The following is a 57,190-nucleotide window of genomic DNA, read 5'->3' on the forward strand; positions in this document are numbered from 1 at the left end:
GCGCCGGGGCGCACTCCGCCCGGTGCCGAGCCGGCACACCACCCACCCGGTAACGCCGCTGCCACCGGCGACCGCCCCGGAAGCCACCCGAGCCGCGCATCGCTTCGTCGGCACCTGCCTGGAGGTGATCAACGGCTACCGGTCCCCGGCGCAGGTGCGGGCACTGCTCGACCCGCCCCGAGCGAGTGACCTGCTGACCGAGTTGGCCCGCGCGTCCGGGCGGACCGGCGCACCTCGCCGTCGCGCCAACCGACCGGTCGTCCGGCTGCTGCGCCTACGCGTCTGCGAACCCCGCGAGGCCGCAGTGGAGGCGGCTGCCGTCCTCACCGGTGCGGGCGGCCGAAGCTGGGCAATGGCGCTCCGCCTGGAGCATCGTCGGGGCCGGTGGCTCTGCACCGCCCTGCACGTCCTCTGACCGCACCAGCAGCACCGCACTGAGGCGGATCGGACCGCGCCAGCCAGGCTAAGCCGGACAAAACCAGGCCGGATTGGCTTGATCAACTCGGGTTTCAGGAAATCGCGCCATCAACCTGACGTTGACACCCCGACTTCCTGAAGACCGAGATGATCATCGCCACGCGGACCGGGGGCGTGACGCCGGGAGACGACGAACGGGTCCCGGCCTGATGGCCGGGACCCGTTCGTCAGGTGCTGTCGGTCAGTTGCCGCCGTTGGGGGCGCCGTGGCAGCGCTTGTACTTGCGGCCAGAGCCACACGGGCACGGCGCGTTGCGGGACGGACCGTTGCTCGCCTCGGCCTGGTTCGCTGCCGGCCGGCGGGAAGCGGCGGACGGAACCGCCGGGCCGCGAAGCCCGGAGGCGGGCCGCTGAGGGGCGGACGGCGCGGTCTGCCCCGGTGCCGCGGGAGCACCCGGGGCCGGTCGACCCACGCCGAGCGCCGGAGCCTGCTGCTCGGCCTGTTCGACGGCGACCGCGCCGGGGCTGGCCTCACCGTCGATGGTGGGAGCGGAGTATTGCAGGCCCTGCCGCTGCGGAGCGCGGTTGAGGCCCTTGGCCCGGATCTCCACCGGCTTGTCGAGCAGCGCGACCTCTTCGGAACCCTCCTCAGGCTCCGGTTCGGTCACCTGGACGTCGACGTTGTAGAGGAAGCCGACCGTCTCCTCCTTGATGCCTTCCATCATGGTGGCGAACATGTCGAAGCCCTCGCGCTGGTATTCCACCACCGGGTCGCGCTGGGCGTACGCCCGGAGGTTGATGCCCTCCTGGAGGTAGTCCATCTCGTAGAGGTGCTCGCGCCACTTGCGGTCGATGACCTGGAGCAGCACCATCCGCTCGAGCTGGCGCACCCCCTCGGTGCCGACCTGCTCCTCGCGCCGGTCGTACGCGGCGTTCGCGTCCTCCTTGAGGCGGGAGACCAGGAAGTCGGCGTCCATGCCGGCACGCGAGCCGCCGGCCTCCTCCTCCAGCTCCTCGATCGTCACGCCGACCGGGTAGAGCTGCTTCAGGCTGGACCAGAGCTGCTCAAGGTCCCAGTCCTCGCCGTAGCCGTCGGAGGTGGCACCCCGCACGTACGCCTCGACGGTGTCGTCGATCATGTTGCGGACCTGCTCGGAGAGGTCTTCGCCGTTGAGCACCCGGAGCCGCTCGGCGTAGACGACCTGGCGCTGCTTGTTGAGCACCTCGTCGTACTTGAGCACGTTCTTGCGGATCTCGGCGTTCTGGCCCTCGATCTGGGCCTGGGCGCTCTTGATCTGCCGGGTGACCATCTTCGACTCGATGGGCACGTCTTCCGGGATGTTGAAGCGCTCCATCACGGCCTCGACCGCTCCGGCCCGGAAGCGCCGCATCAGCTCGTCCTGGAGTGACAGGTAGAACCGGGACTCGCCCGGGTCACCCTGTCGGCCGGCGCGACCGCGCAGCTGGTTGTCGATCCGCCGGGACTCGTGCCGCTCGGTGCCCAGCACGTAGAGGCCGCCGGCGGCGGAGACCTCGTCGGCCTCGGCGTCGCAGGCCTGCTTCCACGTGGGAAGGACCTCCTCCATCGCCTTGGCGTACTCTTCCTCGTTTTCCAGCGGGTCGAGGCCGCGCTGGCGCAGCTCGTTCGCGGCGAGGAACTCGGGGTTGCCGCCGAGGAGGATGTCGGTGCCGCGGCCGGCCATGTTGGTGGCCACGGTGACCGCGCCCTTACGCCCGGCCTGGGCGACGATCTCGGCTTCCCGGGCGTGGAACTTGGCGTTCAGCACGTTGTGCGGGATGCCGCGTCGGCGCAGGAGCTGGGAGAGGATCTCGGAGTTTTCCACCGAGACGGTGCCGACCAGCACCGGCTGGCCCATCTGGTGCCGCTCGGCGATGTCCTCGATGACCGCGTTGAACTTGGCCTTTTCCGTCTTGTAGATGACGTCCGGCCGGTCTTCGCGAACCATCGGGCGGTGGGTCGGGATCGTCACGACGCCGACCTTGTAGACCTTGTTGAACTCGCTCGCCTCGGTCTGCGCCGTACCGGTCATCCCGGACAGCTTCTCGTAGAGGCGGAAGTAGTTCTGGAGGGTGATCGTGGCCAGGGTCTGGTTCTCCTGCTTGATCTCCACCCCCTCCTTGGCCTCGATCGCCTGGTGCATGCCCTCGTTGTAGCGACGGCCGTGCAGGATGCGACCGGTGAACTCGTCGACGATCAGGACCTCACCGTCGCTGACGATGTAGTCCTTGTCGCGCTTGTAGAGCTCCTTGGCCTTGATGGCGTTGTTGAGGTAGCCGACCAGCGGGGTGTTGACCGACTCGTACAGGTTGTCGATGCCCAGCCGGTCCTCGACCTTGGCGACACCCCGCTCGGTCACGGCGATGGTGCGCTTGGAGTGGTCGACCTCGTAGTCGCCCTCACCGTCGGTGCCGGGCTGGAGCCGGGCCACCACGCCGGCGAACTCGCCGTACCAGCGGGCCGAGTGCTCGGCCGGGCCGGAGATGATCAGCGGGGTGCGTGCCTCGTCGATCAGGATGGAGTCGACCTCGTCGACCACTGCGAAGTTGTGGCCGCGCTGGACCAGCTCTTCCTTCGACCAGGCCATGTTGTCGCGCAGGTAGTCGAAGCCAAACTCGTTGTTGGTGCCGTAGGTGATGTCGCACTCGTAGGCGGCCTTGTGCTCGGTGGCCGGCCGGTTGGGCAGCACCACGCCGACTGTCAGCCCGAGGAACTCGTGCACCCGGCCCATCCACGCCGCGTCGCGCTGGGCGAGGTAGTCGTTGACCGTGATGACGTGGACGCCCTTGCCGGACAGCGCGTTGAGGTAGACGGCCATGACCGAGGTCAGCGTCTTGCCCTCACCGGTCTTCATCTCGGCGATGTTGCCGAAGTGCAGCGCCGCGCCGCCCATCACCTGGACGTCGTACGGGCGCTGGCCGAGCACCCTGGCGGCCGCCTCGCGGGCCACCGCGAACGCCTCCGGCAGCAGGTCGTCGAGGGTCTCACCCTCGTCGAGCCGCTCCCGGAACTGTTCGGTCATGCCGGCCAGTTCCTCGTCGGTGAGGTTGACGTAGTCGTCCTCGATCGAGCTGACGGCATTGGCGATGGCCTTGAGCCGCCGCACCATGCGGCCCTCGCCCGCGTTAAGGACCTTTTCCAGAATCGACACGGATCAACGCTCCCCTAGACAGTCTCGAACCATCGTAGGCGCTGCATCGGCCCGATGGTCACTGGTGGCGGTGCGCGACCCCGCCGAACCCGACATAACTCGCGTCCTGCGCACGCTCCAAACGTTATCCGGTTACGCCGTCGGCGAACGCTACGGCAGGATGCACGAGTGGAGCCCGTGGAGATCATCGAGGACGGCGTGCTGCTGCGGCCCTGGCGGGAGGCGGACGCCGAGGCCGTGCACCGAGCATGTCAGGACCCGGACATTCAGCGCTGGACAACCGTACCCCGCCCATACCGCCCGGAACACGCTCACGGTTTCGTCACCGAAATGAGCGGACAGGCCTGGGCGGAAGGCACCGGAGCCCCCTTCGCGGTCTGCGACCCGGCCACCGGCGACCTGCTCGGCTCGTGCGGGTTGATCTCGATCGACCAGGCCGGCACCGGTGAGGTGGGCTACTGGACCGCCCCCTGGGCGCGCGGCCGGGGAGTGATGGTCCGGGCCACCCGGGCGCTGGCCCGCTGGTCCTTCGACAGCCTCGGGCTACGCCGGCTGATCTGGCACGCCGAGGTGGGCAACCACGCCTCCCGGCTGGTCGCACTACGCGCCGGCTTCCGGGTCGACGGCCGGCTGCGGATGGCCCACTCGACGCCGCACCGTGGCGCGGACACCTGGATCGGGTCGCTGCTGCCCGGCGAGGTGCCTGCACCCGGGTCGACCGGGCCGGCCGGCCCGGGCACCCTCGCCGCCCGGCGGGCCGCCGTCTTCGGCCGCCCGCAGCCCGTCCTGTTCGCCACGGCCGGCGCCGGCGAGATACGCCTGCGCCCCATGGAGGAGCAGGACCTGGACGCCGTGGTGCAGACCTGTCAGGACCCGGAGTCCGTCCGCTGGACGACGGTGCCGGACCCGTACGAACGCGCCGACGCACAGGGTTACCGGATCCACGGCCAGGACGCCTGGGCCCGGGGAGACGCCGCCCACTTCGTGATCGCCGACGCGGACGACCGGTACGCGGGCTCGCTCGACCTGCGGCTCTCCCCCGCCGACGCTCTGCTGGCCGACGTGGGCTTCATGACCGCCCCGGCGGCCCGTGGCCGCGGGTACATGCCGGCCGCGCTGGTCGCGCTCAGCGCCTGGGGTTTCACGACGCTGGGCCTGGCCCGGATCGAGTGGAAGGCGAACGTGGGCAACACCGCCTCCCGCCGGGTGGCCGAGAAGGCGGGCTTCACGTTCGAGGGAACGGCCCGGGGCGGGGTGCAGCACCGCGGCGAGCGGGTCGACGTCTGGGTGGCCTCGTTGCTCAGCAAGGACCTGACATGAGCCTTGAGCAGGTCGTCGAGGCGCACGGGGTGCGACTGCGGCCATTCCGCGCCGAGGACATCGCCGACGTGGTCGACGGCTGCGCGGATCCGCTGACCCAGCGGTTCATCTCGGGGCTGCCGTCGCCGTACACCGAGACCGACGCCCGCTGGTGGATCGACGCCGGCGCCCCCGCGGCCTGGGCCGGCGGCGGCGCCGCGTACGCCATCGCGGACCCGGCCACCGACCGGCTGCTCGGCACGGTGGGGCTGAGCAATCCGGTGCCCACCCGGGGCCAGGCCGAGATCGGCTACTGGGTGCGGGCGGGGGCGCGCGGGCGCGGGGTGGCCGCGGCGGCGACCCGCGCGCTGAGCGAGCACGCGTTCGCCGCCGGGACGGCCCGGTTGGAACTGCTCACCGACGCGGAGAACGGGCCGAGCCAGCGGGTCGCGCTGGCCGCCGGCTTCCGCTACGAGGGTTCGCGGCGGTCGGCCGGTTGCAACCGGGACACGGGGCGGCACGATCTGCTGGCCTGGGTACGCCTCGCCGGGGATCCGCCCGGCCCGACCGCCCGGCTGCTGCCCGATCTGCCCGACGGTGTGCTCACCGATCAGGTGGTGGCGCTGCGCCGGCTCGCGCCCGGCGATGCGGAGCTGATGTACCGGCTGCACAGCCGACCCGAGGTGGTGGCGAACCAGGCGCCGCCCGTACCGCCGACGCGGGAGGCGATCGAACGGCGCTGCCGTCTCGCGGAGAGCGGATGGCTGACCGGCGACATCGCCAGACTGCTGATCACGGACGTGGCCAGCGGGGAGCCGGCGGGCAGTTGCGGGCTGTCGTACACCGACGTGGCCAGTGGCGAGGCGTCGGTCGGCTATGCGCTGCTGCCGGACTGGCGCGGCCGGGGGTACGCGACGCGGGCGATCCGACTGCTCGCCGGCTGGGCGTTCGGCCCGGCCGGGATGGCGCGGCTGACCGCCGGCACGGTGCCGGACAACACCGCGTCGCACCGCGTGCTGGAGCGGGTCGGGTTCGAGCGCGAGGCCCTGCAACGGGGCCGTCTGCCCGGGCTGGCCGGCACCCGCCTGGACGACCTGACCTTCGCGCTGCTGCCCACCGACCTCCGTTGACGGATCGGGGAGTTGCGGCGGGGGCTCCCCACCACAACTCCCTGATCAACGCGTCTCGTTACCGGTCGGTGGCGAGGGAGATGATGCCGTAGTCGTACGCGTGGCGCCGGTAGACGACGCTCGGGCGGCCGGACTCCTTGTCCTGGAACAGGTAGAAGTCGTGCCCGACCAGTTCCATCTCGAACAGCGCGTCGTCGATCGTCATCGGCTCCGCCGGGTGCACCTTCTCCCGGGCGATGTGCCACGGCTGCTGGTCGTCGTACTCCTCCTCGACCCGCTCCGCGACGGCGGTGCCGGCGCGGGCGCCGTCAGCCGGCGCGCTCAGGGCGGGGGCCACCAGGTCCGCGACCGGCAGGCCCGCGGTGGCCTCGGCGACGGAGATCGGCGTCTGCCGACCCCGGTGTACGCGGCGACGGTCGGCCGCGCGGCGCAGCCGGGTGTCGAGCTTCGCGATGGCCGCGTCGAGCGCGCTGTAGAAGTCGTTGGTGCACGCCTCGGCCCGAATGACGGGGCCCCGGGAAATGCAGGTGATCTCCACCCGCTGGCAGTGGTCGGCTTGGCGCGGATTGCGCTCGTGAAAAAGCTCGACATCGACACGAATAAGTTTGTGGTCGTAGCGTTCGATCTTTGCGAGTTTCTCGGCTACGTGCACCCGGTAATGGTCCGGTACTTCGACGTTTCGGCCCTTGACCACGATGTCCACGTGACCTCCCTTGTTCGGACGGTCTTCGATCCGGTTACCCGGTCGCGCGCCGTGGGGAGACCCGCTGGCGTCGACCGGTTGGTACGGCTACGCCTCCTCTCACCGCCGGGGGCGGGGTGGAACGAACCTCCTACCCCCGACAGCGAAACGCTAACTCCTGTTCGCGCGACAGTCACCCCATGTTGCCGAGACGGCCCAGGATTTTTCGCAGCTCATACACCAACGGGTGAAACGGAAACACGATCGGTTACGACTGGTGTCTTTTCTCGGTCGCCGCGAGCACCGCGGCGACACTCGGTGCCCACCCGGTCGCAGTCAGCACCCTGGTCGCGGCGGCCAGGGTGACGCCGGTGGTGACGATGTCGTCGAGCAGCACCACGACCGGGGGCGCGGCTGCGGCACGGGGCCAGCCAGGCGCGGCGGAGCGGGGCTGGAACGCGGCCTCGGCCGCGGCCGCCCGCCCGGTGCTGTCCAGGGTCACCGAGTCCGGGCGGGGCAACGCCCGCAGCGGACGATGCACCTGCGCCGCCCAGCCGCCCCGGTTGAGCCGGGCCGCGCAGTGCCGGGCGAGCCGGTCCAGGTGATCCCCGTACCGGGAGCGGGCTGCCGCCGCCGTGTCCGGGACCGGGACCAGCGCCACCGGACGGGCCACGCCGACCGCCGCCGCGACGACCTCGGCGAGCAGGGCCCCGAGTGGGCGGGCCAGACCGTGTCGGCCGTGTTCCTTGTACGCCAGCAGCGCCTCGCGCAGCGGGCCCGCGTACGGCCCGAGGGCGACGCAGGACGGCAGGCCCGGCGGGGCGGGTGTAGGGCGGACCGATCGTGGACGCAGCGCGTCCAGTGCCTCGACGCAGGCCGGGCAGACCCCGTGCCGCAGGCCGGCCCGGCGCTCCCGACAACCCGCGCAGGTGGCGGGCAGCACCAGGTCGGTGAGGTCCGCCCAGAGCCCGCTCACCGTGTCAGTAGAGGAAGAACGGTGCCGACGGGTTGCTCGGTCGGACGCCGGCCGGCACCGGGGCGATGTCCCGCACGCGGTCCGGCTCGATCCGCTCGAACGGGCTGCTGCGGTAGGCCACCCCGTTCGCCTCGTACATGTAGGCCCCGCTGGGGACCCGCACGACGCGGTTGGTCGGGTATGCCGTCAGGTGGTTGACCTTGGCGCCCACGTCGGTCCGCAGGGGCGTCTCCACGGCGCCGTCCACGCTGATCTCGTAGATCGCCTGTTGGCCTGCGGACCCCGCCACCACCAGTCGGTCCTCCCTGCCCCAGTCGACCGCCGTGAGGCCGGTCAGCGAGGTGGGCAGTTGCCTCGGCGGCCCGATGGAGACGCCGCCGCCGTCCAGGTTGACCGCGGCGACGTAGAGCTTTCCACCGGCGATCACCGCGACCCGCTGACCGTCCAGCGCGGCGGCCACCGCTGTGACGTCAGCGGTGGGCAGGTTGAGCGGCACCGGATACATCCGCGCCGCCTCGTCGAACCGGTAGAGCTGCCCGTCGGCCACGACCAGGCCGCGATCGGCACGGGAGTCGACGGTACGCAGCCAGACCGGTCGGCTCATCGAGGAGTATTCGGTGCCACTGCGGTTGATGACCGACACCGGCGCGATACCCGTGCCCACGGCGAGGCGGTACCGGCCACTGCTGCTGCCGTTGACCACCATCCCGGCGAGGACCCGCTGATCCCGGGCCAACGCCAGGCCGGCGGAGACGATGTTGCGGTTGACCTCGGGCGCCAGCGGCACCATCCCGCTGAGTTCGCCCTCGAAGTCGAGCGGGTGGATGGCGCCCTCGTACACGCCGAACCGCTGTGGGCTCTGGGCGTTCGGGTAGAGCTGCTGGGAGTTGCGTCGTTCGTTCAGATCCTGCACGGGCTGCGAGTTGTTGCGGATCTTCAACTCCAGCTCGCCCGTCAGGTCGCCCAGTGACCAGGCGAGCTGGGTGATCAGCTGGTCGATGCCGTTCTGGTCGTCACCGGACATGTCCAGGTTGACCTCCCACCGGTCGTTCGCGCCGGTGGCATTGTTGATCAGCTCGGTGCGGTCGGGCAGCCCGACTACACCCGGGCGCAGCCAGTCGGAAGGGCCGCCGACCAGCCACTTCACGACCTCGTTGACCCGGCGCTCGTTGGGCACCGCCACGGGCCGGTAGCGCTGGTCGGGCACCAGCCGGCTGCGGTCGGAACTCCAGAAGTAGATCGTCTCCTCCTGGTAGTACTGCTTGAGGGCGACGTCACTGAGCAGCAGCACGTTCGGCGGGTCGAGGACGTAGAGGCCGGCACGCTCGTCGTTGGCGCCGCCGTCCAACGCCGCGCTGCGCAGCCCGAACTCGTATTCCGTCTCGGTCGCCACGGGCGGGGCGAGGGTGCCGTTGGCCCGCAGCACACCGAGCTGCTGCACCGTGATCTTCACGGTGGTGGTCGAGTCGCTGTTGAGGGTGTAGACCGCCGCCTCGCGCAGCCGGACCACGTTCAGCGCGACCTCGCTGCCCTTCTTGTCCTGCAGACGGGACTTGTCCTCCGGGGCGACGAACGCCTTGACCCGCTCGTACGCCCGGTCCGGCTCGCCGGCGGCGGCGGACAGGAAGTTGCGCAGGAACACCTCGTTGTCGCTGCCGCCGGCGGTCCGCGTCGGCGGCTCACTGCGCCGGACGTCGAACCCGCCGGCCCCGGTCACAGCCCCGCCCTTGCCGTCCACCCGCACGTCGGATCCGGCCGGGATGCCGCAGCCAGCACCGAGCAGCACTACCACACCGAGTGCCCCGAGCAGAGAGGGCCGTCTCATGAGCGCACCTCCGCCCGCTGTCCGTCCCCGGTCGGCGCCGGGCCGATCGCCACCGCCCCGCCGGTGCCCGGGCCGATGGCCAGCGGGCCACCGTCGCGAGGGCCACCGAAGGGCAGCGCGGCGTCGGCCGGCACCAGCCGCAGCGGCGAGGTGGTCAGCCGATCGCCGGCGCGGGCCGGCAGAGTGAGCCGGAACTGCGCGCCCTGCCCGGGAGCACCCCACGCCTCCAGCCAGCCGCCGTGCAGACGGGCGTCCTCCAGGCTGATCGACAGGCCAAGGCCGGTGCCACCGGTCTGCCGAGCCCGGGACGGGTCCGCCCGCCAGAACCGGTTGAACACCAGCTTCTCCTCGCCCACCTTGAGCCCCACACCCCGGTCGCGGACGGTGATCGCCACTGCGGTCTCGTCGGCGCCGAGGGTGATCAGCACCGGACGGGCCTCGCCGTGCTCGACGGCGTTGCCGACCAGGTTGCGCAGGATCCGCTCGACCCGGCGCGGGTCGACCTCGGCGATCACCGGCGCGCCCGGCAGGTCGAGCTCGATCGGGACGCCCACCCGCTCGGCCAGGCCGGCCAGCCGGTCGACCACCCGGTGCACCACCGGCACCAGGTCGGTCGGCTCGGAATCCAGCATGGCGAAACCGGCGTCGAACCGGCTGATCTCCAACAGGTCGGTGAGCAGCTCCTCGAACCGGTCCAGCTCGGCTTGGAGCAGCTCGGCGCTGCGGGCCACCGCCGGGTCGAACTCGTCGCGCTCGGCGAAGATCAGGTCAGCGGCCATCCGGACCGTGGTCAGCGGAGTACGCAGCTCGTGCGAGACGTCCGAGGTGAAGCGGCGCTGCAGCCGGGACATCTCCTCCAGGCGCAGGATCTGCCGTTGCAGGTTGGTGGCCATCTGGTTGAACGAGGCGGCCAGCAGGGCGAGGTCGTCCTCGCCGTTGACCACCATCCGCTGGTCGAGCAGCCCGGCGGAGAGCCGCTGGGCGGTGCGCGCGGCGACCCGGACCGGGTTGACCACCAGGCGGGTGACCAGCGCCGCGAGCAGCCCGAGCAGGATCACCAGGGCGACCCCGGTGGCCACCACTGTGGCTCGGGCGTCGGCGGCGGTCTTGTCCTGCCCGGTCAGCGGCACCAGATAGTAGAGCTCGATCTGGCCGAAGCTGGTGGGTACCGGCGACCCGTACACGAGGTATTTGGTGGACTTCCCCGTGAGCCGGCCGGTGCGGATCTGGCTGGCGACCTTGCCGTCGGCGATCGCGGCCCGCAGCTCCGGGCTGATCAGCTGTTGGACGTTCGCGGAGGGCGCGGTGCGCGTCTGGATCTCGCTGGGATAGTCGTTGGCCGTGATCGCCACCACCACCCCGCTGGTCTGCTGAGGGTCGCCACCGGCGAGGTAGTTGACAGTGCCGTCGATGGTCTCCTGGAGCTGCGCCTCCTGCGGCTGGCCGTAGAGCGAGACCTGCTTGGCGGCATAGCTGGCGCCGCCGGTCACCCTCTGCCGGACGTCGCTGCGGGCGCTGTCGAGCAGGATGGTGGTGATCTTGTCGGCAATCAGGAACGCGAAACCGCCGACCAGCAGACTGGACGCGACCAGCGTGATGGTCACGACCCGCACCTGGAGCGAGCGCCGCCAGGTCTGGTGCACCCGGGCCACCACGCGGGCGACCCGGCCGCTCACCGCACGCCAGACCTCCCCGCCGGCGCTGGGCCGGCGGGCAGGCGTACTCGGGGAGGGTGGGGGCGTGGTCGACACAGTGCGACCAGGCTATCCGGTCCCCGCCTTGTAACCCACGCCCCGCACGGTGAGGATGATTTCCGGTCGCTCCGGGTCCGGCTCGATCTTGGCCCGCAACCGCTGGACATGCACGTTGACCAGGCGGGTGTCGGCCGCGTGCCGGTAACCCCAGACCTGCTCCAGCAGCACCTCACGGGTGAAGACCTGACGTGGCTTGCGGGCGAGCGCGACCAGCAGGTCGAACTCCAGCGGAGTCAGCTTCACCTCCTCGTCGTTACGACTGACGGTGTGCGCGGGCACGTCGATGGTGATCTGGTTGTCGGGCGGCCCGATGGTCAGCATCTCGGGGGCGACGTCCTCGCCTCGGCGCAGTCGGGCCCGCATCCGGGCGACCAGCTCCTTGGGCTTGAACGGCTTGACCACGTAGTCGTCGGCACCGGACTCCAGGCCCAGCACGACATCCACGGTGTCGCTCTTCGCGGTCAGCATGACAATCGGCACGCCGGACTCCGCCCGGATGGACCGGGCGACGTCGATACCGCTCATACCGGGGAGCATCAGGTCAAGCAGCACGATATCGGGACGACTGTCACGAAATGCGGCCAACGCCCGCTCGCCGTCCGCTACGAACGAGGGCAGGAAACCCTCACTACGCAGCACGATGCCGAGCATCTCGGCGAGCGCGGGGTCGTCGTCGACCACCAGTACGCGGGCTCTCATGGGATTAATATTGCATCCTCATTCAGTTCGGTGGGACCGGCGTCTGCCGGTAGATGCGCCACGTGCTGCGGCGCCGGGCGCACGGATGGGTCCCGGGCCTGGCTGCCACCATGATCCCCCTTCGGCGCCGCCCGGCGCCACCGCAGCCCGGATCGATTCCGCTGTCGCCATCTCGACGACGGTCACCCGAAGAGGGCGCGCCCCCAGTGGTCGCCGCCGTCGCGTACCCCGGGTGGGCAGGCGAACACACCGCTGGAGACGTGCCGCAGGTATTCGTTCATCACGTCGTGCCGGGCCAACTGTGTCTGGATCGGCACGAACTGGCGGCGCGGATCGCGCTGGTAGGCGATGAAGAAGAGGCCCGCGTCGAGCCGGCCCAGGCCGTCCGAGCCGTCGACGAAGTTGTAGCCCCGGCGGAGCAACTGGGCGCCGCTGTTCCGGCTCGGGTGGGCCAGCGTGACGTGGGCATGCTCGGCGATCACCGGCTTGCCGTCCGTGCCGCGCGCCGCGAAGTCCGGCTCGTCGAACTCGTCGGCCCGACCGAGTGGAGCACCGCTGCCCTTGCTCCGGCCGACGATCTCCTCCTGCTCGGCGAGGGAGGTGCGGTCCCAGGTCTCCACGAGCATCCGGATCTTGCGGGTGACCAGGTACGAGCCCCCGGCCATCCAGTCCGGCCCGTCGCCCGGCTGCACCCACAACTGGTCGCGCAGCAGGTCGGTGTCCTCGGCCTTGAGGTTGGCCGTGCCGTCCTTGAAGCCGAACAGGTTGCGCGCGGTGGCCTGGTCGCGGGAGGTCGACGAGGTACGCCCGAAGCCGAGCTGCGACCAGCGGACGCTCACCACGCCCATGCCGAGCCGAGCCAGGTTACGGATCGCGTGCACCGCCACCTGCGGATCGTTGGCGCACGCCTGTACGCAGAGGTCGCCACCGGAGAGCTGCGGCTGCAACGCGTCACCCGGGAACTTCGGCAGCTCGGCCAGGGCGGCGGGCCGCCGGTCGGCGATGCCGAAGCGGTCCCGGCCGTCGGAGTCGCGAAACAGCGTCGGCCCGAAGCCGATCGTCAGGGTGAGCTGCGAGGGGGGCAGCCCGAGCGCCTCGCCGGTGTCGTCCGGTGGGGCCTCCGGCATCCCGCCGACCGCGCCGAGGATCCCGGCGTCCCGCCCCGCGGTCATCCGGGCGGCGGCGGCCGTCCATTCCTCGAGCAGCTCGACCAGCCGGGCCCGGTCCTTGGTGATCACGTCGAAGGCGACGAAGTGCAGTCGGTCCTGTGCCGGGGTGACGATGCCGGCCTGGTGCTCACCGTGGAACGGCACCGCCCCGGCCGGGTGGTCGCTCGCCGCGGCCGGGCCATGGGAGCCGTTCAGCAGGGCCCCCGCGCCGGCCGCTACCCCGGCGACCCCCGCCACCCCGGCGCCGGCCAGGGTGATCGCCCGGCGTCGGGTGAACCTGCTTCCGCTCATCGACTCGACTCCCTCTGCGATCCGGTCACTTCGCGACGGCCGCGGCGACCTTGCTGATCGGCTCGGCGAGCGCGTTGATCCCGTCGGAGAGCTCCTTGAGCTCGGCCTTGCTCAACGCGGTGTGCAGCTTCCACCCGTCGCCGTCGCGGTGCTTGCCGAGCAGCGCCTCCACGTTGGCGAACTCGGTGTCCAGCTGCGTGACCAGCTCCGGTGCGCGCTGCTGGAGCGCCGGGCGGAGGGCGGACACGGCGGCCTTCGAACCCTCCAGGTTGGCGGCGAAGTCCCACAGGTCGGTGTGCGAGTAGCGGTCCTCCTCGCCGGTGATCTTTCCGCTGGCCACCTCGTCGAGCAGTTCCTTCGCGCCGTTGGCGAGCTGGAGCGGGGAGAGCTTCTCGGCGTTGGCCTTGGCCACGATCTCCTTGACGTCGACCAGCAGCCGGTCGGCGATCGGGCCGTCCTTGCTGATGTCGCCGGACTGCCAGAGGTCCTTCTCGATCCGGTGGAAGCCGGTGAACTCCATCCCCTCCTCGATGACCTCCTCGCGGCCGTCGATCTTGGGGTCGAGGTCACCGAAGATCTCGGCCACCGGCTCGATCCGCTCCCAGTAGGTGCGGGCGACCGGGTAGAGCGCCTTGGACTTGGCAACGTCGCCGGCCTTGACCGCACCGACGAACTCCTCGGTCTTGTCGAGAAGCGCGGTGGTCTGGCTCTTGACGTAGCGCTGGTAGTTCTCGGTGGCGTCACCCAGCGCGGCGTCGGCGGTGAGCGGCTGCGCCGACCCGCTGACCTTGAGCGCGCCCCGGATGCCCTTGCCGCTCATCCCGGGCTTGCAGGCCGTCTGGTACGTGCCGGCCGGCAGCTCCACGTGCAGCTCACGGCTGAGCCCGGGGGCGATGTTCTCCACCTCGCCGAGCACGCGGTCGCCCTCGGCGTACACGTAGAACTCGGTCACCTTCGCGCCGGAGTTGGTGATCTTGAAGGTGGCGGTGCCGGCGCCCAGATCGGTAGTGCCGACCTCGCAGGCGGTGTCGCTGGCCTTGACCACGATCGGTCCGCCGGTCGCAGTCGAGTCACCCTTGTCGGAGTCGGAGCAGGCGGCCAGACCGGCCGTCGCCAGCACGCCGGCGGCGGCCAGCGCGAAGAACTGGGTGGTACGCATCTGAGCTGTCTCTCCTCGTGGAGTCAGGCACGCTGCGGCGTGGACGCCGCCTCGGCCTCGGCCTCGGCCTCGGCCTCGGTGCCGGTCTCGGCCCCGCGCTCGGTGACGGTGGTGGTCGCGGCGGGTGCCGGCGTACGCCGGGCAGGCCGCAGGAAGAGCAGGAGGACCGGTACGGCGTACCCGACCCAGGCGATGGTCTCCAGCACGGTGGGCGCGGGAGTCACGTTGAACATTCCGGCGAGCAGGGCGGCGTACCAGGTGCTCGGGTCGAGCGTGCTGGTGATGTCGAAGGCCAGGTCGTTCAGGCCGGGCAGGACGCCGGCCTCCTGGAAGTCGTGCACGCCGTACTTGAGGATGCCGGCGGCGACCAGGATCAGCAGCGCACCGGTCCAGGTGAAGAACTTGCTGAGGTTGATCCGCAGGGCGCTGGCGTAGAGCAGCACGCCGAGCACCACGGCGGTGACGATGCCGCCGATCAACGCGAGCAGCGGTCGACTGTCGCCGGCCGCGCCCTGGGCGGCCGAGTAGAAGATCAGTGCCGTCTCCAGGCCCTCGCGGATCACCGCGAGGAAGGCCATGCCGGCGACCGCGAGGGACCCGACGGCCAGCGCCTCGGTGAGCTTGCCCCGCAGCTCGCCGGCGATGGTCCGGGCAGCCCGGCGCATCCAGAAGATCATCCAAGTGACGAAGACGACGGCGGCGACGGAGGTGATCGCCTCGAACAGCTCCCGGTCCTCGGAACGGGCCAGCAGCGAGGTCGACGTGTACTCGATCAGCCAGCCGAAGAGCACCGAGAGCACGACGGCCAGACCGACGCCCGCCCAGACCTGGGGCAACCGGTCCCGACGCTGCGACTTCACCAGGAAGGCGACCAGAATGCTGACCACCAGGGTGGCCTCCAGGCCTTCCCGAAGGCCGATCAGGTAGGTGGCGAACATCCGGGCTCCGAGTTGATTAGGCACGCCTCAACTGACTTAGGGCAGGCATACCTTCCTCCCGCTCGGGGCTGGCGTCAAGTCGATCGCGACAAGCTCACTCGCCCTGTTGACCAGCCTCTTCGGCCTCGGGAGGGCGGGCCACCCCGGTCGACTGTGGGAGGATCCCCGCCGTGAAGGCATTCCTGCCGTGGCTGACGGTGCTGGCCGTTGTGCTGCTGCTCAGCGCGTTGCGCCTGCGGGCCCTGGCCACCGTGGTGTCGGTCGGCTGGCTGGCCTGGTGCGTCTGGACGTGGTTCCGCCCCACCCGCCGCGGCCCTCGGTCAGGCTGACCCCGCCGGCCCTGATGCCGGAAACGACGAAACCGGGCCGGCTGCGAACAGCCGACCCGGTCCCGAATCGTCGATCAGTAGCGGTAGTGATCCGGCTTGAACGGACCCTCCGTGGAGACACCCAGGTACGCGGCCTGCTCCTTGGTCAGCGTGCTCAGCTTGGCGCCGAGCGCGCCCAGGTGCAGCCGGGCCACCTTCTCGTCCAGGTGCTTGGGCAGCACGTAGACGCCGATCGGGTATTCCTCGGTCTTGGTGAACAGCTCGATCTGGGCGATCGTCTGGTTCGCGAACGAGTTCGACATCACGAAGCTCGGGTGGCCGGTGGCGTTGCCCAGGTTCAGCAGGCGGCCCTCGGAGAGCACGATGATCGCGTGCCCGTCGGCGAAGCGCCACAGGTCGACCTGCGGCTTGATGTTGACCCGCTCGACGTCGGAACGCTTGGCCAGGCCGGCCATGTCGATCTCGTTGTCGAAGTGGCCGATGTTGCCGACGATGGCCTGGTGCTTCATCCGGGCCATGTGCTCGTTGGTGATGACGTCGAAGCAGCCGGTCGCCGTGATGAAGATGTCCGCCTGCTCGACAACGTCATCCAGGGTGGCGACCTGGTAGCCGTCCATCGCGGCCTGCAACGCGCAGATCGGGTCGACCTCGGTCACCACGACCCGGGCACCCTGGCCGCGCAGCGACTCGGCACACCCCTTGCCCACGTCGCCGTAGCCCATCACCACGGCCATCTTGCCGCCGATCAGCACGTCGGTGGCCCGGTTGAGGCCGTCGATCAGCGAGTGCCGGCAGCCGTACTTGTTGTCGAACTTGCTCTTGGTCACCGAGTCGTTGACATTGATGGCCGGGAAGAGCAGGGTGCCCGCGCGGTGCATCTCGTAGAGCCGGTGCACGCCGGTGGTGGTCTCCTCCGTCACGCCCTTGATGCCGGCGGAGATCCGGGTCCAGCGCTGGTTGTCCTCGCCGAGCGAGCGGTGCAGCACCTCGAGGATGACGCCGTACTCCTCGGAGTCGGCGGACTCGACCGGCGGAACCGCCCCGGCCTTCTCGAACTCCGCACCCTTGTGCACGAGCAGGGTGGCGTCGCCGCCGTCGTCGAGGATCATGTTCGGGCCCTGACCGTCCGGCCAGGCGAGCACCTGCTCGGTGCACCACCAGTATTCCGGGAGGGTCTCGCCCTTCCACGCGTACACCGGTACGCCGGCCGGGGCCTCTGGGGTGCCCTCCGGGCCGACGACGATCGCCGCGGCGGCGTGGTCCTGGGTGGAGAAGATGTTGCAGGACGCCCAGCGCACCTGTGCGCCGAGCGCGACCAGCGTCTCGATCAGGACGGCGGTCTGGATGGTCATGTGCAGCGAGCCGGTGATCCGCGCGCCGGCGAGGGGCTGCGCCTCGGCGAACTCCCGGCGAATCGCCATCAGGCCGGGCATCTCGTGCTCGGCGAGCTGAATCTCCTTACGCCCGAACTCGGCGAGCGACAGATCCGCCACCTTGAAGTCGCCTTCGGCGAGCGTGCTCGGCCGGGCCTCGGACGGCGTACCGCTGGCGGACGCCGGGAGGGTGCTGGTCATGAAAGCTCCTGTCGAACGATGTCTGCGCCGACCTTCCACCTTACGCGCGCCAGCGACGGGCATCCGGGGACGGGCTGCGGACAGCGCACGGGGCGGTCGGTGATGGACGGATAACCGCCCACGTCCCGCCCGCCCCGTGCATCCCCCCGGTTTGGTTCCCCCGCACGTTCTCGGACCGTCGTCGCGATAACGCTGCGTACTCATAGAGTCACACTCAGGCAGGGCAGCGTCAAGCTATTCCGGGAAAGTCGGACTTGTGTCGTTGCCGGACGAGCCTGTCAGCGCAACCCAGAGGTCGCCACGTACGCCTCACCGGCACCGCTGACCCGTAACGGCTCGCCGGCCGCCGTGCCGATCGCCGCCTCGCCGGACGCGAGCGTCACCGCGCCGGCGCCATCGTCCACGGTGATCGAACCGCCACCGCAGAGGACCACCCGGGGACCGGGCAGCGTCAGCGTGACCGAGGGCACCTCCGCACCGACGCGTACCCGGTGCAGCGCGAAGTCGTCCACCGGCACGGGCCAGCAATCCACACCCGGGCCCACCGGCTGGGCAGCCCGCACCGGATCGTCGAGCACCTCGAAACGCAGCACCCGCAGCAACTCGTCGACGTCCACCCGCTTCGGGGTCAGACCACCGCGCAGCACGTTGTCGCTGGCCGCCATGATCTCCACCCCGCAGCCGCTCAGGTAGGCGTGCAGGTTGCCGGCCGGCATCCAGATTCCCTCGCCCGCGACCAGTCGTAGGTGGTGCAGCAGCAGTGCCACCAGTGCGCCCGGATCGGCCGGGTATGCCTTGGCCAGCCGGCGGACCAGGTCCGCGTCCGGGCCGTCGGCCGACGACGCCAGCACGGCGCCCAACAACTCGTCGCGCTGCTCGACCGGCCAGCCGAGCAGCGTCCGTACCGCCGTCTTCAGCCCCGCCGGCCCGGCCCGCAACGCCTCGACCACCGGCGCCAACTGCGGTACGCCGAACGCGGCGAGCGCCTCCGCCGACTCCGCCGGGTCCCGGAAACCGCACAGCGCCTCGAACGGCGTGAGCGCGACCAGCAACTCCGGTTTGTGGTGCGGGTCGGAGTAGTTGCGCTCCCCCTCGGGGCGCCCGGCCTGCGCCGCGAAGCCAGCCCGGGCCTGCTCGGCGTCCGGATGAGCCTGGAGGCTCAGCGGAGCGTCAGCCGCGAGGACCTTGAGCAGGAACGGCAGGCGACTGCCGAACCGCTCGGACACCCGCTGGCCGAGCCACTGCCCCGGCTCGTCCCGCACCAGGTCACAGAGGCTCACCCGGAGGCCGGAACGGACCACGCTGGCCGGGGCGCCCGGGTGGGCGCCCAACCACAGCTCCGCCTCCGGACCCTCGCTGGGCACCGACCTCCCCTGAAGGAGAGCGATGGCCGAACGAGACCCCCAGGCGTAGTCGCGGATCGGTCCGTACAGTGGCTCCACCAGTCAGCCCCCGGACCGCTCGGCCTCTGGCTGCGGCACGGCGGTGTCAGCGGCGGTGCCGGTGCCGGCTTCGGCGGCGGCGACGCTGTAGATGTCCGGCTCCAGGTAGATCACCCGGGCGGTCGGCACCGCGGCGCGAATCCGCGCCTCCACGGCGTTGATGCCCCGGGCCAGGTCCTGGGCGCTCTCGCACGCCGGCACGCCGATCTTGGCGGCCACCATCAGCTCTTCCGGGCCCAGGTAGAGCGTCTTCATGTGGATGATCCGCTCCACCTCGGGGCCTTCGGTGACGGCTCGCTCGATGGCGGCGACGTCGGACGCCTCGGCACCCTCGCCGAGCAGCAGACTCTTCGTCTCGATTGCCAGCACGATGGCGATGAGCACCAGCAGCACGCCGATCATCGCGGTGCCGGCGGCGTCCCACTCACCGTTGCCGGTGATCAGCGTCATGGTCACACCGAACAGCGCGAACACCAGACCGACCAGGGCGCCAAAGTCCTCCAGCAGCACCACCGGCAGCTCGGGCGCCTTGGCCCGGCGGATGAAGCGCACCCAGGACTGGTTGCCCCGGACGTGGTTGGACTCCTTGATGGCGGTCCGGAAGGAGAACGACTCCATGATGATCGCCGCCACCAGCACGACGATCGGCACCCATTGCCACTCGGTGATCCCGTGCGGATCCGACCACTTGTGGTACGCCTCGTACAAGGCGAACAGGCCACCGATGCTGAACAGCACGATGGACACGATGAACGCGTAGATGTAGCGCTCCCGGCCGTACCCGAACGGGTGCTCCGGGGTGGCCGCCCGCTTGGCCCGCTTGCCGCCGAGCAGCAGAAGTGCCTGGTTGCCGGAGTCGGCGACCGAGTGGACCGACTCGGCCAACATCGACGACGAGCTGGTCAGCAGGAACGCGACGAACTTGGTGATGGCGATGCCGACGTTTGCCAGCAGGGCGGCGACAATCGCCTTCGTCCCACCGTTGGCGCTCATGCCACCGCTCCGCTTCGCCGTACGAAGCCAAACGGTCCGCGCATGATGCGCCGCCCATTGCGTTCGTTCACTGGTTCGACAGCTCCTTCATTTCGGTGATGGCCGGCACGGCCATCGGGTCCAGCCCATGGGCCAGGGCAAGGTAGATCGAGGCAAAGTCCGGGACCGCGATCAGCGAGGCCAGCCGCTCCAACGCGGAGCCACCCTCGGCGGTCACCACGTCGCACCGCACGCCACGGCGCTCGGCGAGGGTCTGCACCGCGTCCGCGCGGCGCTCCTCGACGGCGAAGGGCTCGTCGGTGTCGTCCTCGGCGTTGAGCCCGCCGTCGCGCAACAGCACCAACCGCAGTCGGGTGCCCTCGCCGTCGTCCTCGGCCGGGTCGGCGAAGATGTCCCGCTCCCCCTCGGCCAGACCGCCGAAGACGCCGTCGAGCAGCCCGACCCGACCCCGACCGGCCTCACCGAGCGCCCCGGTGACCACCGGGTAGCGGGCGTTGGCCGACAGAGTGTCGCCGAACCGGCGGGCGGCCACGGTGGCCAGTGGGGACGAGCCCCAGACGATCGGGATCGAGCCGGCCAGGGCCAGGGCCAGCGACTTCGCCGGGTTGACGAAGGACTCGGCGGCGGACCGGCAGCGGTCGGCATCCGCGTCGAGCCGGGCCGCGGTCTCCGCCAGGTCCGCCTCGTTGACCTTCACGAGCCCGAGGGAACGGGCCGCGAGCAGCACCGGCACGGTGAGCGCCCAGAGGCTGGCCCGGGCCGGAGCACGCCGGGGCACCGGAATGAACGGCGCCCGGGCCTGCTCGGCGATCGACTGCAACTGCGAGTCGGGGGCACCCACGGCGACCAGCCGGGCACCGCGCCGGTGCGCCGCCTCGGCCGCGCCGAGCGCCTCCGGGCTACGACCGGACGCGCTCACCGCGATCACCACGTCGGCCGCGCCCACCCAACCGGGTACGCCGGCGCTGCGGTGCCCGATGATCGGGACCGGGCAGCGCGGTCCGGCGACCGTGGCCAGCACGTCTCCGGTACGCCCCGCCGTGCCGATGCCGGCGATGACCACGGCTCGGGGCCGCCCGTCGTCGGCGAGCACCGCCAGGTTCGCCTCGGCAGCCAGTGCGGCGCTCTCGCGGACCTGCGCACCGGCCGACGCCGTGTGCCGGAGCATGCCGCCCGGGTCGTGCTCGGCCAGCGCCTCCGGGTTGTCGAGCAGGGCTTCATCGGCATCGCGACGTCCGCTGACCCCGGCCGTACCGTCGATCACGACGGCTGCCCGGGGCCGCCGCGCGCCTCGTCCAGCAACAGCACCGGCACGTCGTCGCGGACCTCGAAGATGCGACCGCACTCCGTGCAGGTCAACGTCTGCGCATCAGCGTCGTAGGTGAGCGGGGCGTGGTGCGTGTCCGGACAGGCGAGAATCTCGAGCAACTGCGGATCCAGGGCCATGGCACGGCTCCTTCCACGTGTGCGGCTTCACCGGCGGCGGTGCCGACCGGCGCAGGCGATCTTATCGGCGAACGCGGTCCAGCACGTCGTCCCGGAGCGAGACCATCCGATCCCGGGTGGGCGCCTCGACGTTGAGCCGCAGCAGCGGCTCGGTGTTGGAGGCGCGCAGGTTGAACCACGCGCCGTCGGGGAATCGCAGGGTGAGCCCGTCCATCTCGTCGGCCACCGCGTCCGGGTACGCGGCCCGCACCTCGGCCACCGCCGCCGCCTGGTCGGCCACCGTCGAGTTGATCTCGCCCGAGGCGACGTAACGCTCGAACTCGCCGGCCATCACGGACAGTGGCAGCGACTGCTCACCCAACGCGGCCAGCGTGTGCATCGCCGCGAGCATTCCGGTGTCGGCGAACCAGAAGTCACGGAAGTAGTAGTGCGCGGAGTGTTCGCCGCCGAAGACGGCATTGGTGCGGGCCATCTCCGCCTTGATGAAGGAGTGCCCGACCCGGGCGACGAGCGGCTGCCCCCCGTGCTCACGGATGATCTCCGCGACCGCGCTGGAGGTGATCAGACCGTGGATCACGGTGGAGCCCGGGTGCTTGGCCAGCTCACGTGCGGCGACGAGGGCGGTGATCGCCGACGGCGAGACCGGCTCGCCGCGCTCGTCCACCACGAAGCACCGGTCGGCGTCACCGTCGAAGGCCAGCCCGATGTCGGCACCGTGCTCGACCACCGCGCGCTGGAGGTCGACCAGGTTGGCCGGGTCCAGGGGGTTGGCCTCGTGGTTGGGGAAGCTGCCGTCCAGCTCGAAGTAGAGCGGCACGATCTCCAGCGGCAGCGGCGACAGGGCGGCGTCGCCCAGCACTGTGGGGACGGTGAAACCGCCCATCCCGTTACCGGCGTCGACGACGACCTTCAGCGGCCGGATGCCCGAGAGGTCGACCAGCTTGCGCAGGTAGGCGGCATAGTCGGGGAGCATGTCACGTCGCTCGACCGGCTGGGTCGGCTCACCGGCCGGACGGGCCTCGCCCGAGTCCAGGAGGGCCTGGGCCCGATCCCGGATCTCCGTCAGGCCGCTCTCCTGGCCGATCGGCCGGGCACCGGAGCGGCACATCTTGATGCCGTTGTACTGCGCGGGGTTGTGACTGGCGGTGAACATCGCACCGGGCAGGTCGAGCGAGCCGGAGGCGAAGTAGAGCAGGTCGGTGGAGGCGAGCCCGATCTCGATCACCGAGCGCCCCTCGGCCCGTACGCCGGCGGCGAACGCGGCGGCCAGCCCGGGTGAGGTGGCCCGCATGTCGTACCCGACGACAACCGCGTCGCCCGGCTCGTCGGTGGAGTTCAGCAGCTGGGTGAATGCGGCTCCCAGTGCCTCGGCGGCCCGCTCGTCCCACTGGTCCGGCACCGTCCCTCGGACGTCGTACGCCTTCACAATCTGGGACAGATCAGACACGTGTTCCGCTCCTTGGCCGCAAGTTGGACACCGATCCTGAGCCTAACGGAGGGTTCGTGTCTCGCCCCGCTCAGCCCGGGAGCCGGGGAATGAAAGCGGTGTGGCCGCCCTCATCCGTCGGCGGGTCCCCGGGCAGCGGTCGAGTTCCGGGTGTCCCCGGCATCGGCTGCGTCGGCTCCGGGACCGCACCGGCACCGCCGGGACGGGCACCGTAGACCCCACCGGTGGCGGGGCGCGGGGACGGCACGGCACCCCAGCCGGCGGCCGGTGGCTGCTGGCCGTACACCTGGCCGGGGCGACCGGGCGCGGCCGGCGACCCACCGCCGGCGCGGTAGGTGGTGCCACCGGGGTTGCCCGGCAGCATCTCGGGCGACTGGTCGGACGGCTTGCGGTCCTGCCGCGAACGACGCACCAGCAGCACGATGAGCAGCAGACCGACCGCCACCATCACGATGCCGAAGAACATCACCATCGAACCTCCTCCGGACGACTCCGCGGCAGTCGCCGTGGTGTTCGGGGCACTCGACACAACACCCGGGGCGGCCGGGTTCACCGCCTCGTCGACGGCGACGACCTCGGACGGGCTCGGGGTGGGCGTCGGCTTCTTCGACGGCGTCGGCGACGGGGTGACCCGCGCGCCGGCCACCTTCGCCGTGTCGCTGCCCCGACCCAACTCCTGACCGATGGCGCTGACACCCGCGCCGCTGACGACGAGTCGACCACCCGGGACACCCGCAGCGAACGCCACCCGGTACCGCACGGTGATGCCCTTGCCCTTGCACAGGGTCGGCTTCGTCGGCGACGTCGGCACGGTGGCCACCGTGCCGCCGCCACCCGAGACGCCCACCGGCAACCAGCGCCCGCCCGCGTTGACCTCGACCTTCACCTGGCTTGGCTCAAGACCCTCAAGACGCAGACCCAGTGCGGTACGCAGCAGAACGCACCCATTGGTGCGCTTGCGCACCGCGACGTTCACCCCCTGCGGGGAACCGCCGGCGGCGAAGCTGCTGGCCGCACCCACCCGGACCGAGTCCTCGTCGGCCAGCGCCGGTGACGCACCGAGCATCACCAGGCCGCCCACCAGACCGCAGACCGCCGCGAGCTGTGCCGCGCGTCGACGCACCGTCATGATCACCTCGCCGTTCTCCCCGGGTGGGGTTCGCGGGTCAGGCTACTACCGGCCCACCTACCCCATCGGTCATAGAGCGGCCCGGATGTGTGCGGCGTTACGGTTTACGGCCCGGCCCGCCGACCTGCGAAGAAGGTCGGCACGGGTCCGACCGGAGCGCGTTCCGACCGGCCCGCCGGGCGCGATCAGTCGGCGCGCGGTGGGGTCGGGTCGGCGTGCGCGGTGGGGTCGGGTCGGCGCTCGGCGGGGTCGGGTCGGCGCGCTCGGCGGGGTCGGGTCGGTGGGATCGGGTCGGCGCGCTCGGTGCGGTCAGTCGGTCTGTTCGGCGCCGGCGAGGGCGTCGCGGCTGAGTCGGTCGGCGGTGCGGGTGGTCTCCGGCAGCCGGTAGCGCGGGGCCAGCGCGAGCACCTGCGCTGTCGCGTTCTCCAGGCTCATCCGATGCCCGACGCTGACGAAGACCGGCTTCACCCCGTCCTGGGTGCGCAACACCCGGCCGACGACGTCACCGCCGTCGCGCAGCGGCGACCACGCACCCCGCTCGGCGGCCGGCGGATCCCACGTCCCGACCAGCGGCGTCTTCCCCACCCCGATCGCCGGCAACCCGGTGACCACGCCAAGGTGGCAGGCCAGCCCGAACCGTCGCGGATGGGCCAGACCGTGCCCGTCGCAGACCAGCAGGTCGGGCAGGACGCTCAGGCGGTCCAACGCGGTGAGCAGCGCGGGCAACTCACGAAAGGCGAACAACCCCGGCACGTAGTCGAACGCGGGCTCTCCCACGCTGACCGCGGAATCCACCACCTCCAACGTCGCGGCGTCCAGCACCGTCACGGCCGCCGCCAGGAGGTCACCACCCTGGCCGTACGCGACGTCCAGGCCGGCCACCGTCGCGGGCGCGCTGGGGCCCGGCCCGACCAGGTCGACCAATGGCCGCAACTCCTCCTGTACGGCCACCGCCTCCGCCACACTGCCCGGCACCACCACACGGCTCAGCGCCGCTAGCCCCAGCGCCGCCGCCCGCCCCGACGCCGCCGCTCGCCCCGACGCCGCCGCTCGCCCCGGCGCCGCGTCCGGGCGTGATCCACTCGAATTCATGAAAACCGGGCTATCCGAAGGACCTGGATGCCCCGATTTCACCAAACCGGAGTCGATCACCCTCGGCGCGAGCCATCAGCGGGAGCCCCGGTGGCGTCGTCAGTCGAGATGCTGCCCTGACCCGCGTCCGTGGAGCTGACATCTTGCCCCGCCGCCCCGCCGACGGGGTCGCCGCCGGTCCGACGTCTGGTCGCACCGAAGGCGACCGCGAAGGCAACCCCGAGGGCGACACCGAAGGCCACCCCGCCCTTCGAACCGAAAACGGGAATGCCGACAGCCAGACCGATCATGATGCCGACCGGCCATGCCCAGAGACTGGACTTGATGCTCTCCGTACCGGGTCTTGCCATGCGTCGATGTTATTCGGCTCTGCCACTTTCCCGCCCGCGCCGCCTGCCTTCCGCGACAGCGGCGACCTACGTTCGGTCAGGCAAGGCCCAACCGGTCGCGGGCCTGCTCGATCCACCGGCCGACCCCATGGGCGCCACTGCCGGCCGCCAGCCCAGCGGCCTCGTCGAGCAGCTCACGGGCGGCGTCCCGATCGCCGTCGCCCGCCGCCAGGTCCGCCAGACCGATCAGGTTCGCCGCCACCCCCGCGGTGAAGGACAACTTCCGGCGTAGCCGGGTCGACTCCGTCAGCAACTGCCGCGCCGCGTCGACGCGACCGGCGGCCTGCTCGGCGAAGCAGAGGTGCCGCAGCACGTACGACAGAGTCAGCTCGTCCCCCGCCGCGGTAGCCAACTCCCGAGCCCGGGCGAAGGCAGGGGCAGCGGTCACCTGGTCCTGCCGGATCACCTGGTGGACCGCGCCCACCCAGAAGAGAGACTCGCCCTCACCACGGGCGTCGCCCAGCTCGCGGTAGATGGCGGCTGCCCGTCCGAAGAGCGGCAGCTCCGCAGGGTCCTCCGAACCGGTGTCGATGAAGCGGGCGTGCAGGATCCGGCCACGGGTCAGAGCCACATCAGCGTCCAGCGCCGCGAGATCCCGCTCGGCCTCGTCCAGCGGCTTCGCGTCGCCACCGAACACCGCCCGTTCGTAACGTTCCTGCGCCCGCACCAACCGAGCGTCCAGTCCTACGGTCGTCACCGACCCGCCCTTCCATCGATCCGCTCGCGAAGCAACGCCTACTTTGCCCTCGCTATATCAGGGTCCGCGCCCGGATCACCGGCAGCGCGGAGCTGCTCCTCGAACATCACGAACGTCCGCTGTCGGATCCCGTGAATGAGGGCTCGCTCCTTCGACGTCAGGTGGCGATCTTCGGCCTTCGCCACATCTCTGACCGCCTGTATCGTCTCGTAGAGAGCGAATATCGGGCCGTTGCCCTCCAGATAGTGAGCCCGAAAGCGCTCCACCTCCTGCACGAACTCCTCAGGGGTACGCCGAAAAATATCGCCACCGACGGCGAAGACAATCTCGCTGAAGATGTCGTTCTTCTCGTGCCAGCCGCCGGTGTCGATGGAAACCCTCCACACCCTGGCACCACCGTCGGGAGTCGTCACGATCTTCACCGGTGACTGGTAATAGAGGTAGTAGGACGGGAGCACCAAGCCCGGCATCTGGACCATCACGTGTTCCCTTCATAGGTCGATTGCAACGCCTGCCAGAACAGCTCTTGCTCCCGTCGGAGGATTCCATCTGCGATGGCTCCCTCGCGGGGTGTCAACGCACGACCCTCGGCTCGGGCCAAGGCCTGCACATCACGGCGAACCTCATACAGCGCATGCTCCCAGACTGCCACCGCGTCGAGCGCCGCCAGGTGCAGACGGAACTCGGCCATGTGCCCGTTCCCCATCCGCAGTACGAGTTGCACGTCCCTGTAGCCGCTGTCCTGCGGGGACATGAACCGGTCCTGGCAACTCACGATCACGACGTCCGGATGGTCACGTACGCGTTCAAGCGCCGCGTAGAGGTCATCGAGGTTACGGAACTCGACTTTCGCACCCGCCAGATCGAGCAACTTGGACGCGTCGCCCTGATATTTGTCCACCTTGTCCTCGGCACGGCGACGGTCCTTGGGCTGAGAACGCCAGCCCGGCTCGCCGACACGTCGATCACCGGCCTGGGCCAGGGACATCGCCAACTGATTCAGCTCGGTCTGGGCGACCGCTGCCGCCGCGTAGAGGCTGTCCAGGTAGTGCTGCCGATATGAAGGGTCAGCCTGACGGCGCTTGTCGAATCCCGGTTGGTTCGCCGAATCATCCGGCAGTCGAATACTCGCGCTGATCCGCCGCTGGTCGTCGGTGAGCGGCGTCGGCTGGGGCTGGTCCGCGACCCTGTCGGTCGCCGCCTCCGACGACACAGCCTCCGACCGGGCGACGTCTTCGAGCACCTCGGCGAGGACGTCGATGGCCTGCTGATGACCAGCCAGGTGATAGAGAGTCAACGGGCGTGCGGTCAGCGAGTTCGCGAGTTCGGGTGCCGACAGGATCAGGCGCGCCAGGTCTGGATGCCGCACCAACTCCCGGGTCAGACGGTCGGCCAGTTCGGGCTCGTTGGCGGGCGGCTCCCTCCGTGCGTGATCGAGCATGTCGCGGACCCGGCCGTCGCCGAACAGCCGCGCCACATCCCGCGCCGACGACTCGTCCAGGTCGGGTACCAGACGACGGAGCGCAGGCGGGTCGATCGCCGCCGCGAAGTCGGCGGGACTCACTCCGGCCGCGAAGATCTCGTCCAGGGTGTCTGCCATCGAGACGACAGAGGTCGGACCGCTCGTCGAGGGGTGGTCCCGAACAGCGCCGGACGAGGTGCCGACGGGCTCAACGTCACCCACATCTGCCGAGCCCGGGCCGTCCAGCAGCAGGTACATCCGGTTGATGTACGGGTCACCGTGGCCGCCGTTGTCGTCGGTCGACGGATGGTCCGGCAGGTCGGGCCGCTCGCTGAACCGGCCCCGGGGCAGCCCGCCGAGCGGCATCGGTCGCCCGTCCCCGCTCAGCACCAGCGCGTCGATGCCCACCACGTCGGGATACAGGGGACGGTCCTGGACCACCCCGTTCTGCGGGTCGACGTAGAGCACGGTGCCGTTCTGGTTGAGCGCCACCCAGGCGTGGGAACCGCCGTGCGGCCACTCGGTGACCACGAACGCGTAGCTGCCGTGGCCTCCCAGCAGCAGTTGGTCGCGCAGGTTGCGGTAGCCCCGGTCGGCGGCCTGCCGTGCCTGCTCGGCGTACGGACGCTGGCCGGACGGCGGGGCGAGGAGTTGCTGGAAGCGCCCGCCGGTGACGTCCTCCACCCGGCCCGGGCCGCCTGCCTCGCCGCGGATCGGGCGCCGGATGTCCCCGTCCAGGTAGCCGTCGAAGGTACGCGGCGCCGACACTCGTGGCCGCCCGTGCACCCAGGTCTCGAACAACGACAGCGTGCAGTCCAGGCAGTTGATGCCTCGGGTGGCGTCGGCTGCGGGACCTCCGTCGTTCAGCAGTCGGAACCAGCCGCCCCGTCGGGGGTCGGCGGTGCGGGTGATCCTGCCGTCCCACTCGCGGGGCATCTGCCGTTCGACGTCGACCTGGTGCAGGGCGAGCGGTGGGCGCAGCCCTCCGGGCCGCCCATATGGCCGGGAATCGTCGATCGGCGGGGGCACGTCGTCGCCGGTGAGCCGGGACGGCCCGGCAGTTTCCACCGCGCCGAGCGCGAGCGCGCCGACGTCCCTGTTCGCGTGCTCGAAGGTGCCGGCGCCGAGATCCACGACCGGCGGCGCCGTGGTGCCGGCCAGCACCGCATCCGCGAGGTCACGCCATTGGGCGTACGCGCGTGTCTCGTCGTTCGCGGCCCGCTGCCAGCCGTCTGCCCACTGTCGGTGACCTGCTTGGTGCAACTGCCGGGCGTAGGTGGCGTACTCGACCGCCCGGCGATCGTGCTCCGCGGCCCGGGCGCGCAGTCGGGTGGCCTCCGCCTGCCGGCGGTTGTTCTCGAAGCCGATCCGTTGCGACTCGTAGTGGCCCTGGTAGCGCCGCCGCTCGGCGGCTTCCGCCTCGGCGGCCCACTGCGCCGCGTACCAGTCGTCGGGGTCGATCGCTGGCACGACCGGATCGCCGAACACCACCTCGACGGGAATCGACGCCCTGCCCCGGGCGGGATGGTCGGGTGGGCGCGCCTCCCGTGTCGGGGCGCGCGATGGCACGGCGGATCGGCCCACCACCGTCGGTATGACCGACGGACGGTTGGTCGTGCTTGGGGCACCGAAGGTGACCGGCGTTGTCGGGCCGACGGTGGTCGTCGGTGGGGACGCGCCGGTCGACGGAGACCACGTGACCGGGCCAGCGGTTGGGGTGTGCGGCGAACTGCCGGGCGTGACACCAGTGGCCGGTCCGCTGCTCGGCTCGAAGGTCCCGGCCGCAGGTGCGGCCATCGGCGAGAGCCGCGAATCGGTGCCCACCGACGAGAGCGTCGGATCAGCAGCCACCGACGAGAGCGTCGGGTCGGCCGCGACCGGATGTGCCGCGCCCGCCACCTTCGACAGGGGCCCATCCGTCGACGGCGTCGGCTCGGACGGGCGCAGCGAGCGGTCGGCGGCGTCCACCTCGGACACCACGCCTACCGAGGATGGTGACGACACGTGCAGCTCGGCGGCAACCGCGGGCAGGCCGGAGGCGGCGACGGGCGGCAGTTCAGTCACCCGCGACGGGTGAACGGCCGGTTCCGTCGGCATCTCGGCGCGTAGCGGCGTCAGCTGGTCAGGTGACGTGGCGGCGACTGCCGTCGCCTGCACCGGCACCACCGGCGACGAGATCTCCCCCGAAGGCACAGCACCCGACGCAGAAGGCACACCGCCAGAAGACGCCGCACCCCCGGAAGGCGCCCCACCTGAAGACGAGGCCGCGCCCGAAGAAGACGCCCCATCCACAGACGAGGCCGCGCCCAGAGAAGCAGCCCCGCCCGAGGAGGACGCCGCCCCCGAGAGAGCCGAATCCCCCGACACCCCCACGGACGGAAGCGACGGGCTGGCGAATGACGCCCCCGCGAGGGCGTTGGCCTGCGCGTCGAGCCGTGCCCGTAACGCGTGGTCGGTCTGACCTGTCGCGGAGCCGGTGGCCCCGGACGCGGCAGCGCGTGCCACGTCCTCCACCGAGGTGAGGCCCTGGCCGGTGGCCAGGCTGGCAGCGCTGTCGGCGAGCACCTCGCCGGTCATCTCCCGCCCCAGGTGCTCCCCGACCCGGGCCGCCCGCCCGGTGGCGTGCCGGCCCAGGCCGGCGAGCGGAGCAACGGCCCCGCCGGCGAGCCCGCCGACCGCCGATGCGCCGAGGTCGGTCATGTCCAGGCCGTGCGCCCGCCCGGTGGAGTTCTGGTACGCCTGGGTGGCCAGGGTGACGCCGCTCTCCTCGGCGGCCTCCTCCAACCCTCCACGGGTGGCCCGCTTGGCGAGCCCTCGCACGCCACCCCGGGTGACCTCCTTGGCGGCCCGTTCGCCGGCCTCCTTGAGCCCGTGTCTGAGGGACTTGCTGGCCAGTTGACCCATCAGCCGCTTGAAGATCTGCTGGATCAGCAGCCGGGTCGCGGTCATCGCCGCGCCGGCGGCGGGGGTTGCGGCACCGGCGGTCAGCACCGCCGCGACCGCCACCGAGAGCAACTCGATGACCAGGATGCCCAGCTCGATCCAGACTTCCAGCTTGGCGCCCTCGATGTCGCAGCCGCACTCCTCGACCAGCCGGCCCAGGTCGGCGGTGACCGCCAGCAGCACGGGGAGCGGGGCGTCGGCACCCTCGGCGATCCCCCGCCAGGCCGCCACGAACGCCGCGTCGACGGCCCCGACCCCGCCATACCCGTTGTGCACCTCGGCAGCGGCCGTGGCGGCGTCGGTGTGCGGGCCGGCGAGCACTGTGGCGACCTCGTACCACTGGTCGGCGACGTCCCAGACGGCCCGCTCGTTGCCCTCCGGCCACTGCACCCCGACCACCCAGTCGAGGGCCTCGTAGATCCAGCCCGGAACGTCCCAGGGTGCGTGGTCGAGGGGGTGCGGGATCGGGCTCGGCAGCACGCTCATCGGGATCGTCGGCCGTCAGCGCTGGTCGGTGACCCGACCGAACCGGGCGGCGCTGGCCCCGTCGGTCTGCACGCTCGCGTCGACCGCGCGGACCACGTCGCCGCCCAACTCGGTGAGCTGATGCCCGACGCCCGCCCAGGCCCGCAGCACGGTCTGCTCGATCGCGCGGTAGTTGCGCTCGAACGCGGCGCCGATGTCGTCGCGGCCCCAGGGCCGGGCACCGCTGGCGGCCTCGATCGCACCGCCTTCCGCTGCTCGACGGGCCGTGACCGCCTCGCCGGCGAGCGCCAGGTCGGCACCGCCCCGACGCGCGCGGGACGGATCGAGCCAGAGCTGCCCGTCGGTCATGTCGTCCCCTCACGCCTGCCCAGCACGGCGTCGGCCCGGCCGAGCAGGGCCGCGTAGTCGCCGGTGCGCAGGAAGTCCATCGAGCCGGAGTTGGCCGGCACGGTCTCGGCGACGAGGTCGCGGGTGACGTCGGCGGCGGCGGTCGCGGCGGTCCGGATCGTTTCGGTGATTTTTCGGCCGAGCGCCCCGGCGTCCCGCTCGCGGTAGACGGCCGGAGTCAGCTCGACCTCGATGACCTCGCCCCGGGCACCCACGGTGGCGGTGACCTGCCCGTCGGCCGACCGGCGGGTCACCCGCAGCTCGGCTAGCCTCGTCTGCAGGGTGTCCAAACCGGACCTGAGCTGCTGATATTGCCCGTACACGTCGTCGAACCGGGCCCGTAGCTCGCGGTTGGCGTGCCGGTCCACATGTTCGCTCACCGCCGCCCCTCCCGTCACCGTCGGTAGAGCAGCACCATACCGGCTGCCATCGATCCGTGTAGTCCGGTAGTTTCAGTGCGTGATCGACCGTCAACAGGCCGAGCAGCTCGCGGCCACCTGGGCGCGCCGCGACTCGCAGCGCCTCGGGCACGAGTGCACAGCGATGGTCGACGAGTTCGACCTCGGCTTCGTCATCACGTCTGTGGTGCCCACCGAGGTGCGTACGGTCCCGGGGGACCTGCCGACGACGGTCATCGACAAGCAGACCGGCAAGGTCACCACCTGGCCGCGGGTGCCGAGCGACGTGGTGGCGGATCTGTACCGACGCAGCCGTCCCACCGGGCCGGCCTCTCCCCGCACCGTCGACCCGTCGAGTCTGCTGGTCCGGGAGATCCACCGGGCAGCCACCCCGAACACCGCCGCCCATCTGGCGCTCGACGGGCGGATCTGGACCGCCCAGGGCACCAGGGCCGACGTCCCGCTCAACCATCACCCGCTGGTCCGCGACTACCTGGACCGGCTACCCCCTGGCGACCTGGTCCGGGGCGGGGAGTCGCACGCCGAGCTGATCGTGGTCTCCGACGTCCTGCACGAGTACGACCACCGCCGGGCCGCCGAGGGCATCGCGCCGATGGGTCGGGCCGAGGCGGCGGCGCTGCTGGAGGGCGCCCGGTTCGAGATCTTCCGGATCCGGGAGCCGGGTGATCCGGCTGGTGGTCCCGCCGAGCTGCCCTGCGACTCGTGCATCACCTTCCTGGTGCGCGCCAACGTCCTGCCGGAGTCGGCTCGGGCGTACACCGAACCCTGGCGTGCGCCGGCGGCAGCCGACCCCGATCCTGGGCGCTTCCCGGCGGAGGTCGCCAACGCGCTGGTCGCGGCCGGGTGGCGACCGCACATCGGGGACCAGATCATGGCCGCCGCGGCCGTGCGGGACGTCACCGCCGTGTCGGGGCTGACCCATCAGCACACGGTCTTTCCCGCGGCCGTGGAGGCGCTGACCGCGTTTCCCAGCCTGGTCGGCGCGCGGCGCGGGCGGGGCGAGCAGGTGTGGATCTCCCGTTTCGACATCCGCCCGCACACCATCGCCCACACCGCCGACACCCTCGCGGACTTCGGCGCTGTCCTCGGCGTACGCCTCTTTCCGATCGGCACCGAGCAGCAGGACAGCATCCTCGCGGTGGACGAGCGTGGCCGGGTCTTCGCGCTCGATCAGGCCGGCGAGTGGTTCCTCGGCGACTCCATCGACAGCGCGCTGACGACTCTGCTGCTGGGCCGCGCACCGGCCCGGGTCCGCGACGACGGCACCTGGCAGGCCGACTGAGGCTGGCGCGTCAGCGGACCACCTCGACCGTGTTGCGGCGGATGAGGTTCTTGCCCGGCTCACGGATCTGCGCCATCGCCGCGTCGTTGAGCAGCACACAACTGCCCGACGGGCCGGTCACCGTCACCGTCGTCACCCGGTTGTTGTCCAGGTTGGTCACGCGCAGCCGGGTGCCCACCGGGAACTGTCCACTGGTCGCCGCTGGCGCCCCGACCTCGGCGAAGAAGGTGATCGGCCCCGAGCAGACCGAGCTGGGTGCCGGGCCGGGCGCGCCGGGAGACGCGACGCCGGGACGGACCGTGCCGGCGGGTGGCTGCCCGACGGGCGCCGCTCCGTCCAGCCGCTCCACCACGTTGCGGCGGATCACGTTCTTGCCCGGCTCCCGGACCAGCTCCATGGCGGCGGCGTTGAGCAGCACACAGCTACCCGACGGGCCGGTCACCGTCACCGTGGCAGCCCGGTTGTTGTCCAGGTTGGTCACCCGCAACCGGGTACCCACCGGGAAACGGTCGCTGGTGGCCGCCGGCGCACCGCCCTCCGCCGAGAACGTGACCGAGCCGGAGCAGACGGACGACCGTGCCGGGGTGGTGCCGGCGAACCCGAAGCTGGTCCCCACCGCCACACCTGCCGCGGCGACGACCGCCACGGTCGCCGCCAGCACGTGCCTGCGCTGCACCCTCATCGCCGTCACTCCCGTCCTCGGTGGTGTCCTTCACTCACCTGGTACGGACGGGAGCGCCCTACCGTTCAGCCGGGACGGGTATCGATCGTGCGGCGGCCAGGTCCACCGGCCCGTACCGGGTGCGCGGCGCACCGGTGACCAGCGCCCAGTAACGATCCCCGTACGACCAGTGCCACCACTCGGTCGGGTAGTTCACCATCCCCACGCCGCCGAGAGCGTCCACCAGGATCCGCCGGTGTCGGCGGGCGGTGCGACCGATCGTGGGCGCGTCGGTGAAGCAGGCGTCGGCACTGTCCTCCGGGGTCGCGTCGATGGCCGTGCCCAGGTCCAGCTCCACCCCGTCGTCGGTGCACAGGGTCACGTCGACCGCCCCGCCGGTGCTGTGCGGGGCCACGTCGACCGGCGAGACGAACTTGGTGGTCTCCCGGTGCAGTCGCTGCGGGGACCAGTCCGGGTGCCGTCGGCGCAGCTCGTCCCGGTAGCCGGTGAAGATGGCCAACTGCGTCTGGTACGGGCGGTAACCCTCGACGACCAGCAGGCGCATGCCGGCGGGCAGGTCACGCTGCGCGGCCACCAGGCGGTCCACGACTCCCGCGCGCAGCCTGGCGTACGCCCCGGCGGGGTCGGCCGCGCGGCCGTCGAGGCGCAGCTCCGGCATCGCACGCAGGTCCACCAGCGGGTCGCCGTCGTCGGAGCTGGGCACGGCCGCCACCCGTGGATCGGAGAGCAGGATCATCGGGCGTTCCCCACCGGGGTCGCCGGCCGTTCCGCGTGCCGGACACGGGCCAGCTCGACGAGGCGGTCCACCACCTCCCGGTAGGCGACGCCGACGGCCGCCCACACCTTCGGGTACATCGAGTGCGCGGTGAAGCCGGGCATGGTGTTCAGCTCGTTGACGTACACCTCACCGGTCGTCTCGTCGTAGAAGAAGTCCACCCGGGCCAGGCCCCAACCGCCGATCGCGGCGAACGCGCGCAGCGACAGCTCCCGAACCCGCGCGGTCACCTCGTCCGGCAGCGAGGCGGGGACGATCATCGGATCGCTGTCGCCGAAGTACTTCTGCTGGTAGTCGAACCATCCGCCGGCGACGCGTACCTCGCCCACCGCCGACGCCTCGGGGCGCCAGCCACCGAGGACCGCGCACTCCAGCTCCCTGCCGGTGACCCCCTGCTCGACCATGACGAGCTGGTCGTGGCGCAGCGCCTCCTCCACCGCGGCGGCCAGGTCGTCACCCTCGCCGACGCGGGAGATGCCGATCGACGAACCCATGCTGGCCGGCTTCACGAAGAGCGGCCGGCGCAGCCCGAGGACCAGCTTCTCCGGGTCGTCGGCCGCACGGTAGGTGTGCGCGTCGAACGCGACGTACGGGGTGACCGGAACGCCCTCGGCGCGCAGCGCCCGCTTCATCGCCACCTTGTTCATGCCGACCGCCGAGGCGAGGATGCCGCACCCCACGTACGGCACGTTCAGCGCCTCCAACAGCCCCTGCACCACACCGTCCTCACCGAACGGGCCGTGCAGCACCGGGAAGACAACGTCCAGCTCGGCGTGCACCGCGCCGGGGGCGTTGCCGGCGCACACCTGCACGACGCCGGGACGCGGACCGGCCCGCAGCTCGACCGACGGCCCGGACACCACCAGGCGGTCGTCGATGGCCCGCGCACCGGCCGGCCGGTCGCGCAGCTCGGCCAGCAGCGCGTCGGGCAGCAGCCGAAACCCGCCGCTGCGGGTGACACCGATGGCGACAGTGCGGTAGCCGCCGCCGGCGAGCGCCCGGGCCACGCCGAGCGCGGACGCGCAGGACACCTCGTGCTCCGCCGACGGTCCACCGAACAGGATTCCGATCCGAACAGGCGCGCTCACGCCGCCATCCCCTCGACAGTCGTCACCGTGGCGGACCGCTGGGTGGACAACCGGGCCACCACTGATGCCTCCACGTTCCCGCCGGTCAGCACCACGCCGACCGTCCGCCGCCGACCGGGACCCACGCGCTCGTCACCGGCCATCCGGAGCGCGCCGGCCAGGCCGGCCGCACCGGACGGCTCGGCGAGCACCTTGAGCTCCATCAGGATCAGCCGGAACGCCGCCACGATCTCGTCGTCGTCGACCCGGACGACCCCGCGCAGCACGTCGCGCACGATGGCGAACGGCAGCTCACCCACACAGGACGGCCGCAGCCCGTCCGCGATCGTGGGCGCCGGCGCGACCGGGACGCGAACACCTGCCGCCAGGCTGCGGGCGAGCGAGTCACAACCGACCGGCTCCACGCCGTACACCTCGATGCCCCTGCCGGCGGCGGCCAGGCACGCGCCGGCCACCCCGCCACCACCACCGACCGGTACGACCAGCGCGTCCAGCGGTGTGCCCGCGCGCTCGGCCTCCTCGATCAGCTCCAGGCTGGCCGTGCCCTGCCCGGCGATGACGTCCGGGTGGTCGTACGCGTCGACGACCGGGTGACCGCTCTCGTCGCTGAGCCCGTCGACCACCGCGACCCGCTCCGCGACGTCGGTGCCGGCGAGCACCACCCGCGCCCCCGCCGCGCGGGCCCGGTCGACCTTCGTCGACGCCGCGTCGACCGGCAGCACCACGGTGGCCGTGAGCCCGTGCTCCCGGGCCGCCAACGCCACCGCTATCGCGTGGTTACCGGTGCTCTGCGCGATCACCCCGGTGTGGCCGGAGGCGGCGAGTCGGCCGACCGCCCGCAGCGCACCCCGCATCTTGTACGAGCCGCCGTTCTGGAGGTTCTCGGCCTTGAGCAGGATTCGAGCCCCGGCCAGACCGTCGATCACCGGGGACCGCAGCACGGGTGTGCGGACCACCCGGCCGGCCAGCCAGCGGGCGGCCTCCTCGACATCGGCCCGAACCTGGCCAACGGTGTGTGACATCGTCTTTCTCCTTCCGGGCACACCACAGGCGGGATCCAGCCGTACGCGGGACCCCGGGAGGTGGGTGGAGCGCTAGGTCACATTGGGTAGTTGGACGTCGACCCGCAGACCGCCGTGTTCGGCGGGCCGGGCCGCGATGATGCCGTCGTGCGCCTGGGTGATCGAGCGGGCGATGGCCAGCCCCAGGCCGGCGCCTCCGCCCTGCGAGGTGCGGTCCCGGGCGAGCCGTCGGAACGGCTCGAAGAGACCGGCCACCGCCTCGGCCGGCACCGGCTGACCGGTGTTGACCACGGTCAGCGCGGGCGCGCCGCTCACCGCGACGGTCAGCGAGCCGCCGCGCCGGTTGTACTTGATCCCGTTCTCCACCAGGTTGGTGACCAGGCGTTCCAGCAGCACCCGTTCGCCGACGACGACCCGGGGCGCGAGATGGGTGTCGATGGTGACGCCGGCCTCCCGGGCGCGGTCCTGGTACCCGGCGAGCACCGCCTCGACGATCGTGTCCAGCCGCTGCGGGATCCGCGAGCGCAGGCCCTGGTCGCTCTCGCTGAGTGCGAGCAGTCCCTCGATCAGCCGCTCGTTGCGCTCGTTGGTCTCCAGCAGCTGGCTGGTCAACAGCTCCAACTGCTCACTGGTGAGCGCCTGGGCCATGCCGACCTCGATCAGCGTCCGCTGCACCGCCAGCGGCGTACGCAGCTCGTGCGAGGCGTTCGCGGCGAACCGTCGCTGCCCCTCGTATCCGGCGGAGACACGTTCCATCATCTCGTCGATCGCGCGGGAGAGCTGGGCCAGCTCGTCCCCGCCGCGGGGCCGGATCCGGTGACCGAGGTTCTGCGGGCCGAGGTGCCCGATCGGTCCGACGAGGTCACGGACCGGGCGCAGGCACCAGGCCGCACCGAACCAGAGCGCCACCAGGGCGGTCACGGTGACGAGCAGCACGGACAGCAGGGGCAGCACGAACGCCCCCGGGCGTACGTCGGCGCAGGTCGAGATCAGACCGGGCACCGGCAGGTCGCAGAGCTGCTGCCCCCAGGTCCAGGTCACCCCCGACACCCACCTGCCCATCGTCGGCAGCAGCGGCCCGGCCAGCAGTGCCAGCAGGCCCACGAGCAGCACCCGACGTCGGGGCGTCCAGGTCACGCCGTCCCACCGATGCGGTAGCCGGCCTTCGGCACGGTGTGGATGACCGCCGGGTCGCCGAGCTTCCTGCGCAACGTCATCACGGTGACCCGTACGGCGTTGGTGAACGGGTCGGCGAACTCGTCCCAGGCCTGTTCCAACAACTCCTCGGCGCTGACCACCTGCCCGTCCGCGCGCAGCAGCACGTGCAGCACCGCGAACTCCTTCGGGCTCAGCGCGAGCGGGCGGCCGTCCCGGGTGGCCACGTGTCGGCCCACGTCCAGCACCAGGCCGTCCTGGGCGAGCACCGGTGGCAGTGCCGGCGCGGACCGTCGACCGAGGGCCTGCACCCGGGCGACCAGCTCGGCGAAGGCGAACGGCTTGGTCAGGTAGTCGTCGGCACCGAGACCGAGACCCTCCACCCGGTCCCGGATGCCGGCCGCGGCGGTGAGCAGCAGCACTCGGGTGCCGACCTGTGAGTCGGTGATGCTGCGGCAGACCTCGTCACCGGTGTGTCCCGGCATGTCGCGGTCGAGCACCGCGACGTCGTACCGGTTGACTCCGATCCGCTCCAGCGCGCCGTCACCGTCGTAGCAGACGTCGACGGCCATCGAGAGGCGGCGCAGCCCTTGGGCCACCGTGTCCGCCAACAACCGCTCGTCGTCCGCCACCAGCACCCGCACGTGTCTGCTCCCCCGAGTTCCGCTTGCCCGGCATACCGTCGCAGGCCCGGGTTAAGGGTTCTGTAAGGACCCGCGAAAGCAATCCTCCACGGCAGCGACCAGCGGACAAACCATTGCAACCCTCGCCGTGCCGGCTTCGTCCCGGGCCGCGCCGTCTGCGCCCAGGGGTCCGGCGGCCACGGCGGTTGGCGATCGAGGGTGAGCTGCGTCACGATGGGGGCCGAGGAGGTCGCCCTGATGGCTGACCCGTGGCTCGCCCTGGAGTTCGGCGTCGATCCGGCGGAACGGATCGCGCAGGTCGGTGCCGCCCACGAAGCCTTCCTCACCGCCGGCGCCGCGCCACACCGGGTGCGGGACGTGGTGCGCCGCTCCTGGGAACGCTCGGCACGACTCGACCCCGAGGCCACCCCACCTGTCGACCTGGCCGACGACGTCCTGGCCGCGTACCGGGCCGTCCACCCGTTGGCCCGGGTGCTGCCGCTGTTCCGGGACCTGCTCGGCGGCATCGCCCAGGACGGCGCGCACCTGATGGCGGTCTGCGACGCGGACGGGCGACTACTCTGGGTCGAGGGGCATCCGGGCGTGCTCCGGCACGCCGAACGGATGAACTTCGTGCCCGGCGCCCGCTGGGACGAGACGCACGCCGGCACCAACGCGCCCGGCACCGCGCTGGCCGTCGACCACAGCGTGCAGATCTTCGCCACCGAGCACTTCAGCCGCCCGGTGCAACGCTGGACGTGCGCGGCCGCGCCGATCCACGACCCCGCCACCGGCCGACTGCTCGGCGCGATCGACATCACCGGCGGGGACCACCTGGCCAATCCGCACAGCCTGGCCCTCGTCCGTGCCACGGCCCGAGCCGCCGAGGCGCAGCTCGCCGTCGGCCAACCGGTGGAGCCCGCCGTCACCACGGTGACCGCGCTCGGTCGCGACGAGGCGGAACTGCGGGTCGACGGCCGGCGGATCCGACTCGGTCGCCGACACAGCGAGTTGCTGGTGCTGCTGCTGCACCACCCGGAGGGACGCACCGGCGTTCAGCTCGGCCTCGACCTGTACGGCGACGACCGACTGCACCCGGTCACCCTGCGCGCCGAGCTGTCCCGGTTGCGCCGGGTGCTCGGCCCCGAGCTGCTCGACTCCCGCCCCTACCGGCTGCGCGGCACCGTCCGCGCCGACTTCACCACCCTCGCCCACCGGCTGGACCAGGGCGATGCGGCGGGCGCGCTCGACGCGTACCCCGGGCCGTTGCTGCCCGGCTCGGACGCGCCGGGAGTGACGCGACTGCGCCGGCTGATCGACGGTCACCTCCGCGCGGCCGTGCTGGCCACCGCGGACCCGGCGCTGCTCGCGGCCTGGACCGCGACGCCCGCCGGCGCCGACGACCTGGTCGTGTGGCAGGCCCTGGCGCGGACGTTGCCGGTGGGCGCGCCGCGTCGGCCCCTCGCCCTCGCGCGCATCGACCAGCTCGCCAGGGAGTACGCGTTGGAGCGCGCAACGTTCCTGCAACGTCCGCGAAACTAGCCTTCCCGCCGTCATCCCCCATCGACGGCGGAGGTCACCATGACGCGCTACGACGCGCCCACCCACTGGCAGTCCCGTTACGACCACTACATCGGCGGCGAGTACGTCAAGCCGCACGGCGGCGCCTACTTCGAGAACCCCACCCCGGTCACCGGGCAGACCTTCACCGAGGTCGCCCGCGGCACCGCCCCCGACGTGGAGAGGGCCCTGGACGCCGCGCACGGCGCCGCCGACGCGTGGGGGCGCACCTCGGTGGGCGAACGGGCGTTGATCCTCAACCGGATCGCCGACCGCATGCAGGAGAACCTGGAGTCGCTGGCCATCGCCGAGAGCTGGGAGAACGGCAAACCGGTCCGGGAGACCCTCGCCGCCGACATCCCGCTCGCCATCGACCACTTCCGCTACTTCGCCGGGGCGATCCGGGCCCAGGAGGGTTCACTCGGCGAGATCGACGACGACACCGTGGCTTACCACTTCCACGAGCCGCTCGGCGTGGTCGGGCAGATCATCCCGTGGAACTTCCCGATCCTGATGGCGACGTGGAAGCTGGCGCCCGCGCTGGCCGCCGGCAACGCCGTGGTGCTCAAGCCGGCCGAGCAGACCCCGGCGTCCATCCACTACTGGCTGTCGCTGGTGGCGGACCTGCTGCCGCCGGGCGTGCTCAACATCGTCAACGGTTTCGGCGTGGAGGCCGGTAAGCCGCTGGCCTCCTCGGCCAGGGTCGCGAAGGTGGCCTTCACCGGTGAGACCACCACCGGGCGGCTGATCATGCAGTACGCCAGTGAGAACATCAAACCGGTCACCCTGGAGCTGGGCGGCAAGAGCCCGAACATCTTCTTCGACGACGTCAGCGCCGCATCGGACGACTTCCTGGACAAGGCCCTGGAAGGCTTCACCATGTTCGCGCTCAACCAGGGTGAGGTCTGCACCTGCCCGTCCCGGGCGCTCATCCAGCACGGCCATTACAGCGACTTCCTCGCCGCGGCGGTTTCTCGCACCGAGCAGATCGTGCAGGGGCATCCCCTGGACACCGACACGATGATCGGGGCGCAGGCCTCCAACGACCAGCTCGAAAAGATCCTGTCCTACCTGGACATCGGCCGGCAGGAGGGTGCTCGCGTGTTGACCGGCGGCTCCCGTGCAGACCTGGGCGGAGACCTGTCGGGCGGGTACTACGTTGAGCCGACCATCTTCGAGGGCGACAACTCGATGCGGATCTTCCAGGAGGAGATCTTCGGCCCGGTGGTCTCGGTGACCTCCTTCGCCGACCTCGACGACGCCGTGAAGATCGCCAACGACACCCTGTACGGGTTGGGTGCCGGCGTCTGGACGCGGGACATGAACACGGCGTACCGGGCCGGGCGGGCCATCCAGGCCGGCCGGGTGTGGACGAACTGCTACCACGCGTACCCGGCGCATGCGGCGTTCGGCGGGTACAAGCAGTCCGGCATCGGCCGGGAGAACCACAAGATGATGCTGGAGCACTACCAGCAGACGAAGAACCTGCTGGTCAGTTACTCCACCAAGAAGCTCGGCTTCTTCTGATGCCGGTCGTCTCCGTCACCCCCGCCGCGGCAGAGCTGATCCGGTCGCTGCGGGGGCGACACGGCCCACTGATGTTCCACCAGTCCGGCGGCTGCTGCGACGGCAGCGCCCCGATGTGTTATCCGGCGGGCGAGTTCCGGACCGGCTCGTCCGACGTCCTGCTCGCCTCGCTGACCGTCGACGGGGTGCCGGAACCGGTCGAGTTCTGGATGTCGAAGTCCCAGTGGGAGCTGTGGAAACACACGACGCTGACCGTCGACGTGGTCCCGGGCAGAGGCAGCGGCTTCTCCCTGGAAGCACCCGACGGAGTCCGCTTCCTCATCCGCTCCCGCCTGGCCGCCTGACCCCTGACCTGAGCGCCGTTCCCGGGCGGGACGAGCTTCGGGGATAGCTCGCACTGGAGACCGTGATGCCTGTGAGGCATCAAGATGACTCACAGGCATCACGCTCCACACCGCGTCTCGGTCGCGCGAGATGACAATGCGTGATCGCAGGCCATGCAGGATCAGTCGCAGCCGTAGCCGTCCTTGTCGTTGTCGAGGCGGTACTTGTCCGTGCCGATGACCTTGACGGGGCCACGAACGTAGGCCGGTCCGTCGCCGCTGCCGGGCAGGCAGTCGACGTCGCTGGCGATCGGGACGCAGCCGCTGTAGTTCGGGTCGCACTTCGACTGCGCCTTCTTGGTGCCGACGGCTACGACCTGCGTGACCGGCTGCTTCGTCACTGTGGACTTGACCAGCTTCCTGGCCGTGCGCACCCCGTCCGTGGTGGTCACCTCGTACGTCAGGGTCCGTACGCCGTTCACGCCCTTGGTCCGGACGACGCGCTTGCCCTCGGCGAGGGTCGCGTCCTTGACGGTCCGCTCGGTGTAGCGCACGGCGGCTCGCTCCGTCTCGGTCGTCACCCGGACGACCGGTGTGGACGCGGCGCGAGACGGGGACACGGCGTCGGCCGGGGTCGGCGAGGCCGGCACCGCGTCGCTGGGGTCCGGCGTGGCGGATGGGGCGGCGAGCGGCGACGCGGCCTGGGCGTCAGCACTCTCGGTCGGTTCGGCGGGCGCCGCCACGATGGGCTGCTGCGCCTCGGCGGCCGTGCCGGTCCTGGTCGGCTCCGGCTCGCCGGCCAGCGCGCTGATGATGGCGGTGCCGGTGCAGCAGAGCAGTAGGACCGACAGGGTCACCGAGCCGAGGATCACGGCGGCTCGGCGGGCGGGGCTGGCCCGGCGGAACCAGTTCGGTCGGGGCGGCGGACCGGACGACGGCGCGTACGGCGGGCCAGGATTCGGCGGTGGTTGCATCGTCACGGCGATGAGTGTCGTCGCAAACACTGCGCGCAATATCATCCGTCGCGTTGGTCACCTGCGCCGTTCGCCGCGCACCGGTGATCCATGGGCGCTTCCTCGGGCGACGAGACGACACCCGGGACAACCCTCCAGGCCGGCCGGTCGGGGCCGATCGTGCGGCTACATTTGCCGACAAGCGTCGCAAATCCCCACCCACCGTGCCGTCGCACGGTCGGTCACCGGCGGGCGGCAGTGGATGTGTCGAAATGCCGTCAGCGGGCGGGCTCGGAGGTGCGACGGGCCCGTCGACCGCGCAGCGAGCTGAGCCCGACCAGCAGCAGCGCGACCGCGAACATCGCAGTACCGATGACGTTGACCTGTGGTGGGATGCCCCGCTGGGCGGCGCCCCACACGTACATCGGGAACGTGACAGTGGTGCCGGCGTTGAAGTTCGTGACGATGAAGTCGTCGAAACTCAGCGAGAAGGCCAGCAGCGCGGCGGCCACGATGCCGGGCAGCACCAGCGGCAGGGTGATCCGCCGGAAGGTCTGCCACTCGCTGGCGTAGAGGTCCATGGCGGCCTCCTCCAACCGCCGGTCCATCCCGGCCAGCCGCGCCTTCACGGTGACCACCACGAACGACACACAGAACATGACGTGCGAGATCACGACGGTCCAGAAGCCCTGCGGCACCCCGGCGGACACGAAGAGGGCGAGCAGCGACGTGCCCATCACCAACTCCGGGGTGGCCATCGACACGAAGACCAGCACGTTGATCGCGGACCGGCCCCGGAAGCGGTGCCGCACCAGCGCGAACGCCATCAGGGTGCCGAGCACCGTCGCGACCACTGTGGCGAGGAACCCGATCTGCACGCTGCGGACCACCGCCTCGCACATGTCCGAGGTGGCGCACGGCCGACGCCAGTTCTCCACTGTGAACTCGTTGAAGTCGTACGACAGCCGGCTCGACGGGCGGTTGAACGACAGGGCGGCCACCACCAGGATCGGCAGCGCCAGGTAGCCGAGGACCAGCAGTGCCACGATCATCACCCAGCGGTCGGCCAGCCAACGCCAGAGTCTCACCGCACCGCCTCGGTGCCGGCCCTGCGCAGCCACCCGAAGACCATCGCGAGGATCGCCGCCATCAGCAGGACCGACAGCGCGGCACCCTGCGGGTAGTCCAGCCGGACCAGGAACGCCGAGTCGACGACGTTGCCGACCATGTACTCGTTCGGTGTGCCGAGCAGCTCCGCGTTGATGTAGTCCCCGCTGGCCGGGATGAAGAACAGCAGCGCGCCGGCGACCAGGCCGGGCATGGACAACGGCAGGGTCACCCGGCGGAACGCCTGCACGGGGCTCGCGTACAGGTCGCCGGCCGCCTCCAGCAGCCGACGGTCCAACCGCTCCAGGCTCGCGTACAGCGGCAGCACCAGAAACGGCAGGAAGGTGTACGTCAGGCCGAGCACCACCGCGAACGGGGTGGCCAGCAGCCGACCGTCCGGCGCGAGCAGGTGCACGTCGCGCAGCAGGCCGACGAGCACCCCGTTGTCCGACAGGATCGTCTTCCACGCCAGCGTGCGGACCAGGAAGCTGGTGAACATCGGCGCGACCACGCACACCAGCAGCAGGTTCTTCCAACGACCGGCCTTCTGCGCGATCGCGTACGCCAGCGGGTAGCCCAGCAGCAGCGCCAGCAGCAACGCCAGCGCGGCGTAGCCGAACGAGCGCAGGAACTGCGGCCAGTACGCCTGCACCACGTCCGGGTAGTTGCCGACTGCCCAGGTCATCGCGTACCCGGTGGAGAGCGAGCCGCTGGGGTCGTAGAGGCTGGCTGCGGCGAGCTGCCCCAGCGGCACACCAAAGAAGATCAACAGCCAGGCCACACCGGGCAACACCAGCAGGTACGGGAGGAGCCCGCGTCGCCCGGACCGGGCTGCCGGTGGCGCGGGCGGCGGCTGCCCCGGTCCGGCGGGAGCCAGCAGGGTCACGACGACGTGCCCACCGGCTGGTCCGGCACCACCGGGACCGGCAGTTCGGTGTCGGCGGCGTCCCGGGGCAGCAGGAACGCGTGCCGTGGATCCCAGCACGCCACGGCCGCACTGCCGACCGCGATCCGCGTCGACGTCCCCGTGTTGGCCGCGAACACCGACAGCTCGCTGCCCGAGCCGGTGCGCAGCAGGTACTGCGTGCTGACCCCCAGGTAGGAGGCGTCGGCGACCACACCGGTGACGTGCTGATGACCCACGGGCACCTGGTCGGCGGAGCCGACCAGAAGCAGCTTCTCCGGGCGTACCCCCAGGTGGACCGGGCCGTGGTCGGCCCGGGACCGGCCGGCGGGCACCGAGAAGCGCGCGCCGTGCGCCGTCACCACGACGTCGTCGCCGCTGACACCGCCGGCCTCGCCGGCCAGCAGGTTGGACCGGCCCAGGAAGTTCGCGACGAACGCGGTGGCGGGAAACTCGTAGATGTCGGCGGGTGCGCCGAGTTGCTCGATCCGGCCGGCGTTCATCACCGCGACCGTGTCCGCCATGGTCATGGCCTCCTCCTGGTCGTGCGTGACGTGCACGAAGGTGATGCCGACCTCGGTCTGGATGCGCTTCAGCTCGATCTGCATCTGTCTGCGCAGCGTCAGGTCGAGGGCACCCAACGGCTCGTCGAGCAGCAGCACCTGCGGCCGGTTGACCAACGCACGGATCAGCGCGACCCGTTGCTGCTGACCGCCGGAGAGCTGGGCCGGGCGGCGGCTGCCGTAGCCGTCGAGTCGCACCAGCGACAGCATCCGGTTGACCTCGACGTCAACCGGGCGGATGCCGCGTCGGCGCAGCCCGAACGCCACGTTCTCGAAGACGGTGAGGTGCGGAAAGAGCGCGTAGCTCTGGAAGACGGTGTTGACCGGTCGCTGGTGCGGACGCAGCCGGCCGATGTCCCGGTCACCGAGCAGCACCTGACCGCTGGTCGGCTCGTCCAGACCGGCGATCATCCGCAGGGTGGTGGTCTTGCCGCAGCCGGACGCGCCGAGCAACGCGAAGAACGAGCCCTGGGCGATCGTCAGGCTGAGGTCGTCGACCGCGGTGAGGGTGCCGAACCGTCTGGTCAGGTTGGCCAGGCGCAGATCGCCGGGGGGTGTTTCACGCGCCATCCTCGTCACGCCCCGATGACCTGCTGGAACTTGCCCTCGTACTCCTTCTCCTGCTTCTCGTCCAGGGCCATGAACAGCGTGGACTTCGACAGCAGGGCCTCGTCGGGGAAGATCAGCGGGTTGGCCGCCAGCTCGGGGTCGATCTTCTCCATCTCGGCCTGTGCGCCCTTGACCGGGCAGATGTAGTTGACGTACGCAGCGAGCCTCGCGGCGACCGCCGGCTCGTAGTAGTAGTTGATGAGCTGCTCGGCGTTCGCCTTGTGGGTGGCCTTGTTGGGCACCATCATGTTGTCGCTGTAGAGCATCACCCCGGAGTCGGGCGCGACGAACCTGACCTTCTCGTCCGCGCCGGAGAGCTGGACGACATCGCCGGACCAGCCGATGCAGGCGGCGATGTCGCCCTTGGCCAGGTCGGGTGCGTAGTCGTTGCCGGTGAACCTGCGGATCTGCCCTGAGTCGACGGCCTTCTTGAGCGTGGTGAGCGCGTCGTCGAACTGTGCGCTCGTGAAGTTGGCCGGGTCGTGCCCCGCCGCACCGAGCAGCAGGCCCATCGTGTCGCGCATCTCGCTGAGCGCGGTCACCCGGCCCTTGAGGTCGGGGCGGGTGAGCAGCTCGTCGACGGTCCGCAGCTCTTTGGTGATGTTGCCGTTGTACGCCAACCCGGCGAGGCCGGACTGCCACGGGATGGAGAGCCGGTTCTCGGTGTCGAAGGACCGGTCGAGCAGCGACGACAGCAGGTTGGCCCGCACGTTCGGGATGTTCGCCGGGTCGAGCTTCTGGATCCAGCCGAGCCGGCTCATCCGGGCCGCCATCCAGTCGCTCAGCACGATGATGTCCCGGTCGGTGCTCTGGCAGGCGGCGAGCTGGTGCTGCACCTTGCCGAAGAACTCGTTGTTGTCGTTGATGTCCTCGGTGTAGGTGACCGTGATGCCGGTCTTCCGGACGAACTCGTCAAGGCTGGGCCGCTTGGACTCGTCCTTCTCATCCACGTCCAGGTACTGCGGCCAGTTGGAGAAGACGAGCTTGCGCTCGGTGCCGGACAGGTCCTCGCTGACGCAGCCGGCATCGGTCTGCTGCGCACCCTTGGTGCCGCAGCCGGCAAGGCCGCCGCCCAGGGCCAGCAGAGCAGCCGAACCGAGAGTGCCGCTGAGTAGTCCACGCCGGGAGAGGGGCCGGAGGGGAGTACGCATCACTTTTCCTCAGGGGTCGGTGCCGTGGACGACTGACACGATGACAAACAGGCGGCACCGGAAGAGCATCGGGGCCAATGCGTCACTGCCTGTGCAGGCGTCGGCCACGCTCAGCTTGATCCACTCGCGTTCCAGGAAGTCGGGGTGTCTGTGCGCCGGGACACCGCGCTTTCCGTGAACCCGAGTGGATCAGCGGCTGGGGTCAGCGGCCGGGGATCAGCGGCCAGGGGATCAGCGGTCGGACCGACGGACAACGTCGACGAAGGACGACCAGGCGGCCGGCGCGAAGGCCAGGGTGCCGCCGTCGCGGTCCTTGCTGTCGCGCACCAGCACCCGACCGTGCAGGTTGTCGGCCACCTCGACGCAGGCACCGCCGTTGTTGCTGCTGCGGGTCGCCGTGCGCCAGCGGGCGTCGGTCATGTCCATGTCGTGGCCACTTCCCTGATCAGCTCGATCGACCGGCGTTGGGGTAACGCCTCACCGGTGACGCTCTCCCACCTCCGACCCAGGCTAGCGATGTCGATGGGATCGGTCACGACCTGACCGCGGAGCTGGTTGTCGAGATACGCCAATTCCGTCCCGTCGGGCAGGCGGCCCAGCACGAAGGGACCCGCCAGACCGGTGTGCCACGGGCTATCGGCCGGGATGACCCGGACCTGCACGTGCTCCCACTCGACGACCGCCGCCAAGTGGGTCATCTGTCCGGACATCACGGCGCGGTCACCGACCAGCCGGCGCAGCACCACCTCGTCGATCACCGTCACGAGCTGCGGCGGGGCATCGCGGCCGAGGACCGCCTGCCGTTCGAGGCGGCTCGCGACGATCAGATCCACCTCGGACGGTGGGAGCAGGCCACCGGTGCCCAGCACCGCGCGGGCGTACCCCTCGGTCTGGAGCAGGCCTGGCACGAGCAGCGGCTCGTACCACCGAATGCCGGTGGCGTCCTGTTCAAGCTCGGCCCACGGTCGGAACCACGGCAGGTCACGGCGGCGGAACGGCTCCGGCCAGAGGTCGGCCGCGTCCCGGCGCAGTACCTGGGCCACCGCGACCCGGGTACGCGAGTGCGGGATGCGCCCCGCGGCAAGCCACCGCGCGGCCGTCTTGGGGTCGACGCGAACCTTCTCCGCCAGCGATTCGACAGTCTCCCCCGCCTCGGCCATCGCCACCCGCAACGCCTCGTTCGCCACCGGACCCTCCTGCCCGCCAGGCGTACACGGTGACTTGGCTCGGTGCACGCTGCGGCGCATGCTAACCACGCTGAGTGCCGATGTCTGCGGCCTACCGGCGTGTGGCGGTCGGACGTGTTGGAACGCTTCCCCGGCGCCCCCCGAACGCCCCCAAGGCGTCCCACAAGGTCCCAACCCACTCCACCCACGCCCCCACCCACCCCACCCCGCCCGCACTGGTTGATCAAGAGGTTTCGGTCACCAAACGGCGCGTTTTTGACGCAAACCTCTTGATCAACGAGGGTGGCGGGGCCCGGAGGGCGGGGCCGGGCCGGAGGGCGGGCGGAGCCCGGCAGTTAGTGGTTGGGCGGGATTACGCGGAGGTGGCCTCGCCGGCCGGTCTGGTTCGGGTTCTCGTGGTGCTGGCCCGGGTCCGGGGGGCGAGGGGCGGGGGCCGGGCGGGCGGCTTCGCGGACCGCCTCGGCCAGCGCCACCAGATCGTCAGTGGTGGGCGGCGGCGGCTCGAACTCACCCTCGTGCCGGACCACGTCCCAGCCACGGGGTGCGGTCAGGCTGCGGGCGTGCGGCTCACACAGGTCGTACGTGTGCGGCTCGGCGAACGCCGCCAGCGGCCCCACCACCGCTGTCGACTCGTTGTAGACATAGGTCAATGTGGCGACCGCTTGCCGGGGGCAGCCGTTACGGGAGCAGCGCCGTGGTGACCTCACAGGCGGCAGGGTATCTCCATTACCGGGTCCGGCGCATCGCTTCGCGTTGCGACACGCCCGTCGTGGTGATCACAGTTGCCCGTCCTGGGCGCGCCGCGCCAGGCGAGCGGCGCTGCCGCTGGCGAGCCCGGCGCGGGCGCTACCCTTTGCCTCATGACGAGCCCGGAACACCGCCGCCCCGGCTCCGGCCGGCGTGCGCACCGTGACCGGCACGGGCGCGGCCTGCGCGGGCGGCTGGTGCCGGCCACCGTGCCGCTGGCGCGGACCAAGGCCGAGGTCTTCGACGACCTGGTCCTGGACACCGTGGAGACGCTGGAGCGTCGGTTCGCCAAGGAGCTGGCCGGGGTCGAGTTCGCCGTCGAGGACGTCCCGCCGGACCTGAACGTGTACGACTCCGATGTGCTGGAGGACGGCGAGGTCCCGCTGGCCCGGCTGCTGCCCGGCCGCCCGGGCCGGCAGGAGGTGCCGCCGCGGATCGTGCTGTACCGGCGGCCCCTGGAGTTCCGGGCGATGGACCGTGAGGACCTCGCCGATCTCGTGCATGACGTGATCATCGAGCAGGTGGCGAACCTTCTCGGGGTCGACCCCGACGAGCTGGCCTGAGCGGTCCCCCCGCGAGTCAGGCCGAGCACTCCCCGCGAGTCAGGCCAAGGGGCTCCCCGCGAGTCAGGCCGAGCGCGCCCCCGCGCGCCGGACCGTGACCCGATCAGGCAACCTGCCGGGCGAGTCGGGCGGCCCCCACCGCCCCGACCTCGCACCGCTCAGGCGGCCCGCCGCTTCAACTTGCGCCGCTCCCGCTCGGAGAGCCCACCCCAGATGCCGAACCGCTCGTCGTGACCGAGAGCGTATTCAAGGCATTCCGTCTTGACCTCGCAGCGCGAACAGATCCTCTTCGCCTCGCGGGTCGAGCCGCCCTTCTCGGGAAAGAACGCCTCGGGGTCGGTCTGCGAGCACAGCGCTCGCTCCTGCCACTCCGGCGCGTTTCCGAGCAGGTCGGCCACCTCAAGCTGGCCGTCCATCAAATGCCTCCTTGTCGCGCACCGGCGTCATCGCCGCTGCAACCCCCCACGCGAAAGGCGTGCTTGTCCGTCCGGTCCCGTTTTGTTGCGTTCCGTGCGAACAACCCCATTCAAATTACACGCGTGTAATGCGTGCGCCGTCAAGCCAAACTTGATAATGGAGTCGCCCTCCCGACACCCCCGGACGACCACTCGGGCCGTCCAGCCTCGCAACCTGCCCTATCGATTCAGACCCCGGCCGAGTAACGCCCTCTCCGGCGAGTTGCCCGACTTTTCTGCCGTGGCGCTTCCCTGACGAGTCACCGCCAGGACGGCGCCAGCCGCCATCACCGCCAAGCTGATCTTGGTGGGGGACAGGTTAACGCGACACGGCGCAGACTGCCCGTCGAGCTGCGGGCAGCACATGCGCCCCGTCCACAATGTGGACGGGGCGCTGTGGAAAAACCCGTGCGGCGACGTCAGCTGGCGACCCCGAAACCGCTGCTGGGCCACACGAACTCGGCTATCCCTCCACCATGGACAGAAACCGTGCCGGCGGACGTCTTGTCGTCCCACCAGACGGTATAAATTCCGGACGGCAGATCGGGATAGACCGCTGTGTGGAACGAGCCGTCGCGCACCCGGCGCTCACGCACCGCCGAGTGGACCCGCCGCTCGCCCTCGCGGCTGATCTCGATCTCCCGACCGTGCAGATCCGGGCTCGTGTAGACGATCAGGGCACCGGTGTCGCCGCCCAGATCGAGGACGACGCTCCCGGTCTCCGACGGCCCGTACGCGTGCTCGTGCATGCTCCGCTCCCCCACGCCGGTCAGGACGCCGCCGCCGACGGGTTGTTGAACCCGTCGTACGGCGTACCGAGGTAGGGGAAGTTTCCGAGGAACGGCGCTGTCACGTCGGCGGCGCTCAGCCCCGGGGTGACAGCGGCGGCAGCCGCGTCCGGGCGGAACGTCCTGTCCACCAGCGGGACGGTCACCCCGGCGATCGCCCGCAACGCGATGCTCACCACGTCGTCGCCGACACGCCGACCGTTCGGGAAGCCGGCCAGGTCGCCACCGAGCACCCCGAACCGGTCCGGCTGCCGGGTCGGCGGGATCGCGGTGTTCAGCCGCAGCATGTCGGCCTGCACGTCGCCGGTGGTGTTGGTGAAGCCGTCGATCAACCCGGCCGGTATGCCGGTGAGCAGGATCGCCACCAGGTCGGCGCGCGCCTTCCTGGCCTTGGTGAGCTTGTCCAGGTTGGGGAAGACGTCCGGGTAGAGCGCCGGCAGCAACGCGGCCAACTCCGGCTGCTCGACGAACTGCGCGAACCGCTTGTCCTCCGACGGCGGCAGCGAGTTCCACAGGTCCTTCTTGGACATCGGCACGATGACCTCGTTGAACAGTGGATTGCCCAACCGGGAGACCTGGGTGAACGGGCCGGTGGCGGTGTCCGCCGCACCCCGGTCGCCGAGCACCCGCACCTGCCGGCGCGACGCCGACGTCCACACCCCGATCACCGAGGCCCGGTCACCCGCGCCGTAACGGTTGGCACTCCGGCGGACCCGGTCCAACGGCACCTGCACGGCGATGCTGTGGACGTTCATCCGGTCGGTGGCGTTGACCGGCTCCCCCTCGGCCTTGAAGATATTCTTGCCGGCGACGTGCAGCTGCTGGAACGGCCGCAACGTGCCGAGGTCGAAGATCGCCCCCAGGTCGACGAAGAAGCCGTCCGCACGCTGCCCGGCGAAGACCCGCTCCCCGGTGGAGAGCGAGTAGGTGGCCTGCCGCACCAGCTCGGCGTACTTCGGGGTGGACAGCGGACCCACATTGCACGGCGGGCAGGGCAGCTTGTGGGCCAACCGGTGCTCCCGGCCGTCGGCCACCCGGGTCAGGCTGTAGAACTGTCGCCGGTTCCAGTTCCTGCTGTCCAGCGAATCGATCGGGCCGGTGTTGTAGAGAAAACTGTTCGGATTGGTGATCTCGGTGGTGAATTCGAACCGGTAGGTGACATCCGGACGGCCGTCGCCGTCGTTGTCGATATGGATCTCATAACGCACGTCGTCGCCGAACTCGAAGAAGTTCGGGCCCCCGGAGGGGAGCTGCAACGGTACGTAGTTGGCGATCAACGTGACCGTGTCGCGCTTGTCGGGGCTGACGAACGCGTACAGGTCGGAGCTGTCGGCGACCGGATCCTTGGCTATCTCCGGGGCCTCGCGGTGGGAAGACATGGCGGACCAACCTCACTGGGCGGGGACAGGATGGCAGGGCGGGGTGCCGGGTCAGCGCCGAGCGGCGCGCCGCAGCCGATCCGCCAGGCTACGGTCGCGTACCTCGACCCGGGCCTCGCCGACGAAGATGTCCATCGTTCCGGAATCGGCGTCCCGCAGGTGCACGACGATCGGCTCGTCGGCTCGCCCGGCCGCGCCGGGAGCGTTCTGCGCGGCCGACAGGCCCGGCACGGTGAGCGCGGCGGCGCCGAGGGTGGCACTGGCCGCGGCGGTCAACGTCTGCCGGCGGGTCAGTCGCGGCCACTGCCGCTTCCGCTGATCACTGGTCATGGGCAACCTTTCCGGCGGCGGCGCGAACGCGCCCGCGGAGACGGACGGGTCCGGTGCCGTCTACCGACGCCGCCGGGCCCCGTGGGGACACCGGCGGCGGTCCTCGCCGCAACCGCCGCCGGCACCGCGTGGTACGGCCGGCGGCGGGGAAAGGTTCGACGTCAGGGCCGGGCGTGACCGTATGCGGTCGAGCGCTTGCGCGCCGGCCGCCCGGCCGCCGTCGCGATGGCCCGCAACTGCTCCTCGGTACGCGCCGACCCGTTGCCGGAACCGGCCATCCGGGAGATGGTCTCCTCCATCAGCGTGCCGCCCAGGTCGTTGCAGCCACCCTGGAGCATCGCCACAGTGCCCTCGTCGCCCAGCTTCACCCAGGAGCACTGGATGTTGTCGATCCGGCCGTGCAGCAGCAACCGGGACATCGCGTGGACCACCCGGTTCTCCCGCCAGGTCGGCCCGGGTCGGGCGATCCCCGCCAGGTAGATCGGGGCGTTGGTGTGCACGAACGGCAGCGCCACGAACTCGGTGAAGCCACCTGTGCGGTCCTGCACCCCGGCCAGCACCCGGAAGTGCGCCAGCCACTGCCCGGGGTGGTCGACGTGGCCGTACATCATTGTGGAGCTGGACCGGATGCCCAGCTCATGGGCGGTGCTGACCACATCGACCCAGGCGGCGGCCGGGAGTTTGCCCTTGGTCAACACCCAGCGCACGTCGTCGTCGAGGATCTCCGCGGCGGTGCCCGGGATGGTGTCCAGCCCGGCCTCGCGCAGCTGGGTCAACCAGTCGCGGACCGGCACGCCGGCCTTCGCGGCGGCGGTGACGATCTCCATGGGCGAGAACGCGTGCACGTGCATCTCCGGCACCCGCGCCTTGATCGCGCGCACGATGTCGGCGTACCCGGTGACCGGCATCTTCGGGTCGATGCCGCCCTGGAGGCAGACCTCGCTGGCACCGAGGGTCCACGCCTCCTCGGCCCGGTCGGCGACCTGGTCGACGGAGAGCCGGTACGCGTCGGCGTCGCGTTCACGCTGCGCGAAGGCACAGAAGCGGCAGCCCACGTAGCAGACGTTGCTGAAGTTGATGTTGCGGTTGACCACGTAGGTGACGTCGTCGCCGACCGCGTCCCGGCGCACGTCGTCGGCGAGCCGGCACAACTCGTCGAGTGCCGGACCGTCCGCGCCGAACAGCGCCAGAGCGGCGTCGGTGTGCGCGGGCTCCAGCAGCGCGGCGGGGTCGTCGGCGGCGAGCCGCAGCCCGGCCCGCAGGTCATGGTCGCCGGCGGCGGCGGCCGGGCCGGCGGTCACCTTGGTGGCGACCTCCGCCCAGTCACCGTAGACGCTGTCGAAGTCGCCCCGCCGGTCGTCGGTCCGACCGGTGGTGTCGATGGTGGTGTGCAGGTCGGTCCGCCCGCCGAACACCTCCTCCGGCTCCTGCCAGGGGTGGCCCTGCGGCATGGCCGACTCCACCGCCATGCCGGACGTCGGATCGGCCAGCGCGTTCACGTGCGGCAGCAGCCGAGGGTCGAGCCACGGGTCGCCGGCGCGCACGTACTCCGGGTAGATGGTCAGCCGCTCCCGCAGCGTGAACCCGGCCAGCTCGGTGCGCCGGGCCAGCTCCTCGATCTGCGGCCACGGGCGTTCCGGGTTGACGTGGTCCGGGGTGAGCGGGGAGACGCCACCCCAGTCGTCGATGCCGGCGCGCAGCAGCAGGTCGTACTCGCCGGCGATGAGGTTCGGTGGGGCCTGGATCCGGGCCTTCGGGCCGAGCAGCAGCCGGGCCACCGCCACCGTGGCCGCCAGGTCGTGCAGCTCCGCGTCCGGCATGCCGCGCATCGCCGTGTCCGGCTTGGCGCGGAAGTTCTGCACGATCACCTCCTGGAGGTGGCCGTACTCCCGGTGGGCGCGGCGGATCGCGAAGATCGCGTCGACCCGCTCCGCGGGGGTCTCCCCGATGCCGATCAGGATGCCCGTGGTGAAGGGCACGCCAACCCGGCCGGCGTCGTCGAGCACCCGCAGCCGGACCGCGGGCTCCTTGTCCGGCGAGCCGAAGTGCGGGCCGCCCGGCTCGGACCAGAGCCGGGTCGCTGTCGTCTCCAACATCATGCCCATGCTCGGCGCGACCGGCTTGAGCCGTTGCAGCTCCGACCAGGACAGCACCCCGGGGTTGAGGTGCGGCAGCAGGCCGGTCTCCTCCAGCACGGCGACCGCGCAGGCACGCAGGTAGTCCAGTGTGGAGTCGTAACCGCGCTCGTCCAACCAGCTGCGGGCCGCCGGCCAGCGCTCCTCCGGCCGGTCACCCAGGGTGAACAGGGCCTCCTTGCAGCCCTGCGCGGCACCCGCCCGTGCGATCGCGAGGACCTCGTCGCGGTCCAGGAATGGCGCCGGCAGCCGGTGCGGCACTGTCGCGAACGTGCAGTAGTGGCAGCGGTCCCGGCAGAGCCGGGTCAGCGGGATGAAGACCTTCTTGGAGTACGTGACCACGCCCGGCCGGCCGGCCTCACGCAGCCCGGCATCCCGGATCCCCCCGGCGACCCGGAGCAGCTCGTCGAGCGCGTCACCACGAGCGGACAGCAGCGCGGTCGCCTCGTCGACATCCAGCGCACGCCCGGTCGCGGCCCGGCCCAGGGCCCGCCGCACGCTCGCGTCGCTCGGACCGGAGTGGGTGCGATCAACCATCCGCTCAGCCTATGCGCAGCGCGAGCCCGGCCCACCAGTCCCGGCCCGCACCGTGGGAAACGGCACGCGTTCGCCCTCTTGATCACTTGATGCTCAGCAGTTCAGCAGACTCGCTGACGACTACTGAGCATCAAGTGATCAAAGAACCCGCCGGGCCCCGGTCAGCGGGGCCGGTCGGGGTTGTCGCCTGGCTTCAGCTGCTGGGTGCGGTCGTTGTCCGTGTCGCCGGGGCGGGAGATGGCCTCGGTCGGGTCCGCCGACTGGCGCGGGATGGTCTGGGTGGGGTCGGCCGACGGCGGCTGCCCGAACGGCGGCGCGGCGGGCGCAGGCGGCGCGGACTGGGGGGCAGGGTTCGCCGGAGGCGCGGACTGCGGGAACGACGGCGCGGACTGCGGTGCCTGGAACGGCGGCGCGGACTGCGGGTGCGGCGGTCCCGACTGCGGGTGCGGCGGTCCCGACTGCGGGGCCTGGAACGGCGGCGACGGCTGACCGTACTGGCCGGCCTGCGGGTAGCCACCCGGCTGGCCCGGCTGCGGATAGCCACCCGGCTGGCCGGGGGCGGGCCAACCGCCCTGCGGCTGGCCACCGGGCTGCCCCTGGCCCGGCCAACCACCCTGCTGCTGCGGCCAGCCTGGCTGCGCCTGGCCGTAGACACCGGGCTGGGCCTTGGGCCGCGGCACGTAGTAGTGGGCGCGCCACACGGTGTAGACCACCCAGGCGGCGACCGCGAAGATCACCATCCAGGCGAACCGGGTGAGCACACCGAGGAGCGCGTCCAGGACCTCGGCATCGGCCAGGCGGCCCACCGTCCAGATCAGCATGGTCAGCGTGCCGAAGAGCGCGCTGACCGCGTACTCGGCGAGGGCCACCTGGGTGATCAGCTTCGCCTTCGGCAGCACCGGTGAGACGTGCGTGGCCAACAGCACGGCCAGCAGTGGGAGGACCACCGCCTCCACCCCGATGAACGCGTAGAAGGCGCTGCCCGCGCGGTCGGTGAAGGAGCTGTAGTCGTTCGGGGCGATCAGCCGGAGCAGGCCCACGAAGAGGAACACCGCGTTGGCGCCGAGCAACGCGAGCGCAGCGAGTTCGCGTAGTGGCTTGGTCAGCTGACGGGCCTTCGTCGCGTCGGTCGACGCGGGCTCGGCGGGGCTGGTCACGAGGTCCCCCTCGGGGCATGAACGGACAGGGCGCACGTGAGCCTAGTCTCTAGGGCCACCGGCGGACCGGAGGCGTCACGTGCGCGAGGATGGTCGACATGCGCATCGTGGTTCTGGCCGGCGGCATTGGCGGCGCCCGGTTCCTGCTCGGCGTCCGGGCGTACGCCCGGGAGGTCGGCGCGGAGGTGACCGCCGTGGTCAACGTCGGCGACGACCTGTGGCTGCACGGGTTGAAGATCTGTCCCGACCTGGACAGCGTCATGTACACGCTCGGCGGCGGGGCCGACCCGGAGCGGGGCTGGGGTCGGGTCGGCGAGAGCTGGACGGTCAAGGAGGAGCTGGCCGCGTACGGGGCGCAGCCGACGTGGTTCGGCCTTGGCGACAAGGACATCGCCACCCACCTGGTGCGTTCCAGCATGCTCAACGGCGGCTACCCGTTGAGCGCCGTCACCGAGGCGCTGTCCACCCGTTGGGAGCCGGGCGTACGTCTGCTGCCGGCGACGGACGACCGTCTGGAGACCCACGCGGTGGTCGAGGACGAGCAGGGCCAGCGGGCGATCCACTTCCAGGAGTGGTGGGTGCGGTACCGCGCCGACATCGACACTCAGCGCTTCGTGTTCGTCGGCGCGGAGGCGGCGAAGCCGGCTCCCGGCGTGTTGGAGGCGATCGGCTCGGCCGATCTGGTGCTGGTCGCGCCCAGCAACCCTGTGGTGAGCGTCGCGCCGGTGCTGGCCGTGCCGGGGCTGCGTGCGGCGGTGGCTGACAGTCCGGCGCCGGTGGTGGGTGTCTCACCGATCATCGGCGGCGCTCCGGTGCGGGGCATGGCCGACCGCTGCCTCGCCGTG

General features: G+C 71.2%; 53 protein-coding genes (2 of these 53 only partly in view). 10 read left to right on the forward strand and 43 right to left on the reverse strand.

The annotated features are described in order from the left end of the window. On the forward strand, positions 1-415 hold the 3' portion of the coding sequence (locus KBX46_RS16800) for an Rv3235 family protein (RefSeq protein WP_210793179.1). The gene continues 176 nt to the left of window position 1, outside the view; 415 of the gene's 591 nt are visible here — the last part of the coding sequence; its start codon lies beyond the left edge, outside the window; its stop codon occupies positions 413-415. Between the two features lie 243 nt (positions 416-658). Here the strand turns inward: KBX46_RS16800 and secA are convergent, their stop codons facing one another. Beyond that, positions 659-3,586, reverse strand: a complete 2,928-nt coding sequence (secA, locus tag KBX46_RS16805; protein WP_210793180.1) for a preprotein translocase subunit SecA — start codon at positions 3,584-3,586, stop codon at positions 659-661. Between the two features lie 168 nt (positions 3,587-3,754). On the opposite strand from secA, the gene KBX46_RS16810 reads away from it, so the two are divergent. Further along, a complete protein-coding gene (locus KBX46_RS16810; protein WP_210793181.1) occupies positions 3,755-4,906 on the forward strand; it encodes a GNAT family N-acetyltransferase in 1,152 nt (383 codons plus the stop codon). Beyond that, entirely contained in the window at positions 4,903-6,015 is a 1,113-nt protein-coding gene (locus tag KBX46_RS16815; RefSeq protein ID WP_210793182.1) for a GNAT family N-acetyltransferase, read from the forward strand. The genes KBX46_RS16810 and KBX46_RS16815 overlap by 4 nt, the downstream gene beginning before the upstream one ends. A 58-nt stretch (positions 6,016-6,073) precedes the next feature. On the opposite strand, the gene hpf is transcribed toward KBX46_RS16815, so the two are convergent. The 8 genes from hpf to efeU all read right to left on the reverse strand — a co-directional run bounded on the left by hpf (position 6,074) and on the right by efeU (position 15,508). Beyond that, positions 6,074-6,718 (reverse strand): ribosome hibernation-promoting factor, HPF/YfiA family, encoded by a 645-nt coding sequence (gene hpf / locus KBX46_RS16820; protein WP_088946321.1) that lies wholly within the window; start codon positions 6,716-6,718, stop codon positions 6,074-6,076. Positions 6,719-6,965: 247 nt separating this feature from the next. After that, positions 6,966-7,640: a ComF family protein gene (locus KBX46_RS16825; RefSeq protein WP_210793279.1), complete on the reverse strand. Its 675-nt coding sequence runs from the start codon at positions 7,638-7,640 to the stop codon at positions 6,966-6,968. 37 nt (positions 7,641-7,677) lie between these two features. Beyond that, the gene (locus KBX46_RS16830; RefSeq protein ID WP_210793183.1) at positions 7,678-9,498 is read right to left on the reverse strand and encodes an LpqB family beta-propeller domain-containing protein; all 1,821 of its coding nucleotides are present in this window, start codon (positions 9,496-9,498) and stop codon (positions 7,678-7,680) included. Then, complete coding sequence (gene mtrB / locus KBX46_RS16835) at positions 9,495-11,249, reverse strand: MtrAB system histidine kinase MtrB (protein WP_210793184.1); 1,755 nt, start codon at positions 11,247-11,249, stop codon at positions 9,495-9,497. Before mtrB ends, KBX46_RS16830 begins: the two co-directional genes overlap by 4 nt. A gap of 12 nt (positions 11,250-11,261) precedes the next feature. After that, on the reverse strand, positions 11,262-11,951 hold the full coding sequence (gene mtrA / locus KBX46_RS16840; RefSeq protein WP_030331519.1) for an MtrAB system response regulator MtrA: 690 nt from the start codon (positions 11,949-11,951) through the stop codon (positions 11,262-11,264). A 182-nt stretch (positions 11,952-12,133) separates the two neighbouring features. Beyond that, a complete protein-coding gene (efeB, locus tag KBX46_RS16845; protein WP_210793185.1) occupies positions 12,134-13,411 on the reverse strand; it encodes an iron uptake transporter deferrochelatase/peroxidase subunit in 1,278 nt (425 codons plus the stop codon). 25 nt (positions 13,412-13,436) lie between these two features. Beyond that, a complete protein-coding gene (efeO, locus tag KBX46_RS16850; protein WP_210793186.1) occupies positions 13,437-14,570 on the reverse strand; it encodes an iron uptake system protein EfeO in 1,134 nt (377 codons plus the stop codon). Between the two features lie 23 nt (positions 14,571-14,593). Then, on the reverse strand, positions 14,594-15,508 hold the full coding sequence (gene efeU, locus KBX46_RS16855; RefSeq protein WP_210793187.1) for an iron uptake transporter permease EfeU: 915 nt from the start codon (positions 15,506-15,508) through the stop codon (positions 14,594-14,596). A gap of 170 nt (positions 15,509-15,678) precedes the next feature. Here efeU and KBX46_RS16860 point away from each other — a divergent pair, with 170 nt between their 5' ends. Further along, positions 15,679-15,837, forward strand: coding sequence for a hypothetical protein (locus KBX46_RS16860; protein ID WP_172861943.1), 159 nt, complete (start codon positions 15,679-15,681; stop codon positions 15,835-15,837). A 74-nt stretch (positions 15,838-15,911) separates the two neighbouring features. Here KBX46_RS16860 and ahcY read toward each other — a convergent pair whose 3' ends face one another. The 14 genes from ahcY to KBX46_RS16930 form a co-directional block, all read right to left on the reverse strand. Next, the gene (ahcY, locus tag KBX46_RS16865) at positions 15,912-17,411 is read right to left on the reverse strand and encodes an adenosylhomocysteinase (protein ID WP_141907969.1); all 1,500 of its coding nucleotides are present in this window, start codon (positions 17,409-17,411) and stop codon (positions 15,912-15,914) included. 278 nt (positions 17,412-17,689) lie between these two features. Then, positions 17,690-18,853: a mannose-6-phosphate isomerase, class I gene (gene manA / locus KBX46_RS16870; RefSeq protein WP_088946315.1), complete on the reverse strand. Its 1,164-nt coding sequence runs from the start codon at positions 18,851-18,853 to the stop codon at positions 17,690-17,692. Between the two features lie 3 nt (positions 18,854-18,856). Continuing rightward, positions 18,857-19,846, reverse strand: a complete 990-nt coding sequence (locus tag KBX46_RS16875; protein ID WP_141907967.1) for a cation diffusion facilitator family transporter — start codon at positions 19,844-19,846, stop codon at positions 18,857-18,859. A gap of 67 nt (positions 19,847-19,913) precedes the next feature. Continuing rightward, positions 19,914-21,110, reverse strand: coding sequence for an SIS domain-containing protein (locus tag KBX46_RS16880; RefSeq protein WP_088946313.1), 1,197 nt, complete (start codon positions 21,108-21,110; stop codon positions 19,914-19,916). Then, a complete protein-coding gene (locus tag KBX46_RS16885) occupies positions 21,107-21,292 on the reverse strand; it encodes a Trm112 family protein (protein WP_210793188.1) in 186 nt (61 codons plus the stop codon). The genes KBX46_RS16880 and KBX46_RS16885 overlap by 4 nt, the downstream gene beginning before the upstream one ends. A gap of 61 nt (positions 21,293-21,353) precedes the next feature. Further along, a complete protein-coding gene (locus KBX46_RS16890) occupies positions 21,354-22,739 on the reverse strand; it encodes a phosphomannomutase/phosphoglucomutase (RefSeq protein WP_088946312.1) in 1,386 nt (461 codons plus the stop codon). A 70-nt stretch (positions 22,740-22,809) separates the two neighbouring features. Then, positions 22,810-23,868, reverse strand: coding sequence for a hypothetical protein (locus tag KBX46_RS16895; protein WP_210793189.1), 1,059 nt, complete (start codon positions 23,866-23,868; stop codon positions 22,810-22,812). 309 nt (positions 23,869-24,177) lie between these two features. Beyond that, entirely contained in the window at positions 24,178-24,843 is a 666-nt protein-coding gene (gene nfi / locus KBX46_RS16900) for a deoxyribonuclease V (RefSeq protein ID WP_255509104.1), read from the reverse strand. 173 nt (positions 24,844-25,016) lie between these two features. Further along, positions 25,017-25,310 carry a hypothetical protein gene (locus KBX46_RS16905; RefSeq protein ID WP_210793191.1) on the reverse strand — a complete coding sequence of 98 codons (294 nt, stop codon included), beginning with the start codon at positions 25,308-25,310 and terminating at the stop codon, positions 25,017-25,019. Positions 25,311-25,386: 76 nt separating this feature from the next. Beyond that, positions 25,387-26,046 (reverse strand): tetratricopeptide repeat protein, encoded by a 660-nt coding sequence (locus KBX46_RS16910; RefSeq protein ID WP_307871286.1) that lies wholly within the window; start codon positions 26,044-26,046, stop codon positions 25,387-25,389. 38 nt (positions 26,047-26,084) lie between these two features. Continuing rightward, on the reverse strand, positions 26,085-26,525 hold the full coding sequence (locus KBX46_RS16915) for a hypothetical protein (RefSeq protein ID WP_210793192.1): 441 nt from the start codon (positions 26,523-26,525) through the stop codon (positions 26,085-26,087). Continuing rightward, positions 26,525-30,937, reverse strand: coding sequence for a toxin glutamine deamidase domain-containing protein (locus KBX46_RS16920; RefSeq protein WP_210793193.1), 4,413 nt, complete (start codon positions 30,935-30,937; stop codon positions 26,525-26,527). The genes KBX46_RS16915 and KBX46_RS16920 overlap by 1 nt, the downstream gene beginning before the upstream one ends. A 15-nt stretch (positions 30,938-30,952) precedes the next feature. Further along, the gene (locus tag KBX46_RS16925) at positions 30,953-31,285 is read right to left on the reverse strand and encodes a hypothetical protein (RefSeq protein WP_099850694.1); all 333 of its coding nucleotides are present in this window, start codon (positions 31,283-31,285) and stop codon (positions 30,953-30,955) included. Next, on the reverse strand, positions 31,282-31,704 hold the full coding sequence (locus tag KBX46_RS16930) for a YbaB/EbfC family nucleoid-associated protein (RefSeq protein WP_210793194.1): 423 nt from the start codon (positions 31,702-31,704) through the stop codon (positions 31,282-31,284). The genes KBX46_RS16925 and KBX46_RS16930 overlap by 4 nt, the downstream gene beginning before the upstream one ends. A 79-nt stretch (positions 31,705-31,783) precedes the next feature. Between KBX46_RS16930 and KBX46_RS16935 the strand changes: the two genes are divergently transcribed. Next, on the forward strand, positions 31,784-33,025 hold the full coding sequence (locus KBX46_RS16935) for an SUKH-3 domain-containing protein (protein ID WP_210793195.1): 1,242 nt from the start codon (positions 31,784-31,786) through the stop codon (positions 33,023-33,025). Positions 33,026-33,035: 10 nt separating this feature from the next. On the opposite strand, the gene KBX46_RS16940 is transcribed toward KBX46_RS16935, so the two are convergent. The 6 genes from KBX46_RS16940 to KBX46_RS16965 form a co-directional block, all read right to left on the reverse strand. Beyond that, the gene (locus KBX46_RS16940; RefSeq protein ID WP_210793196.1) at positions 33,036-33,707 is read right to left on the reverse strand and encodes a hypothetical protein; all 672 of its coding nucleotides are present in this window, start codon (positions 33,705-33,707) and stop codon (positions 33,036-33,038) included. 58 nt (positions 33,708-33,765) lie between these two features. Further along, positions 33,766-34,443, reverse strand: a complete 678-nt coding sequence (locus KBX46_RS16945; protein WP_210793197.1) for a M15 family metallopeptidase — start codon at positions 34,441-34,443, stop codon at positions 33,766-33,768. Further along, positions 34,440-35,570, reverse strand: a complete 1,131-nt coding sequence (locus KBX46_RS16950; RefSeq protein WP_210793198.1) for a D-alanine--D-alanine ligase family protein — start codon at positions 35,568-35,570, stop codon at positions 34,440-34,442. Before KBX46_RS16950 ends, KBX46_RS16945 begins: the two co-directional genes overlap by 4 nt. After that, a complete protein-coding gene (locus tag KBX46_RS16955; RefSeq protein WP_210793199.1) occupies positions 35,567-36,592 on the reverse strand; it encodes a threonine/serine dehydratase in 1,026 nt (341 codons plus the stop codon). Before KBX46_RS16955 ends, KBX46_RS16950 begins: the two co-directional genes overlap by 4 nt. A gap of 72 nt (positions 36,593-36,664) precedes the next feature. Further along, positions 36,665-37,729 (reverse strand): HAMP domain-containing sensor histidine kinase, encoded by a 1,065-nt coding sequence (locus KBX46_RS16960; protein WP_307871285.1) that lies wholly within the window; start codon positions 37,727-37,729, stop codon positions 36,665-36,667. Continuing rightward, positions 37,726-38,391, reverse strand: coding sequence for a response regulator transcription factor (locus KBX46_RS16965; protein WP_088946301.1), 666 nt, complete (start codon positions 38,389-38,391; stop codon positions 37,726-37,728). Before KBX46_RS16965 ends, KBX46_RS16960 begins: the two co-directional genes overlap by 4 nt. Positions 38,392-38,628: 237 nt before the next feature. Between KBX46_RS16965 and KBX46_RS16970 the strand changes: the two genes are divergently transcribed. From KBX46_RS16970 to KBX46_RS16980, 3 genes are read left to right on the forward strand one after another with little or no spacing between them, the layout of a single operon-like run. Continuing rightward, positions 38,629-39,912, forward strand: coding sequence for a GAF domain-containing protein (locus tag KBX46_RS16970; protein WP_210793200.1), 1,284 nt, complete (start codon positions 38,629-38,631; stop codon positions 39,910-39,912). Between the two features lie 39 nt (positions 39,913-39,951). Continuing rightward, the gene (gene adh, locus KBX46_RS16975; RefSeq protein WP_141907954.1) at positions 39,952-41,457 is read left to right on the forward strand and encodes an aldehyde dehydrogenase; all 1,506 of its coding nucleotides are present in this window, start codon (positions 39,952-39,954) and stop codon (positions 41,455-41,457) included. Then, the gene (locus KBX46_RS16980; RefSeq protein ID WP_370452959.1) at positions 41,457-41,801 is read left to right on the forward strand and encodes a DUF779 domain-containing protein; all 345 of its coding nucleotides are present in this window, start codon (positions 41,457-41,459) and stop codon (positions 41,799-41,801) included. The genes adh and KBX46_RS16980 overlap by 1 nt, the downstream gene beginning before the upstream one ends. Positions 41,802-41,962: 161 nt before the next feature. On the opposite strand, the gene KBX46_RS16985 is transcribed toward KBX46_RS16980, so the two are convergent. The 8 genes from KBX46_RS16985 to KBX46_RS17020 form a co-directional block, all read right to left on the reverse strand. Further along, positions 41,963-42,754, reverse strand: a complete 792-nt coding sequence (locus KBX46_RS16985; protein ID WP_247667700.1) for a G5 domain-containing protein — start codon at positions 42,752-42,754, stop codon at positions 41,963-41,965. 257 nt (positions 42,755-43,011) lie between these two features. Then, positions 43,012-43,821 carry an ABC transporter permease gene (locus tag KBX46_RS16990; RefSeq protein WP_308159554.1) on the reverse strand — a complete coding sequence of 270 codons (810 nt, stop codon included), beginning with the start codon at positions 43,819-43,821 and terminating at the stop codon, positions 43,012-43,014. Beyond that, positions 43,818-44,726: an ABC transporter permease gene (locus KBX46_RS16995; RefSeq protein WP_210793202.1), complete on the reverse strand. Its 909-nt coding sequence runs from the start codon at positions 44,724-44,726 to the stop codon at positions 43,818-43,820. Before KBX46_RS16995 ends, KBX46_RS16990 begins: the two co-directional genes overlap by 4 nt. Further along, on the reverse strand, positions 44,723-45,877 hold the full coding sequence (locus tag KBX46_RS17000) for an ABC transporter ATP-binding protein (RefSeq protein WP_210793203.1): 1,155 nt from the start codon (positions 45,875-45,877) through the stop codon (positions 44,723-44,725). The genes KBX46_RS16995 and KBX46_RS17000 overlap by 4 nt, the downstream gene beginning before the upstream one ends. 5 nt (positions 45,878-45,882) lie before the next feature. Then, positions 45,883-47,067, reverse strand: coding sequence for a spermidine/putrescine ABC transporter substrate-binding protein (locus KBX46_RS17005; protein WP_210793204.1), 1,185 nt, complete (start codon positions 47,065-47,067; stop codon positions 45,883-45,885). Between the two features lie 231 nt (positions 47,068-47,298). After that, complete coding sequence (locus tag KBX46_RS17010; RefSeq protein ID WP_210793205.1) at positions 47,299-47,493, reverse strand: DUF397 domain-containing protein; 195 nt, start codon at positions 47,491-47,493, stop codon at positions 47,299-47,301. Further along, the gene (locus KBX46_RS17015; protein WP_210793283.1) at positions 47,484-48,227 is read right to left on the reverse strand and encodes a Scr1 family TA system antitoxin-like transcriptional regulator; all 744 of its coding nucleotides are present in this window, start codon (positions 48,225-48,227) and stop codon (positions 47,484-47,486) included. The genes KBX46_RS17010 and KBX46_RS17015 overlap by 10 nt, the downstream gene beginning before the upstream one ends. Positions 48,228-48,589: 362 nt before the next feature. Continuing rightward, positions 48,590-48,961 carry a DUF3499 domain-containing protein gene (locus KBX46_RS17020; protein ID WP_088946295.1) on the reverse strand — a complete coding sequence of 124 codons (372 nt, stop codon included), beginning with the start codon at positions 48,959-48,961 and terminating at the stop codon, positions 48,590-48,592. Positions 48,962-49,114: 153 nt separating this feature from the next. Between KBX46_RS17020 and KBX46_RS17025 the strand changes: the two genes are divergently transcribed. Further along, positions 49,115-49,564 carry a metallopeptidase family protein gene (locus tag KBX46_RS17025; protein WP_074316962.1) on the forward strand — a complete coding sequence of 150 codons (450 nt, stop codon included), beginning with the start codon at positions 49,115-49,117 and terminating at the stop codon, positions 49,562-49,564. 158 nt (positions 49,565-49,722) lie between these two features. On the opposite strand, the gene KBX46_RS17030 is transcribed toward KBX46_RS17025, so the two are convergent. From KBX46_RS17030 to KBX46_RS17055, 6 genes are all read right to left on the reverse strand, one after another. Next, the gene (locus KBX46_RS17030; RefSeq protein WP_007455784.1) at positions 49,723-49,980 is read right to left on the reverse strand and encodes a WhiB family transcriptional regulator; all 258 of its coding nucleotides are present in this window, start codon (positions 49,978-49,980) and stop codon (positions 49,723-49,725) included. A 458-nt stretch (positions 49,981-50,438) separates the two neighbouring features. Further along, the gene (locus KBX46_RS17035; protein ID WP_210793206.1) at positions 50,439-50,768 is read right to left on the reverse strand and encodes a phospholipase; all 330 of its coding nucleotides are present in this window, start codon (positions 50,766-50,768) and stop codon (positions 50,439-50,441) included. A 20-nt stretch (positions 50,769-50,788) separates the two neighbouring features. After that, on the reverse strand, positions 50,789-52,186 hold the full coding sequence (locus KBX46_RS17040; protein ID WP_210793207.1) for a DUF4331 domain-containing protein: 1,398 nt from the start codon (positions 52,184-52,186) through the stop codon (positions 50,789-50,791). A 51-nt stretch (positions 52,187-52,237) separates the two neighbouring features. Continuing rightward, positions 52,238-52,516 (reverse strand): hypothetical protein, encoded by a 279-nt coding sequence (locus KBX46_RS17045; RefSeq protein ID WP_088946293.1) that lies wholly within the window; start codon positions 52,514-52,516, stop codon positions 52,238-52,240. A 161-nt stretch (positions 52,517-52,677) separates the two neighbouring features. Further along, on the reverse strand, positions 52,678-55,188 hold the full coding sequence (locus KBX46_RS17050; RefSeq protein WP_210793208.1) for a bifunctional FO biosynthesis protein CofGH: 2,511 nt from the start codon (positions 55,186-55,188) through the stop codon (positions 52,678-52,680). A gap of 161 nt (positions 55,189-55,349) precedes the next feature. Beyond that, a complete protein-coding gene (locus tag KBX46_RS17055) occupies positions 55,350-56,345 on the reverse strand; it encodes a hypothetical protein (RefSeq protein ID WP_210793209.1) in 996 nt (331 codons plus the stop codon). A gap of 98 nt (positions 56,346-56,443) precedes the next feature. Between KBX46_RS17055 and cofD the strand changes: the two genes are divergently transcribed. Next, a protein-coding gene (gene cofD, locus KBX46_RS17060; RefSeq protein WP_210793210.1) for a 2-phospho-L-lactate transferase crosses the window boundary here: on the forward strand, positions 56,444-57,190 show its 5' portion. It continues 201 nt past the right edge of the window; only the first 747 of its 948 coding nucleotides appear in the window; its start codon is at positions 56,444-56,446; the stop codon falls past the right edge of the window.

The organism is Micromonospora sp. C81 (genome assembly GCF_018070425.1).
Lineage (GTDB): Bacteria > Actinomycetota > Actinomycetes > Mycobacteriales > Micromonosporaceae > Micromonospora > Micromonospora zamorensis.

What these genes read in the sequence shown, in the direction of transcription:
- KBX46_RS16815 (WP_210793182.1), top strand. Translation starts at nt 4,903, where the DNA reads ATGAGCCTTGAGCAGGTCGTCGAGGCGCACGGGGTGCGACTGCGGCCA.
- KBX46_RS16830 (WP_210793183.1), bottom strand. Translation starts at nt 9,498, where the DNA reads ATGAGACGGCCCTCTCTGCTCGGGGCACTCGGTGTGGTAGTGCTGCTC.
- mtrA (WP_030331519.1), bottom strand. Translation starts at nt 11,951, where the DNA reads ATGAGAGCCCGCGTACTGGTGGTCGACGACGACCCCGCGCTCGCCGAG.
- efeB (WP_210793185.1), bottom strand. Translation starts at nt 13,411, where the DNA reads ATGAGCGGAAGCAGGTTCACCCGACGCCGGGCGATCACCCTGGCCGGC.
- efeO (WP_210793186.1), bottom strand. Translation starts at nt 14,570, where the DNA reads ATGCGTACCACCCAGTTCTTCGCGCTGGCCGCCGCCGGCGTGCTGGCG.
- efeU (WP_210793187.1), bottom strand. Translation starts at nt 15,508, where the DNA reads ATGTTCGCCACCTACCTGATCGGCCTTCGGGAAGGCCTGGAGGCCACC.
- ahcY (WP_141907969.1), bottom strand. Translation starts at nt 17,411, where the DNA reads ATGACCAGCACCCTCCCGGCGTCCGCCAGCGGTACGCCGTCCGAGGCC.
- KBX46_RS16875 (WP_141907967.1), bottom strand. Translation starts at nt 19,846, where the DNA reads ATGAGCGCCAACGGTGGGACGAAGGCGATTGTCGCCGCCCTGCTGGCA.
- KBX46_RS16885 (WP_210793188.1), bottom strand. Translation starts at nt 21,292, where the DNA reads ATGGCCCTGGATCCGCAGTTGCTCGAGATTCTCGCCTGTCCGGACACG.
- KBX46_RS16895 (WP_210793189.1), bottom strand. Translation starts at nt 23,868, where the DNA reads ATGACGGTGCGTCGACGCGCGGCACAGCTCGCGGCGGTCTGCGGTCTG.
- KBX46_RS16905 (WP_210793191.1), bottom strand. Translation starts at nt 25,310, where the DNA reads ATGGCAAGACCCGGTACGGAGAGCATCAAGTCCAGTCTCTGGGCATGG.
- KBX46_RS16915 (WP_210793192.1), bottom strand. Translation starts at nt 26,525, where the DNA reads ATGGTCCAGATGCCGGGCTTGGTGCTCCCGTCCTACTACCTCTATTAC.
- KBX46_RS16920 (WP_210793193.1), bottom strand. Translation starts at nt 30,937, where the DNA reads ATGAGCGTGCTGCCGAGCCCGATCCCGCACCCCCTCGACCACGCACCC.
- KBX46_RS16925 (WP_099850694.1), bottom strand. Translation starts at nt 31,285, where the DNA reads ATGACCGACGGGCAGCTCTGGCTCGATCCGTCCCGCGCGCGTCGGGGC.
- KBX46_RS16940 (WP_210793196.1), bottom strand. Translation starts at nt 33,707, where the DNA reads ATGAGGGTGCAGCGCAGGCACGTGCTGGCGGCGACCGTGGCGGTCGTC.
- KBX46_RS16945 (WP_210793197.1), bottom strand. Translation starts at nt 34,443, where the DNA reads ATGATCCTGCTCTCCGATCCACGGGTGGCGGCCGTGCCCAGCTCCGAC.
- KBX46_RS16955 (WP_210793199.1), bottom strand. Translation starts at nt 36,592, where the DNA reads ATGTCACACACCGTTGGCCAGGTTCGGGCCGATGTCGAGGAGGCCGCC.
- KBX46_RS16970 (WP_210793200.1), top strand. Translation starts at nt 38,629, where the DNA reads ATGGCTGACCCGTGGCTCGCCCTGGAGTTCGGCGTCGATCCGGCGGAA.
- adh (WP_141907954.1), top strand. Translation starts at nt 39,952, where the DNA reads ATGACGCGCTACGACGCGCCCACCCACTGGCAGTCCCGTTACGACCAC.
- KBX46_RS16980 (WP_370452959.1), top strand. Translation starts at nt 41,457, where the DNA reads ATGCCGGTCGTCTCCGTCACCCCCGCCGCGGCAGAGCTGATCCGGTCG.
- KBX46_RS16985 (WP_247667700.1), bottom strand. Translation starts at nt 42,754, where the DNA reads ATGCAACCACCGCCGAATCCTGGCCCGCCGTACGCGCCGTCGTCCGGT.
- KBX46_RS17000 (WP_210793203.1), bottom strand. Translation starts at nt 45,877, where the DNA reads ATGGCGCGTGAAACACCCCCCGGCGATCTGCGCCTGGCCAACCTGACC.
- KBX46_RS17005 (WP_210793204.1), bottom strand. Translation starts at nt 47,067, where the DNA reads ATGCGTACTCCCCTCCGGCCCCTCTCCCGGCGTGGACTACTCAGCGGC.
- KBX46_RS17010 (WP_210793205.1), bottom strand. Translation starts at nt 47,493, where the DNA reads ATGGACATGACCGACGCCCGCTGGCGCACGGCGACCCGCAGCAGCAAC.
- KBX46_RS17015 (WP_210793283.1), bottom strand. Translation starts at nt 48,227, where the DNA reads ATGGCCGAGGCGGGGGAGACTGTCGAATCGCTGGCGGAGAAGGTTCGC.
- KBX46_RS17025 (WP_074316962.1), top strand. Translation starts at nt 49,115, where the DNA reads ATGACGAGCCCGGAACACCGCCGCCCCGGCTCCGGCCGGCGTGCGCAC.
- KBX46_RS17030 (WP_007455784.1), bottom strand. Translation starts at nt 49,980, where the DNA reads ATGGACGGCCAGCTTGAGGTGGCCGACCTGCTCGGAAACGCGCCGGAG.
- KBX46_RS17035 (WP_210793206.1), bottom strand. Translation starts at nt 50,768, where the DNA reads ATGCACGAGCACGCGTACGGGCCGTCGGAGACCGGGAGCGTCGTCCTC.
- KBX46_RS17040 (WP_210793207.1), bottom strand. Translation starts at nt 52,186, where the DNA reads ATGTCTTCCCACCGCGAGGCCCCGGAGATAGCCAAGGATCCGGTCGCC.
- KBX46_RS17045 (WP_088946293.1), bottom strand. Translation starts at nt 52,516, where the DNA reads ATGACCAGTGATCAGCGGAAGCGGCAGTGGCCGCGACTGACCCGCCGG.
- KBX46_RS17050 (WP_210793208.1), bottom strand. Translation starts at nt 55,188, where the DNA reads ATGGTTGATCGCACCCACTCCGGTCCGAGCGACGCGAGCGTGCGGCGG.